A 56,558-nucleotide genomic window follows, 5' to 3' on the forward strand; every position below is an offset into this window, starting at 1 on the left:
CGGCATCGAGATCGCCATGGAATGCTCTGGCATCTTCACCAAGCGCGCCGACGCCGCCAAGCATCTGGAAGCCGGTGCGCAGAAGGTGCTGATCTCTGCTCCGGCCACCGACGAGGACATCACCGTCGTCTACGGCGTCAACCACGACAAGCTGACCGCCAAGCACCGGATCGTCTCCAACGCGTCCTGCACCACCAACTGCTTGGCCCCGGTGGCCTTCGTGCTGAACAACCTCGTCGGCATCGAAAAGGGCTTCATGACCACGATCCACTCCTACACGGGTGACCAGCGGATCGTCGACACCAACCACAAGGACCTGCACCGCGCCCGCGCTGCGGCGCTGAACATGATCCCGACCTCGACCGGTGCGGCCAAGGCGGTCGGCAAGGTCCTGCCGGAGCTGAAGGGCAAGCTGGACGGCACCGCCATGCGCGTTCCGACCCCGAACGTGTCGGTCGTCGACTTCAAGTTCACGTCCAAGCGCGCCACCTCGGTCGAAGAGATCACCAAGGCGATCTCCGACGCCGCCAACGGCCCGCTGAAGGGCGTGCTGGAGGCCTACACCGAGGATCTCGTCTCTACCGACTTCAACCACGATCCGCACAGCTCGATCTTCGCGCTGAACGAGACCAAGGTCATCGACGGCAACTTCGTCCGCATCATGACCTGGTACGACAACGAGTGGGGCTTCTCCAACCGCATGAGCGACACCGCCGTCGCCATGGCGAACGCCAAGTAAGCCTCGCTTCGGCAAGAAAAAGGCGCCTTCCCCACGGAAGGCGCCTTTTTTCTTTGAGATAACCCGTTCCCAGGCCGTCCTCAGGCCGCCCGCACCGTCGCCAAGAAGTCGCCGACCTGCGCGTTCAGCCCGGCGGCCTCGCTTGTCAGCTTGCCGAGCGCGTCGACCAGTTCGCGGGCGGTACGGCCGCTCTCGTCGGACGCGGCGGTGACGCCGGAGATGCTGCTCGACACCTCCCCGGTGCCGGCGGCAGCCTGCTGGACCGAGCGGGTGATCTCCGCGGTTGCGGCGTTCTGCTGCTCGACCGCGGCGGAAATCGCCGTGGCGATGCCGCTCAGCCGCTCGATCACCGCCGCCACCTTCTGGATTTCCGTCACCGCCTGACCGGTCACCGTCTGGATGCCGCTCATCTGGCCGCCGATCTCGTCGGTCGCCTTGGCCGTCTGGTTGGCCAGCGCCTTCACCTCGCTGGCGACGACGGCGAAACCCTTGCCGGCCTCCCCTGCCCGCGCCGCCTCGATGGTCGCGTTCAGCGCCAGCAAATTGGTCTGGCCGGCGATGGAGTTGATCAGCCCGACCACGGTGCCGATCCGCTCGACCGCCTCGGCCAAGCTGCCGATGCGGCCGGTGGCCTGCTGCGCCATGCCGACCGCCTCGCCGGCGACGCGGCTGGCTTCCGACACCTGCCGGCCGATCTCGACGATGGAGCCGGTCAGTTCCTCCGACGCGGCGGCGACGGTCTGCACATTGGCGGCGGTATCGTCGCTGGCGCTGGCCACGATGCCGGCCAACTGGCTGGTCTGCTCCGCCGCCTGCGACATCGCCCGCACCTTCTGCCCCAGCGCGTCGGTGGTGGTGGAGACGGAGCGGATCATGCCGCCCACCGTCCCCTCGAATTTTGCGGCCAGCCGGTCCATCGACCGGCGCTTCTCCTCCTCGGCCCGGCGGGCGGCTTCGGCCTGTTCGGCCTCCAGCCGGCGGCTCGCCTCGGCATTGATCCGGAACACCTGGACCGCACGGCCCATGTCGCCCAGTTCGTCGCCGCTCTCCGTTTCCGGCACGGTGACGGACAGGTTGCCGTCGGCGAGCGCCCGCATGGCACCGGACAGGCGGCGGATGCGCCGGCTGATCGAGTTGCCGACCAGCGCGATCAGCCCCACCACCGGCAGCGCGAGCCCGCCGACGATGGCCGCCATGGTCCACAGGCTGCTGGCGAAGCGGGCGTCCAGATCGTCGATGTAGACGCCGGTACCGATCAGCAATTGCCAGGGCTCGAACATCTTGACATAGCTGAGCTTGGGCAGCGGCACTTCGGCGTTGGGCTTTGGATACATGTACTCAACGAACCCATCACCCTTGGTCCGTGCGGTATCGACCAACGACCGGACGAAATAAACGCCGTTGGCGTCCTTGTTGTCGCGCTGGTCTTTGCCGATGACGTCGGGGCGGACCGGATGGATGACCGTCTGGTAGTTCATGTTCTGGACAAAGATGTAGTCCTTGCCGTTGTAGAACATGGTGTTCAGGTTGGCTTTGAACCGCTCGAAAGCCTGTTCGCGCGTCAGATGTCCCGCCTTGACTTCGGCTTCGTATCCAACGGCCAATCCGTGAGCGGTCTGGACGACGGAGCGCAAGGTCTCCTTGCGCTCGTCCAGCATGTTCCGCTGGTCGAGCCAAAGAGCGGCGACGGCCATCGCGATGGACACGACGCCAGCCAGCACGACCAAGGCCGACAGCTTCGCCCGCAGGGTCAGTTTCAGTGCGCTCATGGGCTATCCCCCCTTCGTTACAGCGGGGGCGGAGCAAGGACGATGCCAACCCGCAAAACGGGATGGCTCCTTGACGCTGCCACGAAAAGGCGAGAGCGCGCCGGGACAATCCGCCGGTCCTGCGAATGGCGGCAAGCAAGCTGCTTCGCATTTTGCGAAAAGTCAGCCCGTCTTGACGTTTGTCACACCCGCGGCGCGGCCCAGGCATTCGGCGATCCAGGCGGACAGGCTCTTGCCCTCCCGCGCGGCGCAGTCGGCGACGGCGCGGTGCAGGATCGGGTTGATGCGGATGGCGAGACGGCCGGAGAAGGGCTGTTCGCCGTCGCCGCCCATATCGCAGGACAGGTCGAGATAATCGTCCACCGCCCGCCGGAAAGACTCCCGCAGCTCGTCCACAGACCGACCGGAAAAGGTGATGCCGTCGTGAGTGTTGATGACTTCGCCAACGAAGACGCCCGCTTCGTTGTCGAAGTCGATCTGGGCCTTGTAACCCTTGTATTCCATCATCGCGGCATTCCCGGGGGAGGTATTCCCATGAAACGGGCGCCGGCGCTCCGGCCCCCGCCCTTCTGTGACTGACCATACTCCGGGTCGGCGACCGCAGGGTTTGACCTGCCTCAATTCTCGCAACCGGCTGGACGGGGCGGCTGGGGTGTGGAGCCGTCCGGCAGGCCCGTCTACAGTGGCCGCCCGACCTCCCCCTGGCGCCCCCATGACCGCATCTCCCTCCGTCCAGCCGGTTCCGGCCCGGCCCATCCTGATCCGCAACCTCGGCGACGCGCTGGCGGCGGCGCGGGCGGCCGGGTCGGCCGGCACGGCGTTGACGCTGATGGCGCCGCCGGCGGGGGGAGCGCTCTGGCTGCTCGGCGTGCTGGAGCGGGTGCGCCGCACCCACCCCGGACTGGCATCGACCGGCCTGCTCGATTGCGGCGACCGCGCCGGGGAGGCGCAGGGGGCGCTGGCGGCCGGCGTGCCCGCCCTGCTGTTCACCGGCCATCCGCTGGCGGCGGAGCGCCTCGCGGCAATCGCCGCGGCCCGTGGCGCCACCCTGTTGACCCGATGCCCGCCGCTGCTCGATCTCGCCGCCGAAGGTCGGGGGACCGACCGCGCCGAAAGGCTGGAGGCCCTATGCCGTGACTGGCTGGCGCGGGACGAAGGATAGGGCCCGCCTACCGCTTTTTCGCACAGCCTCTCCGCGCAAAGGTGGTGTAACGTCACCTTAGGATATTTTTGTGACACGCCGCCCTCCCTCCGATGCCGGATGACCCGCCCATGAGCATCACCTCCCTCACCACGCCGGATCAGACGATTGCGCAACCCCACCGTCCGGGGCAGGCCGCCGGCGGCCGGCACTCCGACCGGATGGGACACAGGCCGGCTCCGGGGCCGGAGAAGATGCGCGGCCTCAAGCTGGTCGCCGTCTGGGTCGGGCTGACCGTTGGGTCCTGGGCGGTGCTCGGCGGGGCCGGATACGGGCTCTACACGCTGGCGGGATCCCTTCTGCCCTAACCCCTTCGGACGGGCTCATGCCCTCCGCAAGGGTCCTGCCCGACCGCAGGCCCTAGGCCGTTCAGGCGTGGCAAATGGCCGCTTTATGCCCCTCCCGCCGTTGCAAAACGGGCCAATCCGGGCTAAGACGGCGCCATTCCAAGAATGCCCAGGGGAAGAGCCACAATGAAGCTCACGCGCCGCGTCAAAGACATTCTCGCCAACTACGAGAGCGACAATCCCGGCACCAAGGCGAATCTCGCCCGCATCCTGATGGAAGGCAAGCTCGGCGGTACGGGCAAGCTGGTGATCCTGCCGGTCGACCAGGGCTTCGAGCATGGTCCGGCCCGCAGCTTCGGCCCGAACGATGCCGGCTATGACCCGCACTACCATTATCAGCTGGCCATCGACGCGGGCTGCAACGCCTACGCCGCCCCCCTGGGCTCGCTGGAAGCCGGTGCCGGCACCTTCGCCGGTTCGATCCCGCTGATCCTGAAGATGAACAGCGCCAACTCGCTGTCCACCCAGAAGGAAGCCGCCGACCAGGCCGTCACCGCCTCGGTCCAGGACGCCCTGCGCATCGGCGCGTCGGCCATCGGCTTCACCATCTATCCCGGCTCCGACGCCATGTACTCCCAGTACGAGGAGTTCCGCGAGCTGTCGAAGGAGGCCAAGTCTTACGGCCTCGCCACCGTGCTGTGGTCCTACCCGCGCGGCGGCGCCGTCACCAAGGATGGCGAACTGGCCATCGACGTGATCGGCTATGCCGCCCACATGGCCGCTCTGCTGGGCGCCCACATCATCAAGGTGAAGCTGCCGTCGGCCACGCTGGAGCAGCCGGAAGCCAAGAAGATCTACGAGTCGAAGAACATCCCCATCGCCACCCAGGCGGAGCGGGTGAAGCACATCATGCAGTGCGCCTTCAACGGCCGCCGCGTCGTGGTCTTCTCCGGCGGCGCCACCAAGGGCGAGGACGCGGTGTTCGAGGACGCCCGCGCCATCCGTGACGGCGGCGGCAACGGCTCGATCATCGGCCGCAACGCCTTCCAGCGCCCGCGCGAGGACGCCCTCAAGCTGCTCGACCGGATCATGAAGATCTACCAGGGCCGGGAGTAACACTTGGCCAAGGGAAAGCCGACGCAGGCGGAACCTGCCTGCCGACTGTACCTCGTGACGCCGCCGGCCCTGGAGCCGGCGGCGTTCGCGCCGATTCTGGCGGAAGCGCTGGATGCGGGCGACGTCGCCTGCGTGCAGCTTCGCCTGAAGGACTGCCCCGAGGACGACATCCGCCGCGCCTGCGACGTGCTGCGCCCGGTCGCGCAGGAGCGTGAGGTCGCCTTCATCCTGAACGACCATCCCCGCCTTGCGCGGGAAACCGGTTGCGACGGCGTGCATGTCGGCCAGACCGACACCCCCTATCGCGACGCCCGCAAGATAATGGGCAACGACGCCATCGTCGGCGTCACCTGCCACGACAGCCGCCATCTCGCCATGATCGCCGGCGAGGAAGGGGCGGACTATGTCGCCTTCGGCGCCTTCTTCCCCACCGCCACCAAGACGGCCGAATACAAGGCCGAGCCGGATCTCTTGAGCTGGTGGTCGGAGCTGATGGAAGTCCCCTGCGTCGCCATCGGCGGCATCACCGCCGAGAATTGCGCGCCGCTGGTCACCGCGGGCGCCGATTTCCTGGCCGTGGTCAACGCCGTCTGGGGCCATCCCCAGGGTCCCGGCGCCGGGGTCCGGGCGCTGAACGCCGCCATCGAGGCTGCACTGGCCGGTCCGGCCGGCTGACATCGACAGGCCGGCCGGGTGTGTGTGTACCGGCCATGCTGAAACACAGCATGCAGGCTCCGCCGAATCATAGTATGCCGGCTCCGCCGATTTACGGATAGGCCGGCTCCGCCGGCGGTGCATCTACGCGGGTTTCCACACAATCATGGACCTCCTGACGCCCGAGTCGCTGGGCATCCTGTTCGCCGTCGGCCTGCTGGCCGGCTTCGTCGATTCGATTGCCGGCGGCGGCGGCCTGCTGACCATCCCGGCCCTGCTGGCCGCCGGCCTGTCCCCGGCGGAGGCCCTGGCGACCGGCAAGCTGCAATCCAGCTTCGGATCGCTGTCCGCCACCATCAAGTTCGTCCGCCGCGGCGAGGTCCATCCGGCGTCGATGCGGACGATGATCCTCTGCACCTTTGTCGGCGCCGGTGCCGGCGCGACGCTGGTGCAGATGCTCGATCCCAGCTTCCTGCGCGACGTCATCCCGATCCTGCTGATCGGCATCGCCCTCTATCTGCTGCTGTCGCCCAAGGCCGGCGACGTGGATGCCCACCAGCGCATCGGCGAGCATGCCTTCGCGCTCAGCATCGGCACCGGCATCGGCTTCTACGACGGCTTCTTCGGGCCGGGCACCGGCACCTTCTTCGCCATCGCCTTCGTCTCCCTGCTCGGCTACAACCTGCGCAAGGCGACCGCCCACACCAAGGTGCTGAACCTGACCAGCAACCTCGCATCGCTGCTGTTCTTCATCGCCGGCGGGCATGTGCTGTGGACGGTCGGGCTGGTGATGGGCGTCGCGCAATATATCGGCGCCCAGGCCGGCGCCCATATGGTGATCCGCAACGGTGCCCGAGTCGTGCGCCCGATGCTGGTGGTCGCCTCCATCGTCATCACCGCCAAGCTGGTCTGGACCGACGAGCACAACATCCTGCGCGAACTGTTCAGCGCCGCAGCCGCCTGGATCGCCTGACCATAGCTTGACAGGCGGCCTCCGCCGCCCCTGGATCCACGTATCTCCGCCGATATTCGACCGTCCTGCCGACACCGCCGTAGGGGTTAACCCCCATCCGGCGGCGCTCGCGCATGCGCCTCCGTCTTTTCCCCTTCCGATTTCGGCAAGGCTCCGCAAAGCTGTTCGTTGAGCCAACAAAAAGTGGTGGCGGCCCCTTTACGTAAGCGTCAGTTCGTGTATCATTGCGTCAATAACACAATTTGGGGAAGGAACGATGTCTCCGATGACGCTCAAGACACGCCTGATGACCGCCGCCGCCGCCATTGCGGTCACCGCGGCGACCGCCTCCACGGCCTTCGCCGCCGGTTTTGCGTTGAAGGAGCAGAGCGTATCGGGTCAGGGCACGGCCTATGCCGGCGTGACCGCCGGCGGCAACGGCGACGCCAGCTCGATGTTCTACAACCCGGCGACCATGGGGCTGGTGACCGGGATCGAGGCGGTGCAGACCGCCACCGGCGTCATCGTGAAGTCGAAGGTCGACAGCGCCAGCGCCAACCGCGCCCGGCGGCTGGGCGGCACCTCGATCAGCGGCAACGCCTCGCCCGGCGACATCGCCCAGGATGCGCTGGTCCCCGCCGGCTACTTCGTCTATTCGATCGATGACGATCTGAAGGTCGGCATCTCGGCCAACGGCCCCTGGGGTCTGGTGACCGATTACGGCGACAGCTGGATCGGCCGCTATCACGGCATCCGTTCCGACCTGCGCACCTACAATTTCGCGCCGTCGGTGTCCTACCGCATCAACCCGATGATCACGCTGGGCGGCGGCGTCCAGATCCAGTATGCGAAGGCCAAGCTGTCGCAGTCGTCCGACTTCGGCGCCAGCCGCCTCGGCCGTCCCGGTTCGCTCGACGTGAAGAGCGACGTGACCGGCGACGACTGGGGCTGGGGCTTCACGCTCGGCGCCCTGATCGAGCCGGTGAAGGGCACCCGCGTCGGCCTCGCCTACCGCTCGGCGGTCAAGCACACGCTGACCGGCAGCATCTCCTTCACCGGCCTGCCGGCGCCGCTGGCCGGTGCCCTGCCCGCCCAGAGCGCCAGCGCCGACCTGACCACGCCGGACATCGCCTCCATCGGCCTGTACCACGAGGTCAACGACCGCTGGGCGGTGATGGCGGACGTGCAGTGGACCAACTGGTCGCGCTTCCGCGAACTGCGTGTCAACATCGCCAATCCGGCGCTCAACTCCGTTACGGAGGAGCACTGGAAGGACACCTGGTATTACGCGCTCGGTACCTCCTACAAGGTGACCGACAAGCTGACGCTGCGCGCCGGCGTCGCCTTCGACCAGGGTTCGGTCGACGTCGAGTACCGCACGCCGCGCATTCCGGAACAGAACCGCTACTGGCTGTCGGCCGGTGCCGGCTATCAGGTCACCGACAATCTGCGCGTCGACGCCGCCTATTCGCATGTCTTCATTCCGAAGACCTCGGTCGCCCTCACCGACGACCTGACCGGCCCCGAAGCCGGCCGCGGCAACCTGAATGCGGACTACAAGAGCAGCATCGACCTGATCGGTCTGCAGGCGAAGTTCACCTTCTAAGCGTCCCCGACTCCCGTTCGCTCTTCCCGCTCGCCAACAAAGCCCCTCTCCTGTCACCGGAGAGGGGCTTTGTCATGTCACACCCCGGCGACCGGCAGCCACAGCACCTGTTCGATGCTCTCGGCGCCGCTGCACAGCATCGCCAGCCGGTCGAAGCCCATGGCGATCCCGCTGCTCTCTGGCATGCCATGCTCCAGCGCCGCCAGGAAATCCTCGTCCACCGGGAAGCGCTCGCCATAGAGCCGCTCCTTCAGCGCCATGTCGGCCTCGAAGCGGGCGCGCTGCACCGCCGGGTCGGTCAGCTCGCCGAAGGCGTTCGCCAGTTCCAGCCCGCAGGCATACAGCTCGAAGCGCTCCGCCAGCCGCGGGTCCTCCGGCTTCGGCCGCGACAGCGCCGCCATGCACAGCGGATAGTCGGTCAGCACGCAGGGCACGCCTTCGCCCAGATGCGGCTCGATCCGGTCGAACATGATGCGGAAGACGATGTCCTCCCAGCGGTCGCCGTGATGGGGCGCGATGCCGATGCGCGCCGCCTCCGCCGCCAGCGCCGCCGGGTCGGGATCGTGGCTGCCGTCGTAGGTCGCCATCAGGTCGATGCCGGCATAGTCGTGAAACGCCTCGGGCACGGTCAGGATTCGCCAGGGCGCGAAGGGATCGCAGGTCATGCCGCGGAAGCCGAAGCTCCGCCGCCCGCCGGCCTCGGCCCCGGCGCACAGCAGGTCCCGGCAATCGTCGATCAGCGTGCGGTAGCCCTCGCCCGCGCGGTACCATTCCAGCATCGAGAATTCCGGCGCATGGGTCCCCGACCGCTCGCCGTTGCGGTAGACATGGGCCAGCTGCCACAGCCGCGGCACGCCCGCCACCAGCAGCTTCTTCATGGCGAATTCCGGGCTGGTGTGCAGGTAGAGCCGCCGGCTGTCGTCGGGGTGCGGTCCCCGCAGTTCGGTGGCGAAGGCCTGGAGATGCGGCTCCATCCCCGGCGACACCTGAAGGGCCGGCGTGTCGACCTCGATGAAGGCCAGCTCCTCGAACACGCGGCGGACGGCGTTCAGCACCCGGCCGCGCGCCGCCAGATAGGGCCGGCGGCGGGCAAGCGCCTCGGGATGCCAGGGGGGAAGTTCGGCGGATCGGAGGGGGGCGGACATGTCGGCGCGCTCTTGATGGACGGTCGAAAGGGGTACGGCCGCATCAGAGCATCGACGGCCGGCGTACTCAAGCCGGCTTGGGATTGGTCACAGCCGCGGCCTGTGATAAACTCCGCCCATCGCCACCGAACCGCCGGGGCGGCACGGCTGGAACACTGAACAGGGCCGGGAAAAGCGTTTCAAACGTTCCAAACGTCCCATTGCTGGAGCCGTTCTAAACCCGGCGGGCCGGTTTGGCGAAGAATCGCCTGTCAATCGGCCGGATTGCGCGCCGTCATCGTTCCGCGCCGTTGCCTACAGGCGGTCAAGCTGGTAGGGTCCGCGCCGCCCATATTTCTGGAAGTCATGAGTAAGCCATGAAGGTCAATGCCAACACGATGCGCCCCGGCCATGTGCTGGAGCACAACGGTAAGCTCTGGGTCATCACCAAAACCGCCATCGTGCAGCCTGGCAAGGGCGGCGCCTTCATCCAGCTGGAAATGAAGGACGTTCGCACCGGCAACAAGTCGATCGAGCGGTTCCGCACCCAGGAGACCGTTGAGCGCGCTCGCCTGGACGAGCATGAGATGACCTTCCTCTTCGCCGAAGGTGACAGCTTCACCTTCATGGACAAGGAAAGCTTCGAGCAGGTCGCCATCCCGCGCGACATCATCGGCGAACCGGCCGTCTTCCTCCAGGACGGCATGGAAGTCACCGTGCAGAGCCACGAAGGCTCGCCGCTGGGCGTCGAGATCCCCGGCAAGGTGACGCTGCTGATCACCGAGTCCGACCCGGTGGTGAAGGGCCAGACGGCCTCTTCGTCCTACAAGCCGGCCAAGCTGGAGAACGGGGTGTCGATCCTGGTTCCGCCGCACATCGAGGCCGGGACCCGCGTCGTCGTCGACACCGCCAGCGGCGAATACGTCGAGCGCGCCAAGGACTGATCCTTTCCAAGGTCCGTCCTGCCATCACCGGTCTTCGCCATGCGCGGAGGCCGGTGTATTGTTTTCTGGTTCCTGCTGCACGAAACGGTACACCAACACCCATGGCCACCCGCTCCGCTCTCATCAACGTCATGGTCCGCGCCGCCGAAAAGGCCGCCCGGGGTCTCGTCCGCGACTTCGGCGAGGTCGAACACCTCCAGGTGTCGCGCAAGGGACCCGCGGACTTCGTGTCCGCCGCCGACCTGAAGGCCGAACGCACCCTGCGCGAGGAATTGCAGAAGGCGCGGCCCGAATTCGGCTTCCTGATGGAGGAGAGCGGCGCGTCCAAGGGCAGCGATGCCGAGGCGCGCTGGATCGTCGATCCGCTCGACGGCACCACCAACTTCCTGCACGGCCTGCCGCACTGGGCGATCTCCATCGGTGCCGAGCGCAACGGCGAGATCGTCGCCGGCGTGATCTACGCTCCCATCGGCGACCAGCTGTTCTGGGCCGAAAAGGGCGTCGGCGCGTACGTCAACCACACCCGCCTGCGCGTGTCAGAGCGCCGCCGGCTGGAGGATTGCGTCATCGCCACCGGCATCCCGTTCAAGGGCCGCGGCGACCACGCCACCTTCCTGAAGGAACAGGAAGCGGTGATGAAGGAGGTTGCGGGCATCCGCCGCTTCGGCGCCGCCTCGCTCGACCTCGCCTACACCGCCGCCGGCCGATTCGACGCCTATTGGGAACGCGGGCTGGCTCCCTGGGACTGCGCGGCCGGCGTGCTGATGGTCACCGAGGCCGGCGGTTTCGTCGGCGAGATCGAGGGCGGCCGCAACCCGGTCTTCACCGGCAACGTCCTGGCGGCCAACAGCCACCTCCAGGTTCCGGTTTCCCGCCTGTTGAAGTCCGCCAAGGGCTGACCTCCGCCCCGCCCGTCCGCCGCCTTCCCGAACGGAGACGGCGGATGAGCGGTTGTGGCTGGAGCGATCGATAGGCTATGGTTTGCGGGACAAAGGTTTAACGGGACACATCGTTTTGCGCCGCTGGGGACACGCCGACCGCAAGCACCTTGCCGCCGCCGCTCTGTGCGCGGTCTGGACGCTCTCTCCGGCTGCCCTGTCGGCGGCTGCCCCGGCCAGCAACGCCGCGGCGACTCCTGCCGCGACGCCCGCCGGCCTGACGCTGGAGAATGCGGTCCCCCTGTCGGTCCCGCCGCGCCCCAGCCTGCGCACCCCGCCGCCGGTCAAGGCGCCGCCGCGCCTCACCCTGCCGCAGCCGCTCGAAGCGCCGCCGCCGCCGTCCTTGACCGAAGGCCCGGCCCAGCCGGCTCCGCGGTCGACCACCGCCCGCAACCAGCCTCCGGCCGCCGTTCCCGCCCAGCCGCAGCAGCCCGCAGCCCAGGGGACGCCCGCCGCTCCGGCGCCCGTCACGCCGGCTCCGGCCGCGCCGCGGACCGACACGGCCGCACTACCCCCTCCCCCGGAGGCGGCACCTCCGGCGGCTAGCCTGCCACCTTCGAGCGTTTTGAGCCTTGTGTTCCCGGCCGATGCCACCAATCTGCCGGATGCGGCGGACGCCGTGGTCGACCGGATCGTCGAGCGGTTGCGCGCCAGCGACACCGCGAGGCTCCAGCTTCGCTCCTACGCCAGCGGCACGCCGGATACGGCGCGCGAGGCACGGCAGCGGGCGCTGGCCCGGGCGCTGGCATTCCGCGAGCGGCTGACCGCTTTCGGGATCCGCAGCACCCGCGTCGATGTCCGTGCGCTGGGCCTGGACGAGGGCGGTGGGGTTCCCGACCGCATCGACGCCGTATTTCTGAACGAGTAGCGCCCACACCGTGCGCGAGGTCTGATCGGAACACCCCTTCGGAGCATCATGACCGCCATAATCCCGACGACCCGACCGCAGGAGGTATCCGCCCTCATGACACGCCCGGAGCGGTTCCTGACCCGGATGATCCTGTTCCTGGTCGTGGTCTGCGCGGTGACCGGCCTGCTGTTCCCCGCCTTGCGCTCGGCCTTCCTCAACAACGCCCCGCTGAACGGCGTCATCCTGGCGACCTTGCTCGCCGGCATCGCCTTCATCTTCCGGCAGGTTCTGATGCTCCGTCCCGAAGTGGCGTGGCTGGAGCAGTACCAGAGCGGCGTCGCCCCCGCCTCCCTTCAGGAGCCGGTTCTGCTGGCGCCGATGGCGCGCATGCTGGGCGAGCGGCGCGGCCGGCTGACCCTGTCGGCGCTGTCGATGCGCTCGATGCTGGACGGCATCGCCTCGCGCCTCGACGAATCGCGGGAGCTGTCGCGCTATCTGATCGGCCTGCTGATCTTCCTCGGCCTGCTCGGCACCTTCTGGGGCCTGCTGCACACCGTGCAGTCGGTGGGCGGCGTCATCGGCAGCCTGTCGGTGCAGGGCGGCGACGTCGGCAGCATGTTCTCCCGGCTGCAACAGGGGCTGGAAGCGCCGCTGGTCGGCATGGGCACCGCCTTCTCCTCCTCGCTGTTCGGTCTGGCCGGATCGCTGGTGCTGGGCTTCCTCGAACTCCAGGCCAGCCAGGCCCACAACCGCTTCTTCCAGGATCTGGAGGACTGGCTGTCCAGCGCCACCCGCCTGTCGAGCGGGGCCGCCGGCGGGCTCGAGTCGGGCGACCATGCCGCGTCGGCCTATCTGACCGCCCTGCTGGAGCAGACCGCCGAGAACCTCGATTCGCTCCAGCGCACCGTCGCCACCGCCGAAGAGGGCCGGCGCGCCGCCAACGCCAATTTGATGGCGCTGACCGAGCGTCTGTCGAGCCTGACCGACCATATGCGGGCCGAACAGCAGCTTCTCCTGCGCCTTGGCGAGAATCAGCTGGAGGTGAGGGGTCTGCTCGACCGGCTGGCGGAGAATTCCGGCGCCGGCTTCGACGACGCCTCGCGCCAGCATCTCCGCAACATGGACATCTATCTCGCCCGCATCGTCGAGGAATCCTCCAACGGACGGGTCCAGGCGGTGCAGGAGATCCGCAGCGAGATCAAGCTGCTGGCCCGCACCATCGCCGCACTCGCCGAAGAAGCCGACCAGCAGCCGCGCTGATACCCAGACCGTCACAGGCCAACGCCGGGAGCATCCATGGCCAGCATCAGCCGCCGCAACGGCCACCGCGACGCCAGCGCTTGGCCCGGCTGGGTCGACGCCCTGTCGTCGCTGGTGATGGTCGTCATCTTCCTGCTGATGGTCTTCGTCGTGGCGCAGTTCTACCTCGCCACCGCCCTGACCGGCCGCGACGAGCAGCTGACCGCCCTCAATCACAAGATCGCGGAGATGAACGACCTGCTGGCGATGGAGCGTGACGCCAACGCCGACCTGCGCGTCAACATCACCCAGCTGTCGACCGAGTTGCAGACCTCCGTCACCACCCGCGACGACATGACCTTGAAGCTGAGCCAGGTTCAGGAGGACCGCGACCGCACCGCCCGCACGCTGGAGGAACTTCAGCGCAATGTCCGCGTCGACCGCGAATCGCTGGACCTCAAGCTGAAGGAGATCCTCAGCCTCCAGGCCGACATCAAGGCCCTGCGCGACGCCCGGCAGAAGCTGGAAGGTGAGCTGGCCGCCGCCATGGCCGCCACCAAGCTGACCGAACAGCAGCGCCAGGCCCTGCTGGCCGAACTCGGCACCACCCGCGACCGGGCCAAGGCCCTGGAATCGGAGCTGGCGTCGGCCACTGAGAAGACGATGCTGGCGCAGAAGGAGATCGACCAGCGCGACATCCGCCTGAAAGGGTTGGAGTCGCAGCTGGCCGGCAGCCGCACCCAGGCCCAGAAGGATCTGGAGCAGCGCGACCTGCGCATCCGCGACCTGATGGCCTCCCTGACCGGCGAGCAGGCGGAGGGCACCAAGAGCAAGCAGCAGATCGACCTGCTGAACCAGCAGCTGCTGGCGCTCCGCGACCAGCTCGCCCGCATCGGTGCGGCGCTGGAGACGTCGGAGAAGGCGTCGGCGGAGCAGAAGGTGCAGATCGCCGAACTGGGGGCCCGGCTCAATCAGGCGCTCGCCGCCAAGGTCCAGGACCTCGCCCGCTACAAGTCGGAGTTCTTCGGCCGCGTCCGCGAGGCGCTGGGCAGCCGGCCGGACGTGCGGATCGTCGGCGACCGCTTCGTCTTCCAGTCGGAACTGCTGTTCCCGTCCGGATCCGCGACGCTGGAGGAGGCCGGCAAGCAGCGATTGGCCGACCTCGCCCGCACCCTGATCGAGATTGGCAAGGCTATTCCCTCCGACATCAACTGGGTCCTTCGGGTGGACGGCCACACCGATATCAAGCCGGTGCGCTTCCAGTTCGCCTCCAACTGGGAACTGTCCTCGGCCCGCGCACTGTCGGTGGTCAAGTTCCTGATCGACCAGGGCATCCCGGCGGAGCGGCTGGCGGCCGCCGCCTTCGGCGAGTTCCAGCCCATCGACCCCGGCACCTCGGACGAGGCGCTGGCGAAGAATCGCCGCATCGAGATCAAGCTGGACCAGCGCTGAGCGGAACCCCGCCGCGCGGCTGGCTGTTTTCCTTCCATCGACGCTCTTGTCGACATGAGGAACCAGCCATGATGAAGACTGTCTTTGCCGCCTTGTCGGTCGCGGTGCTGGCCGGCGGCATCGCCGCCCTGCCCCACCCGGCCGAGGCGAAGGGATGCGTGAAGGGTGCCGCCGTCGGCGGCGTCGCCGGCCATATGGTCGGGTCGGGCCATGGGGTGGCGGGCGCCGCGCTCGGCTGCGCGGTCGGCCATCACGAAGCCAAGAAGAAGGATGAGGCCGCCAAGAAGCAGGCCGAGCAGCAGCAGGACCAGCACGGCAACAACCAGCCGCCGAAGTGAGCGCTGTCAGGTAAGCGTTTCCAGGCGGGATGGAGCGGCTATGGGCCTGGTCTAGGCCTGCCACTCCTCCCGCAGGATGGCGTAGAGGACATGATCACGCCATGCGCCGTCGATGCGCAGGTAACCACGGGCATAGCCTTCGTGGAAAAAGCCGACCTTTTCCAGCAAACCGCGGCTCGGCAGGTTGGTCGGCAGGCAGGCGGCCTCGACCCGGTGCAGGCCGAGCTGGCCGAAGGCGAACTCCAGGGCCAGCCGGGTGCCGCCGGAGACATAGCCGTTGCGGGCGTAGGGCTGTCCGGCCCAGTAGCCGAGCGTCCCCATCTGCGCCACGCCGCGGCGGATGTTGGTGAGGCCGAGCCCGCCGACCAGCGCGTCGGTCGCCCGGTCGAAGATCAGGAAGCTGTAGCCGAGATCGTCCCGCCACTCCTGCGCCTGCCGCCGCAGCCGCCGGGCGAAGGCGGTGCGCGTCAGGGCATCGGCCGGCCAGGTGGGCTCCCAGGGCGTCAGGAAGCCGCGCGAGGCGGCCCGAAGATCGGCCCATTCCCGCCAGTCGCGGGGCAAAGGCGGCCGGATGTAGCAATGCGATCCGTCGAGCCGGATCGCGGGAGGACTGATGAGGCCGCTGCCGAGAAGGCGGATCATTGAGTGACCACCCTTCCTCTCCCGCCTTCGCTCAGGAGAAGAGGGATCCGCATCCCGGTCCATCCACGCAGTGCAACCCCCTCACCCCGCCCCTCTCCCCGGGGGGGAGAGGGGGACGAGTGCGGGTGGGAAGTGGGGACCGCCACCGTCTTCATCGTCAGGCGAGGCGCTCCGCGATGCGGTCGTAGCTTTCCAGCTTGGCGATGGGGCCGAGAGCGGCCACGGTCGGACGGCTGGCGCGCAGGCGGGACGCCGCCTTGACCACGGACTCGCGGTCGACGCCGTCGATCTTCGCCACGATCTCTTCGACCGGAACCGGGCGGTCGTAGATCAGGACCTGCTGGCCCAGCTGCTCGCAGCGCGACATGGTGCTTTCCAGCGCCATCAGCGTGCCTGCCTTCAGCTGGGCGCGGGCGCGGGCGACCTCGTCCTCGGTGACGTCGGCGCCGACCTTGGCGATCTCGTCGCAGACGACGGGAACCAGCTCCGCCACCTCGTCCTCGCCGGTGCCGGCATAGACGCCGAACAGGCCGCCGTCATGATAGCCGCCGGTGAAGGTGTAGATGGAATAGACCAGCCCGCGCTTCTCCCGCACCTCCTGGAACAGGCGGGACGACATGCCGCCGCCGAGCAGGGTGGAGAGCACCGAGTGGGCGTAGAAGTCGGGGTCGTGCACCCCCACCCCGTCGAAGCCGAGCACGAGGTGCATCTGCTCCAGGTCACGGTCCTCGCGGAAATCGCCGCCGGTGTAGCGGGCGGTCTCCGGCTTGGGCGGTGCGCCGCTCGGCAGGTCGCCGAAGGCCTTCATGGCGAGGTCGACCATCCGGTCATGCTCGATCCGGCCGGCGGCGCTCAGCACCATGCCGGGGGCACCGTAATGGCCGGCGATGTAGTCGACCAGCGCCTCGCGCGGCAATGCGCCGACGATCTCCGCCGAGCCCAGCACCGGACGGCCGATGGCCTGCCCCGGATAGGCGGTGGACTGGAAATGATCGAAGATGATGTCGTCGGGCGTGTCGGCGCTCTGGCCGATCTCCTGCAACACCACCGTGCGCTCGCGCACCAGCTCCTCGGCGTCCAGCGTGGAGTGCTGGATCATGTCGGAGAGGATGTCGAGCGCCAGCGGCGCATCCTCGTGCAGGACCTTGGCGTAATAGGCGGTCTGCTCGCGGGTGGTGTAGGCGTTCAGCTGGCCGCCGACATTCTCGATCTCCTCGGAGATGCGGAAGGCCGAACGGCGCCGGGTGCCCTTGAACAGCATATGCTCGACGAGGTGGGCGACGCCATTGACGCTCGCCGCCTCGTTGCGGGTGCCCACCCCGACCCAGCAGCCGAGCGAAACGGACTGCACGTCGGGCATGGTGTCGGTCGCGACGCGAAGCCCGTTGGGCAACGTCGTCACACGAATGGAACTCATGCGGCCTCCTGGGCGGCGCGGGCGCGCTTGGTGACGAAGTCCTGGACCGCCGCCAGATCGTTCGGCAGGTCGGACAGGCGCTCCTCGCGCACATAAAGATCGGACAGGCGCGGCGGCAGGTCCGGCCGGCGGCCGGTCGCCTTTTCCACCGCGTCGGGGAACTTGGCGGGATGGGCGGTGGCGAGAACCACCATGGGAACGGTCGGATCGGCCCGGCCGGCGGAAACCGCCGCCTTGGCCGCCCCGATGCCGACCGCCGTGTGCGGGTCGAGCAGATAGAGGCTGTCCTTCCACACCTCGGCGATGGTCTCCATGGTGGCGGCCTCGTCCACCCGGTGGCCGGAGAAAATGGCCAGCGCGCGGGCGAGCTGCGCGTCGGTCACCGCGAACCTGCCCTCGGTGCGGAAGCGGTTCAGCGCCGCCGTCACCGTGGTGCCGTCGCGGTCGAGCAGGTCGAACAGCAGCCGCTCGAAGTTGGAAGAGATCTGGATGTCCATGCTGGGAGACAAGGTAGGCACGACAGGCGCCGCGACCATGCTCCCACTGGCGAAAAAGCGCGCCAGGATGTCGTTGCTGTTGGATCCCACCACCAGCGTCTCGATCGGCAGCCCCATGGAGCGGGCGCCATAAGCGGCATAGACATTGCCGAAATTGCCGGTCGGCACGGTGAAGGCGATCTTGCGGTCCGGGACGCCCAGCGCAACGGCAGCAGTGAAGTAATAGACGATCTGGGCCATGATGCGGGCCCAGTTGATCGAGTTCACCGCCGACAGCCCCATCCGGTCGCGGAAGGCGCCGTCGTTGAACATCGCCTTCACGAGGTCCTGGCAATCGTCGAAGGTGCCGTCCAGCGCGATGTTGTGGACGTTGGACGACAGCACACTGGTCATCTGCCGGCGCTGCACCTCGGACGTGCGGCCCTTGGGATGCAGGATGAAGATGTCGACGTTCTGGCGGTCGCGGCAGGCCTCGATGGCGGCCGAACCGGTGTCGCCGGAGGTGGCGCCGACGATGGTCACCCGCTCCCCGCGCTTGGCCAGCACATGGTCGAACAGGCGGCCGAGCAGCTGCAGCGCCACGTCCTTGAAGGCAAGCGTCGGCCCGTGGAACAGCTCCAGCACCCAGGTGGTCGGGTCGACCTGCACCAGCGGGGTCACCGCGGCATGGTCGAAACTGGCATAGGCGTCACGGACGATGGCGCGGAACTCGTCCTCGGCGATGGAGCCGCCCAGGAAGGGCAGCATCACCCGGACGGCGATCTCGCTGTAGGGCAGCCCGCGCATGGCGCGGATGTCGTCGGCCGTGAACTGCGGCCAAGTCTCCGGCACATAGAGGCCGCCGTCGCGCGCCAGCCCGGCAAGAAGGACGTCCTCGAAACCCAAGACCGGGGCCGCGCCCCGCGTGCTGACGTACCGCACCGCTTACACTCCGTCCGATGAAGTGGGCATAGTTAGCGAGGACCCCGCCCGCACGCAAGCGGTGCGGGACGCACGGCGCATATTCCCGATGGTGGGGGCGCCCGACGGCTTCGGGTAGAACGCTTGAAACACCATGAAACGGTTTCGTGGGGTGTGTTCAGTGTTCAATCCGGCCCGACCCGTGCGGCTCCGGATGGACGGCATGGAACAGAGTGAAACGGTTCCCCGGAGATGTTCCATCGTTCCATCCCGGCCCGATCCTCTCACGCAGCCTCCTCGACCACCTCGTCGGCACCGCGCCGGCGCACCAGCGAGGCGGCGCGTTCCAGCACCTCCGGACCGGCGCCGGGGCGGTGGGCGTTCTCGGCGATGTGGCGGCGGTAGGCACGGGCGCCGGGCAGCCCCTGGAACAGGCCCAGCATGTGGCGGGTGATCGACGACAGCGGCGTGCCGACCGTCATCCGTGCCTCGATGTAGGGCAGCATCGCCTCGATCACCGTATGGCGGTCGGGTCCGGGCTCCCCGCCCATCAGGCGGCGGTCGGCGTCGGCCAGCAGATAGGGCGTCTCGTAGGCGGCGCGGCCGATCATCACGCTGTCGAGGGTGCCGAGATGCCCCTCGGCCTCGTCCAGCGTGCGGATGCCGCCGTTGATGGCGATGGTGAGATGCGGATATTCCGCCTTCAGCCGGTGGACGAGGTCGTAGCGCAGCGGCGGGATGTCCCGGTTCTCCTTGGGGCTGAGGCCCTTCAGCCAGGCCTTGCGGGCATGGACGATGAAGTGCGTGCAGCCGGCGGCGGAAACGGTGCGGATGAAGTGGTCGAGCGTCGGCCATTCCTCCATTTCGTCGATGGCGATGCGCGACTTGACTGTGACCGGGATCGACACCGCCTCGCGCATGGCGCCGACGAGGCGTGCCACCAGATCGGGCTCAGCCATCAGGCAGGCGCCGAAGCGGCCGGACTGCACGCGGTCGCTCGGGCAGCCAACGTTGAGGTTCACCTCGTCATAGCCCCACTCCTCGGCGATGCGGGCGCAGGCGGCAAGGTCCGCCGGATCCGACCCGCCGAGCTGGAGCGCCACCGGATGTTCCGCCGCATCGAAGCCCAGCAGCCGCTCGCGGTCGCCATGCAGCACGGCACCCGTGGTCACCATCTCGGTATAGAGCAGGGTCGAGCGCGACAGCAGACGGTGGAAGTACCGGCAATGCCGGTCGGTCCAGTCCATCATCGGGGCGACGCTGAGGGGGATGGCGGAGGTGACGAGGTTCGGAGCGGTCATCGCGGTCAGCTCTGCTGCGGCCGGAAAAATCAGGATGGGCGAAACGGGATCGGCGGGCAACCGCCGGGCATAAATTCTGCCAAAAGCAAAAGGCCCGGCTATGCAGCCGGGCCTTCCTAACTTGTCGCGCATCCTGGAGAAGATGGCGTCCCCGACGGGAGTCGAACCCGTGTCGCCGCCGTGAAAGGGCGGTGTCCTAGGCCTCTAGACGACGGGGACGTCGTTCGCGGTGACGCGCTTTCTAAAGATCGGAGCCGCCGAGCGCAAGCGCTTTTTTCCATCCTCCGATACTTTTTGCGCCCTGCCCGCCCCCATGCCCCACCCCCATGCCCCGCCAGTGCTCAGGCCGAGCGCGCCGGTGCCGCGTCGTCGATCAGCAACTGGACCCCTTCCGAGCCGTTCCAGCGGTCGATGCGCAGCACGCCGGCAAGATGGAACGGCGTGCCGCGGCCGGTCAGCAGGGCCTGGCCCATGTCGCTGTCGAGCGCGCGGAAGGCGATGGCCTTCAGCCGGGCACCGTCATTGCCTTGCAGGATGCAACGGACATGGTTGGCGCCCACCACGTCGGCACGCACGACGCGGGCATCGGCGATGGCGAAGCGCGGCTCGGAATTGCCGGTGCCGTAGGGGCCGAGCTTGTCGAGCATCGTCACCAGACCGACGCTGGCGCCACCGACCGACAGGGCGCCGTCCAGTTCCAGCGTCGGCACCAGCGGAGCGGACGCCACCTGTTCGGAGATGCGGCTGTGCAGGAAGTCGCGCAGCGCATCGATCTTGTCGCCGGCCACGGTGAAGCCCGCCGCCATGCGGTGGCCGCCGCCGGCCAGCAGCAGCCCCTCCTGCCGGGCGGCGATCACCGCCGAGCCGAGATCGACGCCACGGACGGAACGGCCGGACGCCTTGCCGATGACGGTGCCGTCGGCGGTTTCCTCCAGCGCCACCACGCAGGCCGGGCGGCTGTAGCGCTCCTTCAGCCGGGCGGCGACGATGCCGATGACGCCGGGATGCCAGCCGGCGCCGGTGACGAAGACCAGATCGGTCGTGCGCCCGGCCTCGGCGGCGACGCGCTCCAGCGCCTCGTCGAGGACCGCCTGCTCGATGGTGCGGCGTTCGGCGTTGTGGCCTTCCAGCCGCTGGGCCAGTTCCATCGCCTCGATGGGATCATCGGTGGAGAGCAGGCGGGCGCCGAGGTCGGACGCCCCCACCCGGCCGCCGGCATTGACGCGCGGCCCGAGGACGTAGCCGGCATGGTAGGCGTCCGGCTTCTCCTTCACCCCCGCCACGTCGGACAGGGCGGCGAGGCCGGGGTTGGCGCGCCGCGCCATCACCTTCAGCCCCTGCGCCACCAGCGCGCGGTTCAGCCCGGTCAGCGGCACCACGTCGCACACCGTGCCGAGTGCCACGATGTCGAGCCACTCCATCAGGTTGGGCTCCGCCCGATCGCGGTAGAAGCCGGTTGTCCGCAGCACCCGGTTGATGGCGACGATGGTGATGAAGGTGACGCCGGCGGCGCAGAGCGTGCGGTAGGCGCCGTCCTCGTCCAGCCGGTTGGGGTTGACCAGCGCGACCGCGGGGGGCAGGCGCGGTTCGGCGGCATGGTGGTCGAGCACGACGACATCCAGCCCGGCCTGGGCGGCGGCTTCCAGGGCGGCGAAGGCGGAAATGCCGCAATCGACCGTCACCACCAGCCGCACCCCCTCCCCTTTCAGGCGAAGCAGCGCCGGGGCGTTGGGGCCGTAGCCCTCGGTGATGCGGTCGGGGACATAGACGCGGATGTCGGCGCCGAGCGAGCGGAAGAAGCGGCGCAGCAGGGCGGCGGAGGTGGCGCCGTCGACGTCGTAGTCGCCGAAGACGGCCACCGGCTCGCCGTCGCGGATGGCCCGCGCGATGCGCTCGGCCGCCGGGTCCATGTCGCGGAAGCGCGACGGATCGGGCAGCAGCGCCTTCAGCGTCGGGTTGAGGAAGGTCTCGCAGCTGTCCTCGGTGACGCCGCGGGCGGCCAGCACCCGGCCGACGATCTCCGGCAGCCCGCGCCCCTGGGTGAGAGCCTGCGCCTGCCGCTCGTCGCAGGGCCGCGCCTGCCAGCGCTTGCCGGACAGGGAGTGGGCGACGTTGAGGAAGGCGGCGGGCTCGGTCATGGCGGTGCTGCACGGTCTCTCTGGGATGGGGGCACAGCCATAGCAGAGATGGGGGCGCGGCGCACGGGTGGGTATGGACAGGGGTGGGATGTGGCCGTGGGAGTGGAGGTGGGCGGCTTTAAGCCGCCCGCATCCACACCGCGGTGTCGTGGAACGCCGCACCGCCGGCCGGCGGCACCGGCTCCGGGGAGGTCAGGCTGTTGATGCCCATGCCCTCGACGAAGGCGCTGTTGGGCCAGATGCCTTCGACGATCACCACGCCGCGCGGCACACCGGCGAAGGACTTGGCATGGACCACCACGCTGCCCTGCGGATTGCCCAGCCGCACCGCGTCGCCATCGGCCAGACCCAGCCCCGACGCGTCGTCCGGATGGATCAGCGCGGTGGGACGGCCTTCGCGCTTCTGGGCGGTCAGCGTCTCGGTGAAGGAGGTGTTGAGGAACTGGCGCGCCGGGGCGGTGACGAGGCGGAACGGGTGATCCGCATCGGCGTCGCGGGCCGGGGGCATATGGTCGGGCAGCTCCGGCATGCCGCCATAGGGGCCGAGCGCCGCCCAGTCGGGGGCGAAGCGGAACTTGGCGTCGGGGTGGGCGAAGCCGTTGAGGAAATGCGAAGTCTCGAAATCGGGCTGGGCATCGATCCACCGGTCGGCGGTCAGGGTCGCCGCGTCGCCGAGGTCGGACGCCTTCAGCATGGCGTCGATGATTTCCAGCGCGGTCATGCCGAATCCCGGATGCTCGGCGCCGACGCGGCGGGCGAGTTCGCTGATGACCCAATGGTTCTCGCGCGCCTCGAACTGCGGCTCGATCACCTTGCGGCCGATCAGGATGTGCATCTGGCCGCCGCCGCGGTAGATGTCGTCATGCTCCAGGAAGGTGGTGGCGGGAATCACCAGATCGGCCAGCTTGGCCGTGTCGGTCATGAACTGCTCATGCACCGCCACGAACAGATCCTCGCGCAGGAAGCCCTGGCGGACGCGGTTGGAATCCGGGCAGATCGTCACCGGGTTGGTGTTCTGGATCAGCATCGCCGTCACCGGCGGGCCGCTGGTCAGGTCGCGCGGGTCACCGGTCAGGACAGCGCCGATACGCGACTGGTCGAAGCTGCGCACCGACTTGTCGAGACGGTCCAGCCCCTCCGACAGGGTCTTGTCCAGCTTGTAGATGCCGGACGAGCAGTAGAGCGCGCCGCCGCCCTTGTGCTGCCACGCCCCGGTGACCACCGGCAGGCAGGAGACGGCATGGACCTGCGCCGCCCCATTGTGGGCGCGCGACAGGCCGTAGCCGACACGCAGATAGCTGCGCTTGGTGGTGCCGTAGAGGCGGGCGAACTCTTCGATCTCCGCCACGGTCAGGCCGGTGATGGATGCTGCCCAATCCGGGGTGCGGCTGGCGAGATGCGCCTCCAGCGCCGCGGTGTCGCCGGCCAGCCGGGCCAGATAGGCGCGGTCGGCGTAACCGTCGCGGAACAGCACATGCATCACCGCACAGGCCAGCGCCCCGTCGGTGCCCGGCCGCAGCATCAGGTGCAGGTCGGAGACCTCGGCCGTGCCGGTGCGGTAGGGGTCGATGGTGACCAGCTTCGCCCCGCGGCCCTTCCGGGCGCGGCTGACATGGGTCATCACGTTGACCTGGGTCGCCACCGGGTTGCCGCCCCAGTTGACGATCAGGTCGCTTTCCGCCATCTCGCGCGGGTCGGCGCCGCGGATGTCGCCATAGCCGGCGAGCCAGCCCATGTTGGCCGGCGTGTCGCACACCGTGCTGGTCTGCCGCGAATAGCCCTTGGCATGGCGCAGGCGCTGGATGCCGCCGCGCTGCACCAGACCCATGGTGCCGGCGTAGAAATAGGGCCAGACGGCTTCTGGGCCGTGGGTGCGCTCGGCGGTCAGGAAGGCGTCGGCGATGCGGTCCAGCGCCTCGTCCCAGCCGATCGGCTTCCATTGCCCGGAGCCCTTGGGGCCGCTGCGCAGCAGCGGGGTCTTCAGCCGGTCCGGCGAATGCACGCGCTCGGCATAGCGGCTGACCTTCGCGCAGATGACACCGGCGGTGTAGCTGTTCTCGGCGGCGCCGCGCACCTTGCCGATGCGGTCGGGGGCGAGGCGTTCCACCTCCAGCGCGCAGGTGCTGGGGCAATCGTGCGGACAGGCGGTGGGCAGGAACTGGGCCGACAAGGCTAACCTCTGGTCTGGCTGGCGGCGGGGTGGCCCAAAGTTTAGGCCCTGCCCCGCGCCGGCTTCAATGCGCAACAATGTATGGGTACAAAAAAGCGGGGCCGCGAAGTCCCTTGTCCGGACTTCGCGGCCCCTGCCGATTTTAGCGAGAAAATCCCCTGGCGACTTGCGGCTTTACATGAAGCCGAGCAGGCGCGGGAACCACAGCGTGATCGCCGGGACATAGGTGACGAGGCCGAGGAAGATCAGCATCGTCAGCAGCCACGGCCACACCGCCACCGTCAGCTCGGTGATGCCCATCTTGGTGATGCCCGAGGCGACGTAGAGGTTCAGGCCCACCGGCGGGTGGCACATGCCGACTTCCATGTTCACGATGATCAGGATGCCGAAATGCACCGGGTCGATGCCCAGCTTCATGGCGACCGGGAACAGGATCGGCGCCATGATCAGGACGATGGACGACGGCTCCATGAAGTTGCCGGCGGCCAGCAGGATGATGTTCACCACCAGCAGGAAGACCCACACGCCCATGTTCTGGTCGAGGATCCAGGCCGCCATGTTCTGCGGGATCTGCTCCGACGTCATCAGGAAGGAGAAGAGCACCGCGTTGGTGATGATGTAGAGCAGCATCGCCGACATGCTGGCGCTGTCCAGCAGCACCTTCGGCACGCGGCGGAGCGGCATGTCCTTGTAGACGAAGACCGCGACGACGAAGGCATAGACCGCGGCCATCGCCGCCGCCTCGGTCGGGGTGAAGATGCCGCTGTAGATGCCGCCCATGACGACGATGATCAGCAGCAGGCCCCAGAAGCTTTCGCGCAGGGCGTGCATGCGCTGGGCAAAGCTCGCCTTGGGCAGGCGCGGATAGCCGAACTTGCGGGCACGGAACCAAGTGGTGAAGCCGAGGAAGCAGGCCAGCATGATACCCGGCACCACGCCGGCGATGAACATCTGGCCGATGGAGGCGGCCTGCGGGTGGCCGGTGGTGGCGACGCAGTACATCACCATGACGATGGACGGCGGGATCAGGATGCCGAGCGCGCCCGAGGTGGTGACGATGCCGGCGCCGAAATTCTTCGGGAAGCCCTGCGCCACCATGGCCGGCAGGATGATCGAGCCGATGGCGACCACCGTGGCCGGGCTGGAGCCAGACACCGCCGCGAACAGCGCGCAGGCCATCACGCCGGCAAGGCCGAGGCCGCCATGCCAGTGGCCGACCATCGAGGTGGCGAAGTTGATCATGCGGCGCGCCACGCCGCCATGGGTCAGGAAGTTGCCGGCCAGGATGAAGAACGGGATCGCCATGATCTCGAACTTCTCGATGCCGGTGAACAGCTTCAGGGCCACGGCGTCGATCGGCACGTCGGTCATGAAGAACAGGAAGGACAGAACGGTCAGGCCGAGCGAGATGGAGATCGGCATGCCGGTGAGCATGAGGGCCAGCAGAAGCCCGAAGATGATGGCGGCGTTCATGCCGGGCCTCCTTCCTTGGCGGCTTCGACCGGGTCGATGCCGTCGACCTGGGCGTGGTCGTGATGGGGCAGTTCACCGGTGCGGACGAAGGTCCAGGCGACCTGGAGGAAGCGGAAGCACATCAGGTAGGAGCCGAGCGGCACCGCCAGATAGATGATCCACATCGGCCATTCCAGATCGGCCGACACCTGCTCGGTCTCGGAGATGTGGTAGACGAAGCGGGCACCCAGCGACCCGACGATCAAGGTGAACAGCGCGCCGGCACCCAGCCCGAACAGCACGAACTTGGCACGCAGGTGCGGTTCCATCCGGTTGATGATGACGTCGACGCCCACATGGATGCCGGTGCGCACGCCATAGGCGGCGCCGAACTTGGCCATCCACACGAACATGTAGATGCACAGCTCCTGCGCCCAGGCGAGGTTCCAGTGCAGCACATAGTCCTGGATGTAGGGAACGCCGGAGAAATAGCGGTGGACGACGGACGCGAAGATGACGAGCGTCGCCCCGGCCATGAGCGACGCGATCAGCGTCTCCTCAAGCCGGTCGAGTAGTTTCATGAGCATGTCGGGGGGATCTCCCGGTCGGCGGAGATGGTCTTAAAGGCTGGATAGCCGCAGCACGACCCTTAGCGCTTCAGTCGGCCGTCATCCCCGCGCAGGCGGGGATCCAGGCGGCTGCCGGAGCGGAATGGATCGTCGAAGCTGGATTCCCGCCTGCGCGGGAATGACGGCCGGACAGTGTGGATGCCGGTTTGGAGTGGACGACGCCTTCCGGTGGAATGGCGTCGCCCGCCCTCAAATTACATCTTGAAGCCGGCCGCGGCCGATTCCTTGTAGATCGCTTCGATCAGGTCCTTGCCGACGCGGGATTCGGCGTCCTTGTGGACCGGCTTCAGGGCCTTGACCCAGGCTTCGCGCTCTTCCTTGGTCTGGGTGTGGAACTCGGTCTTGCCGGACGCCTTCATCTGGGCCAGCGCAACGTCGTTCTCGTTCTGGGCGATGTCGTTGGCGTAGTCGGTCGCCTCCTTCATCGCCTCTTCCAGCTTGCCGCGGACGTCGGCAGGCAGGCCTTCCCAGAACTTCTTGTTCACGATGACCGCATAGCCGAGATAGCCGTGGTCGGTCAGGGTGGCGTTCTTCTGAACCTCGTGCATCTTCTGGGTGTACATGTTGGACGGCGGGTTCTCCGTGCCGTCGACGACGCCGGTCTGCAGCGCCTGGTACACTTCGGAGAAGGCCATCACCTGCGGCAGGGCGCCCAGCGCGCGCATCTGGGCGTCCAGAACCTTGGACGACTGGATGCGCATCTTCAGGCCCTTCACGTCCTCCGGCTTGATGAGCGGCTTGTTGGCGCTCATGATCTTGAAGCCGTTGTCCCAGTAGGCCAGCCCGACGATGCCCTTGGACTCCAGCTTCTGGAACAGCTTCTTGCCGATCTCGCCCTTGGTGACGCGCTGGAGGACTTCCTTGCTCGGGAAGATGTAGGGCAGGTCGAAGACCTCGAATTCCTTGGCACCCAGCGGGCCGAACTTGGCCAGCGACGGGGCCAGCATCTGGACGGCGCCCAGCTGCAGCGCCTCAAGCTCTTCCTTGTCCTTGTAGAGCTGGCTGTTCGGATAGACCTCGATCTTCACCTTGCCGGCGGTCAGCTTCTCGGCCAGTTCCTTGAACTTCTCGGCACCCTTGCCCTTCGGCGTCTCCGGCGCGACGACGTGGCTGAACTTGATCACGATCTGGTCCTGGGCCCAGGCCGTCGAAATCGCCATCGGCGCCGACATCATGCAGCCGACCGCCGCCGCGCACAGGAGCTTCACGAGTTTCATAGGTGCGTCCCCCTCTGGTATTCATTGTAGACGGGACTGACTGTTCGGCCCCGTACTTGTTGCGCATTGTTCATGATCGGACGAATTGCGGCTATTGTGGATATCCGCAGAGTCGGCCTATTCCACTTTCGTACGGTCCCGCCATCCCCTGCCCCCATATTTTCGTGTCCACCCCGATGCCGAAGCCATCCCGCACATCCAGTCCTGCCGTCCGCATCGGGCGGGCGGTGCCGCATGCCATGCCGGTGGTGGCGATGGCGCTGGTCGTGGTGCTGCTGGGCGCCTTCCTGTGGCTGTTGCAGCGCAACGAGCGGGAGGAGGAGGCGCTGGCGCTGATCAAGGACGCGCTGTGGGTGGAGCAGAACCTGCACTTCCAGCTCGCGTCCGACGAGGACAAGCTGGAGAGGCTGGCGGAGACGCTCAGCCGAATCGAGGCGGGCCGGGTTGAGGTGGATCTGCGGCAGTTCGCCGCAATGGCCCGGCTGGTGGTGAACACCAACCCGGCGATCGAGCGGGTGCTGTGGCTCGACGCCCGGGGCCGCACCCTGCTGGCCGAGCCGCCGCTGCCGGGGAACGGCGGAACGGATGCAGCATCGGAACCGGCCGGCGCGGAGGGCATGGCCCGCGACGACGCGGTGCGGATCGCGCGGTCCTCCGGCCTGCGGGCCTATGGCGCGCCCTACCGGATCGACGCCACCGACCGCGGCTTCGACGCCGCCTTCCCGCTGTTCCGCGACGGCGTCTTCGCCGGCACGCTGGTCGGCGTCTTCTCGTTCGAGGCGATGCTGACCCACCATGTCCCCTGGTGGTTCGCCCAGCGCTACCAGTTGGAGGTGGTCGACGCCACCGGCGCGGTGCTGGGTTCGAAGTCGCGCATGTCGGTGCCGGGCTCCATGGCAGGACCAACCCCCGACCCGGCGCGCAGCCACCTGATCCCGTTCGATCCGCCCGGCCATGGGATGGCCCTGGTCGCCACCGCCTACCCCACCGACTCCAACGTCACCCGCACCGTTCTGGTGGCGGCGATCTTCGCGCTGACCGGATCGGCATTGTGGAGCCTGTGGTCGCTGCGCCGGCACATCGCCGGCCGCCTGCGCGCCGAGGAGGCGCTGCGCGAGGAGCATGCCTTCCGCAAGGCGATGGAGGACAGCCTGACCGTGGGCATGCGCGCCCGCGACCTGGAGGGGCGCATCACCTACGTCAACCCGGCCTTCTGCCGGATGGTCGGGCTGGAGGCGGAGGACCTGATCGGGCGCGGCCCGCCGGCGCCCTACTGGCTGCCGGAGGAGATCGACCGGGCCGAGGCCGCCTTCCAGGACGTGCTGGCCGGCCGGGCGCCGGAAAGCGGGCTGGAGATGCGTTTCCAGCGTGCCGACGGCGAGCGGTTCGAGGCGCTGATCTACGAGGCGCCGCTGATCGACGCCAACGGGCGGCAGACCGGCTGGATGGGCTCCGTCCTCGACATCACCGAGCGCAAGCGCGCCGAGGAACTGGCCCGCCAGCAGCAGGAGCGGCTGCAACAGACCTCCCGCCTGATCACCATGGGCGAAATGGCCTCCACCCTGGCCCATGAGCTGAACCAGCCGCTGTCGGCCATCGCCAGCTATTGCACCGGCTGCCTCAACCGGCTGCGCTCCGACCGCTGCGACACCCAGGAGGTGGCGGCGGCGCTGGAGAAGCTGGCCGCCCAGGCCAAGCGCGCCGGGCTGGTGGTTCGCCGCATCCACGATTTCGTGCGCAAGCGCGACCCCAAGGTCGCCCCCTGTTCGCTGGCCGAGGTGCTGGAGGACTGCGTCGGGCTGGCCGGCAGCGATGCTGCAAGGCTGGGCGTGCGGGTGGAGCTGGATGCCCCGGCCGACCTGCCGCCGGTCACCGGCGACCGCATCCTGCTGCAGCAGGTAGTGCTGAACCTGATGCGCAACGGGATCGAGGCGATGGCCCGCACCCCGCGCGCCGACCGCCGCCTGACCGTCACCGTCCGCCAGACCGATTGCGACGGCGGTGGGGACGGCAAGGACGGGGACGGGGATGGAGCCCGCCTGCTGCTGACCGAGATCCGCGACCATGGCTGCGGCGTCGCCCCCGACGTGGCCGACCGCCTGTTTTCCCCTTTCTTCACCACCAAGCGCGAAGGTATGGGCATGGGGCTGAACATCTGCCGCTCCATCGTCGAGCACCACCGCGGCCGGCTGTGGTTCGAGACGGTGGCGCCGGAGGGAGATGGAGACGGGGACGCAACGGGGGCCACCGCCGCCGGCACCCGCTTCCTGTTCACCCTGCCCGTCCATGCCCGCACGCCTGACCGGTCGACAGACCCGCATCCTGGCGGCCCACATCCCGCCGGCCCGCATCCCGCCGGCCCTTTTTCCGATGACACTGCCGAGGCTGCCGAATGACCACGCTCCACATCGTCGACGACGACGAGGCCATCCGCGACGCGCTCGGCTGGCTGTTCCAGTCGCGCAACGTCCCGGTGGCAGGCTGGCCGTCGGCCGAATCCTTCCTGGAGTCGTGGCGGCCGGACACCGTCGGCTGCCTCCTGCTGGACATCCGCATGGAGGGCATGAGCGGGCTGGAGCTGTTCGACCGGCTGCTGTCCAAGGGCTGCCGCATGCCGGTGATCTTCCTGACCGGCCATGGCGACGTGCCCATCGCCGTCGGCGCCCTGAAGAAGGGGGCCCGCGATTTCGTGGAGAAGCCCTTCAACGACAATGAGCTGGTCGACCGCGTGATCGACGCGCTGGCCTTCGACGCCGAGCAGCGCGAGCGCGAAGCCGGCCAGGCCGGGCTGGCCGCCCGTCTGGCCACCCTGACCCAGCGCGAACGGCAGGTGATGGAGCTGGTCGTCGCCGGCCGCCTGAACAAGGTGATCGCCGACGAGCTGGGCATCAGCATGCGCACGGTGGAGGTCCACCGCAGCCATGTGTTCGAGAAGATGCGGGTGAAGACGGCGGTGGAGCTGACGCGGCTGCTGACGGGTGCCGCCTGATTGCCCCTTCCGATAAGAGAAAACCCGGGGAACGACGGAGGCGCCTGGAGTCCCCACCGGTCCCGTACTAGTCTGTCCGTACCACTCCGGTGGTCGTCCCCGACGGTCTGGAGCATCAGCGGTTGAGGTTTCGGTTACCCGGCTCCATCCTTGCCATCGGTCTGGCCGTGACGGCACCGCTGTTGCTGTTCGGCGCCGTGATGGTCTGGCAGCTCGACGCCCGCGACCGGGCGGAGACGGAGGATGCGCTGCAATCGGTGGCGCAGTCGCTGTCGCTGGCGGTCGACCGCGAACTGGCGAGCCAGCTGCGCCCGCTGGAACTGCTGGCGTCGCTGCTCCAGCCCAATGCCGACGATCTGCGCACCCTGTACCAGGAGACCACCACCGCCACCCACAGCCAGCCCGGCTGGCTGGCGATGGGGATGATCGACGCCGACACCGGCCGCTTCCTCTTCCACACCCATTACCCGCTGGGCGTCCAGCCGCTGCCGCCGCCCCGGCTGGACGATGTCACCCGCCATGTCATCGAGAGCCGCCGCGCGACCATCGGCGGCGTGCTGCCGCCCGGCGGACCGCCGGGTCGGCCGTCGCTGATCCTGCGCGCACCGATCCTCCAGTTCGACCCGGACCACCAGACCGACCGGGTGCGCTACATCCTGTCCCTGGCACTTGGGCTGGAGGGGCTGTCCAGCGCCCTGCGGACCCGCGACACCCCGCCGGAATGGACGGTCACCGTCATCGATCCGACCATGGTGATCGCCGCCCGTTCGCGCGATGCCGCCGCCTATCTGGGCCAGAAGGTCTACGCGTCGCTGGAGGCGCGGATCCGCACCGGCAGCAACCGCATGTTCGTCGGCCAGACCAAGGACGGGGTCGAGGTCCACTCCGTCATCCACCGCTCCTCCGAAACCGGCTGGGCGGTGGTACTGGGCGTGCCCTCGGCCCTCGTGCAGCAGAAGCTGAACGCCACCCGCATGACGGTGATCGGCGGCGCGGCTGCCGCCTGTGCTGCGACGCTGATGCTGGCGCTGCTGGTGTCGCGCGCCTACCGCCGCCGCCGCAGTGCCGAGGAGGAGGTGCGCCGTGCCCGCGAGGCGGTGCTGATCGAGCAGCGCCGCCGGCTGCAATCGGAAAAGGATCATGCCGAGGCGGCGAACCGGGCCAAGAGCGATTTCCTGGCCAACATGAGCCACGAGCTGCGCACCCCGCTGAATGCGATCATCGGCTTCGCCGAGGCCCTGATGTCCGGCATCTTCGGCCCCTCTCCGCCCAAGCATGTCGAATATCTGACCGCCATCCACCAGTCCGGCCGCCATCTGCTGGATCTGGTGAATGAGCTTCTGGACATGGCGAAGATCGAGGCCGGGCGGCTGGAGCTGTTCCCCGCCTGCGTCGCGCTGGGCGAGCTGCTGGAGGACTGCCTGTCGCTGATGGAGGCGCTGGCCCTGCGCAAGGGGGTGGTGCTGACCGGCGGCGCCATCGCGTCCGATCTTCAGGTCACGGTGGATGGGGTCCGCATGCGGCAGGCGGTTCTGAACGTCCTGTCCAATGCCGTCAAATTCACCCCGGCGGGCGGTGCGGTGCGGGTGGAGGCCAGGCCCGGACCCGGCGGAACCGGCGCCGTCATCGTGATCGCCGACACCGGCGTCGGCATGACCGCGGACGAGATGGTGATCGCGATGGAGCCGTTCCGTCAGGTCCACAACTACCTGACCAAGGCGGAGGCCGGCACCGGCCTGGGCCTGCCGCTGGCCCGCCGCTTCGTCGAGGCCCATGGCGGCACCCTGACCCTGGACAGCACGCCGGGCACCGGCACCACGGTGACGATCATCCTGCCGTGAGGAGGATTGCGGAAAGCGGCGCTTCGCCTCAGCCCCGGCGGGGCGGACGGCCGGGGAGCGTGGCGCGCTGAAGCTTTGCACCGGCCATGTCGGCGCCGTCCATGTCGGCGCTGTCGAGATTGGCGTCGGACAGGTTCGCCTGCACCAGACAGGTGCCGACCAGCAGGGCGCCGCGCATGTCGGCTCCCATCAGGTTGGCGGCCCAGGAGCGGCCGGTGGGGCGGCCAGAGGGATCCTTGATCGCCGCCGGGCCGAGCCGCACCCGCGTCAGGTCGGCACCGGTCAGCACGGCGTAGCTGAGGTTGGCGCCCGACAGGTCGGCGCCCATCAGGTTGGCGCCCTCCAGAGTGGCGCCGGACAAATCGGTCATCATCAGCCGCGCGCCGGTCAGCGCCGCCGCCGACAGGTTGGCCCCGCGCAACGAAGCGGCGCTGAGGTTGACGTTGCGCAGGTCGGCGCGGCTGAGGTCGGCACCGTCCAGGTCGGCCCGCTGGCCGCGCTGGCCGAAGCTGTCGATCCAGCGTTCATGGTCGAAGATGGCACGCTGGATTTCCGACCCCATGCTGTCGATGGGGCGGGTCATCTGTGCCGTGGCGATGCGGGTGGAGGACAGGTCGCAGTCGGCCATCCGCGTGCCGACCATGTCGGCCTTGTCGAAACGGGTGCCGTCCAGCGCCGCCCCCGACAGGTTGGCGCCGTTCAGACGCGCGCCGGTCAGGTCCGCCCCGGTCAGCACCGCCCCCGACAGATCGGCGTTCTGCAGCACGGCGCCGCTGAGGTCGGCCTCGGACAGGTTGGCGCCGCGCAGCACCGCGCCGGTGAGATCGGTGGGAATGCCGCCCTCCGCCGTCATGCCGTTCTGGAGACGGGCGAGCGCCGCCTTGTGGATCTGGCGGGCGCTTTCGGCATCCTGCGCATCGGGGCCGGTGCCGCGGCGGGCGGTGCCGCCCGGTTCCAGCGTGCCGGCCCGCAGGTCGGCGCCCTTCAAATTGGCGTTCGAGAAGTCGGCCGCGCGCAGCCGGGCGCCGCGCAGGTCGGTCTGCATCAGGTTGGCGCGGCTGATGTCGGCATCGCGCAGATCGACGCCGAACAGGTCGGCGCCGGCCAGATTGGTTCCGTTCAGCCGCCCGCGCGCCAGCCGCGCCCCGACCAGGCGGGCGCCGCGCAGATCGCGCTGCGACAGGTCCACCCCTTCCAGATCGGCCATGGCGAGGTTGGCGCGGGCGCCGCCCGGCTGGCCCTTGATCCAGCGGGCGTGCCGGTCCAGCACCTCGGCCAGCTGGTCGGGCCGAAAGAAGGAGACGGACTGGGCGGTCGGGGTGGTGGCGGTTGGCACGGACAACTCGACGCCGTGAAATGGTTACATCGCGACAATCATGCGGTTCATTCCTTACCGAAGGCTGAATGAACCCCCCTTTTGCGCACCCTCTTTCGGAGGATGCGGTTCAGCGGCCCGCCGGCATGGCGCATCGGCGGAAAAACGGTAATTCCAGCCGGGCTGCATAGGAAAAACGGAAGCTTGGCCATAACAACGGCCATAGGCCCCGACCCGTCCATCGCCGTTACCTTACCGCGTCAGTCCCGAGTCGCGCACGTTACCGTTCTGTAATCGAACCGGTTGCGAACGGGTCGCGAACAGCCACGGCCAGGGCTTCCCGCCCCTGTTCCGGGCAAGGCGGCGGAATCCCTCGACTCCTTCAGAAAACAGCATCGGTTAAGCAATGGTTTCTTGACAGAAAAGGCCACGGGCATCCTAAAAGTGTCCCACCTTTCGGATAAACGCACCGCAGCACGCCTTGACCTTAGCCAAGATGTGACTTTGGCCGTAACCGGGACGATGGGGTCCAGACGATGGATTTCGGCTGCCGGAGCGGAAAAACGGGATATGAAGGAAGAATGATGAAGGATGCGGACGCCCGGTCGATCACGACCGCACGCCCGAGCGTCGGCGAGAGCCACGCCACCGAACGCCGTCATCTTGATCGCCGCCATCTTCTGCGCGCCGGCCTCGGCCTGGCGGCGGTCGCCTCAGCGGGCGGGACCCTGCTGACCAGCGAAGAGGCGGAAGCTGCGGCGCTGCGCGCTCCGCCGCGGGTGCTGTCCCTGGTGAACCTGCACACCGGCGAGCGCATCAGCGCCGAATACTGGTCGCGGGGCAAATATGTCCGCGACGCGATGCGGGCCCTGAACCGCGTGCTGCGCGACCACCACAACAATTCGGTCCATGCCATCGATCCGAAGCTGATCGATCTGGTGCACTCGTTGAGCCGCAAGATCAACCGCCGCGGCCCGATCGAGATCATCTCGGGCTACCGCTCGCCGGAGACCAACGCGATGCTGCGCGAGGCCGACGGCAGCGGCGTGGCGCAGAACAGCTATCACATGCGCGGCATGGCGATCGACCTGCGGGTCCAGGGCCTGTCGACCCGCCAGCTCCAGCGCGCGGCGCTCAGCCTGCGTGGCGGCGGGGTCGGCTATTACCCGGACAGCAACTTCGTCCATGTCGACGTGGGGCCGCTGCGCCACTGGTGAGCGGCCTGACCACGGATTTACCGTGGGGTGGCATACCAATCTTTCAGACGTTCGATACGATGTGGCGCCAAGTCCGGACCGGGCTTCGGCGCCGCAGTCGCTTTCGGGTCACGCCTCCTGTCTCCCGCCGCAGGCTTCTGCGATGGTGGCCCGCCTTTGAACGCCTTTTCTGCAACTTTTGGAAAATGACGGTTGCGGCTCATTACCGCATCCTAGGGTAGATGTTTCCGTTTTGCCGGTCCGATATTTTTATTATCATTTCCACTCCACAATTTTTCGGAGCGCCGAGCTTCGCAAGTGGGGGGATAGGCATATGGGTTATCTGTTCGGTGGAAGCGGCAGCGAAACTCTGGTCGGCGGTTATGGTGACGACACGCTGGATGGCGGTGGCGGCAACGATCTCCTGATCGGCGGCATGGGCAACGACGTCTACATCGTGAACGGGACGGGCGCCGTCATCCAGGAATTCGCCTTCGAAGGCTTCGACGAGGTCCGAACCACGCTCAACGCCCAAACGCTCAGCGACAATCTGGAGCGCCTGACTTTCATCGGAACCGGCGACTTCCAGGGGACCGGCAACGCACTGGACAATATGATCGTCGGCGGGGCGGGGAACGATACCCTGACGGGCGGCGACGGCGTCGACACGCTGATCGGTGGCGAGGGCGACGATGTCTTCTATACGGATCACGCCGACGCACCTTTGCAGGGCGGGGCCGGATTCGATACCGTCTTCATCCAAAGCAACTTCGGAACCTATCTCGATCTGGCGGCGTGCAGCATCGAACGGGCCTATGGCGGCTCTGGAAACGACCAGTTGATTGCCGACGGAGCGGTCATCGGGCTTTTGATCGATGGAGGAGACGGCGACGACACGCTCGTTGGCGGCGCTTTCAACGACACGCTCTTCGGTGGCAATGGGCGCGACCAGATCGTCGGCGGGGCGGGCGACGATGTGATCTACATGGATACGACCGACACGGTCGACGCCGGAGACGGCTTCGACACCGTCTATGTCCATGGAAGCAACAGCATGGTCTTCATGAACACCGCCGGCATCGAACGGCTGTTCCTCGGAGACGGCAACGACCTCGTCTTCGCGCATCAGTCCGCCAGCGCAATCGAGATCGACGGCGGGGCCGGCAATGACGCCATTGAGGGCAGCGCTTTCAATGACACGCTCTGGGGCGGCGACGGCAACGATACGCTGGTCGGTGGGGACGGAAACGATGTCCTGTTCGGCGGGGCCGGCGACAACATGCTGTTCGGCGGCGACGGGGACGATGCTTTTTACATCGATACCCCGACGGTGGCCTTTCTGGTCGGCGACGGAGGTGACGACACGGTGTATGTCCGGTATTCCGGTGGCGTCAACTTGGCCCTCACCTACTCCATCGAGCATTTCTTCGGCGGGGCCGGGGACGACAGCGTCACCGCAGCCGACTCCTCCAACGGTCTGACGATGGACGGTGGGGGCGGCAATGATTCGCTGACCGGCAGCCGGTACAACGATTTCTTGTCCGGCGGAGACGGGAACGATACGCTGTTCGGTGACATCGGCAACGACACGCTGCAGGGCGGATCCGGCGCCGACCTGTTCAATCTTACGACCATCGACTCCGACGTCATCCTGACGGATTTCAGTGCCGCGGAGGGTGACCTGATCGGGCTGGGCATGAACAATTTCTATACGGTAAACGCCAATGCCCAGGGTGAGGCCGTTCTGACCATCACCAACGCCAACGGCACCCCGACCGTCACCCTCTCCGGGGTGATGGCACAGGACGTGTCGAGTTCCTGGTTCACCACCCTCTGAAATGAAGACGGCGCCGTCCCGGCAGGGACGGCGCCTTTCCCATTTGTCCCGGGCGGATGAAGACCGCCCTACCCCACCTTCAGCTTGCGGCGCAGCAGCGACAGCGGTGCTGTGTCGTCCAGGCTCGGCTGGAAGGCGATGGTGACCTCCGTCAGCGCGTTGGCCCAGCTGTCCGGGTTGGTGCCTTCCGGCGCCTCGACCGAGGTGAAGCCGGTGCGGACCAGGAACAGATACTGGTCGGGGATGACATGGCCGACCGCGCGGATCTCGCCGGTGTAGCCATAGCGTTCGCGCAGCTCGCGCGCGGTGGAGAAGCCGCGGCCGTCGCGGAACTTCGGGAACTCCAGCGCCACCAGGGAGAAGCGGTCGAGGTCGGCGGCGATGGCCCCCGCCAGCGTGCCGCTCTTCAGCCGCACGCCCAGCCGGGCGTTGCGGCCCTCGAAGCTGTCACGCTCCGCCTGCCAGCGCTCGAAGCTGATGATGACCGGGCGGTCGTTGGGGACCGGCTCGCCATCGGGGATGAAGCTCCAGGCGTCCTCGCCGATGCGCCCATTCTCAATCAGCGGCATAGATTCTCTCCTTGAACGGGGCATGGCCGACGCGGCGGAGCGTGTCGATGAAGCGCTCGCCCTCGCCCGTGCGGTTGGCGAGATAGACGTCGACGATGGCCTCGATGGCATCCACCGCCTCGGTCTCGGTCACCGCCGGGCCGAGGATGTCGCCGATTTCCGTGGTCAGCGTCGGGTCGCCGCCGACGGTGATCTGGTAATATTCGGTGCCCTTCTTGTCGACGCCGAGAATGCCGATGGCGCCGACATGGTGATGGCCGCAGGCGTTGATGCAGCCGCTGATCTTGATGCCGAGTTCACCGATGGTGCGCTGGCGGACCGGGTCGGCGAAGCGGGCGGAGATCGCCTGGGCCAGCGGGATCGCGCGGGCATTGGCCAGCGCACAGTAATCCAGCCCCGGGCAGGCGATGATGTCGCCGATCAGCCCGGCATTGGCGCTGCCCAGACCGGCGGCGTCGAGCCGCTTCCACAGGTCGTACAGCTCGTCCTTCTTGACGTGCGCCAGGACGAGGTTCTGGACATGGGTGACGCGCAGTTCGCCGAAGCTGTGGCGCTCGGCCAGATCGGCGACGAGGTCCATCTGGTCGCAGGTGGCGTCGCCGGGGATGCCGCCGGCCGGCTTCAGCGAGACGGTGGCGATGGCATAGCCCGGCGCCTTGTGCTCGGCGACATTCACCTCCAACCAGTTGGCGAAGGCCGGGTCGGATGCCTTGGCGCGCTCCAGCGCTTCGGAATGGTCGGGCAGCTCCTCCAAGGGCGGCGGGGCGAAATGCTGGCGGACCCCCTCGACGATCTCCGGATCCAGGCGGTATTTGGGCCCGCGCAGCCGCGCGAACTCCTCCTCGACCTCCTGGGTGAACTTCTCCAGCCCCAGCTCGTGGACCAGGATCTTGATCCGCGCCTTGTAGATGTTGTCGCGGCGGCCGTACTGGTTGTAGACGCGCAGGATGGCTTCGAGATAGGCGACGAAATCCTCCTCAGCCACCCACTCGCGCACCAGCTTGCCGACGAAGGGCGAACGGCCGAGACCGCCGCCGACATAGAAGGAGAAGCCGGCCTCGCCCTTGTCGTTGCGCCGTGCCAGCAGGCCGACGTCATGGATGCGCACCGCGGCGCGGTCGCTCTCCGCACCGGAGATGGCGATCTTGAACTTGCGCGGCAGATAGGTGAACTCAGGGTGCATCGTCGTCCACTGCCGCAGGATCTCGGCATAGACGCGGCCGTCGACCACCTCGTCCTTGGCGGCGCCGACGAACGGGTCGGTGGTGACGTTGCGCACGCAGTTGCCGCTGGTCTGCAGCGCGTGCATGTCCACCTCGGCCAGCTCATGCAGGATGGCCGGAGTGTCCTCCAGCTTGATCCAGTTGTATTGCAGGTTCTGACGGGTGGTGAAATGGCCGTAGCCGCGGTCGTACTTGCGCCCGATCTCCGCCAGCTTGCGCAGCTGGGTGGCCGACATCACGCCATAGGGCACGGCGATGCGCACCATGTAGGCGTGAAGCTGGAGATAGAGGCCGTTCATCAGCCGAACCGGCTTGAACTCCTCCTCCGTCAGCTCGCCGGACAGCCGGCGCTCGACCTGTTTGCGGAACTGCTCGACGCGCTCGGCGACGAACTGCCGGTCGATCTCGTCATAGTGATAGATGCCGGCACGGGCGCCGGGCGCGATGTGGTTCATGTCGATAAGCCCTCAGAGCCGCCGGAACGGCCAACGTTCATTCACCCGAACAGCCACTCAGGCGGCCTGCTTGCCCAGATCCAGACGGACGGTCGGGCCGGCGGTGCGGATGCGCTCGCGCATCGTCGCCGGGACCGGGACGCCGTCCTCATCCACCACCTCGAAGGCGTAGATGTCGACGCCGAACTGCTCGCGCTCGGCCTTCGCCTTGGCGTCGGCCAGCACGGCATCCGCCTCGGAGCGCTGGAACAGCGCAGCCTCGGCGAAGGACTCGACCCACACGCCATCCTTGCCCAGGAACACGACTTCCCCGTCGCGCAGGCGGTTGGCGGTGATGGCTTTCATCGATCCTTCCTTCGATCGATCCTTGGCCGACATCTGGCTCTCCTGGCTGGTCGTTCTCGAACGCGTTTGGTGTCTTAACCCGAACCGTCGGCGGTCCGGCAATGAATTCGGCGGCCCTGCCGTCAGACGGTCATGGCAGCCATTTTTCCCGCTCGATCAACTCGCGGCTTTCACGGGCGACCTCGGACATCGACGCCCCTTCCGCCCGGCGGCGGTTGCGAAGCCCGGCGATGGTGCGCAGCCGCTCCGCCCACTCCTCCGGGAACAGGGCCTCCAGCCGCTGGCGCAGCAGGCTGGCGAGAGTCGGGCTGCGGCCGCCGGTGGAGACCGTCATCACCAGATCGCCACGCCGCACCACGGAGGGCGAGTGGAAATCGCACAAGGGGATGACGTCCTCGACATTCACCAGCACGCGGCGCTGCCGCGCAAGTTCCGCCAGTGCCGTCTCGATCGAAGGTCCCAGCCCCATCACATACAGCACGCCGACCCTGTCGAGATCGGATGCCTCCGGCAGAGCCCGCACCAGACGGTCGCCGGCGAGAGCCGCCAATTCCCCATCCGGTTCCGGTGAAAAGACCTGCGGATCCGCCCCGCCCTCGCGAAGCTGCGTCAGACGGCGCAGCGCGAGCGGGCCGTTGCCGGCCAGCGCAATCGCCACCCGCGCCGGGTCGAGCGCCAGCGGAATCATGTCCGCCTCACCGAAACGGGCGAAATCGGGCGGGCGGCTGCGGCGCCGATGACCGGGATCCTGTGCATGGCGTCATTTAGCCCGGCCGCCGCACGACAATCAACATATTTCACACAATGATTTGCAGCGCAGCACAAACCTATTAAACAAGTAGAAAATGTATTTACGTTGCACGGGTTTTCCGCCGGTGTTAATGTGCAAACACAGTCATTAAACCTACATAATTAATAGACTTAAAGGCCACCGCGAAAGGCAGCCGACGATGGACGCGGAAACACGGGTGAAGCATCTGACCGAGAGCCACGGCACGCTGGAAGGCGCACCGCTGCTGGCCGCCATGCACGAGCTGTTCGGCGGGCGGATCGCGTTGATGTCGTCCTTCGGCGCCGAATCCGCGGTGCTGCTGGCGCTGGCCGCCGAAGCGACGCCGGATTTCCCGGTTCTGTTTGTGAATACCGGCAAGCTGTTCGGCGAGACCCTGCGCTACCGCGACCAGCTGGTGAAGCGGCTTGGCCTCAGGGATGTGCGGGAGATCGGGCCGACCGCCGACGATCTCGCCGCCGGCGACAGGGACAGCCTGCTGTTCACCCGCGATTACGACGCCTGCTGCCATCTGCGCAAGACGGTGCCGCTGGACCGCGCGCTGGCCACCGCCGGGCTGGAGGCCTGGGTGACGGGCCGCAAGCGCTTCCAGTCCTCCACCCGCTCCGCCCTGCCCCTGTTCGAGGCGGAAGGCGGCCGCGTGAAGGTCAACCCACTGGCCAATTGGGACAAGGCCCGGCTGGAGGAAGAGTTCACACGGCGCGACCTGCCGCGCCACCCGCTGGAAGCCGACGGGTTCCTGTCGATCGGCTGTTTCACCTGCACCGAGCGCGTGGCGCCCGGTGCCGACCCGCGTTCCGGCCGCTGGGCCGGCAGCGCCAAGACCGAATGCGGCATACACACCATGATTGGAACCGCCCGATGAGCGCCGATCTCGACCAGCTCGAAAACCAGAGCATCTATATTCTGCGCGAGGCCTACAACCGCATCGACAAGCTGGCGATGCTCTGGTCGATCGGCAAGGACAGCAACGCGCTGCTGTGGCTCTGCCGCAAGGCGTTCTTCGGCCGCATTCCCTTCCCCGTCGTGCAGCTCGACACCGCGATGGAGCTGCCGGAGGTCTACGAGTTCCGCGACCGCATCACCAAGGAGTGGGACCTCGACCTCAAGGTGGAGCAGTGCCCGCCCGAGGAGGAGATGGACCAGACCCTGCCGCCGCTGACCCGCGCCGCCGCGCGCAAGACGGAAGGTCTGAAGAACCTGCTGCGCGACCATGCGTACCAGGGCGTGATGGTCGGCATCCGCCGCGACGAGCAGGCGACCCGCGCCAAGGAGCGCGTGTTCTCGCCGCGCTCGCTGGAAGGCGACTGGGATGTCAAGGACCAGCCGGCGGAATTCTGGGACCATTACAAGACGCGCTTCCCCGAAGGCGTCCATGTCCGCATCCACCCGCTGCTGGCCTGGACCGAGCTGGACATCTGGCGCTATTCGCAGCGCGAGGGGATTCCCATCGTCCCGCTGTACTTCGCCAAGGACGGCAAGCGCTACCGCTCGCTGGGCGAAAAGAACATCACCTTCCCGGTCGACAGCACCGCGTCCACCATCGACGAGATCATCGCCGAGCTTCAGGTGACCCGCATTCCGGAGCGCGCCGGCCGCGCGATGGACAATGAATCCGAAGACAGCTTCGAGCGCCTGCGCAGCGTGGGGTACATGTAAGATGCCGCATTCTCAACTCCGCATCGTCATCGTCGGCCATGTCGACCATGGCAAGTCCACGCTGATCGGCCGCCTGCTGAACGACACCGGCAGCCTGCCCGACGGCAAGGTCGAACAGGTCCGCGAGATGAGCCGCAAGCGCGGCATGCCGTTCGAGTGGGCCTTCGTCATGGACGCGCTCCAGGCCGAGCGCGACCAGGGCATCACCATCGACACCACGCAGATCCACTTCAAGACGAAGCAGCGCCCCTACGTCATCATCGACGCGCCGGGCCACACCGAGTTCCTGAAGAACATGGTGACCGGCGCCTCCCAGGCCGACGCCGCGCTGCTGGTGATCGACGCCGACGAGGGCGCGCTGGAGCAGTCGCGCCGCCACGCCTTCCTGCTGCACCTGCTGGGCGTGCGTCAGGTCGCGGTGGTCGTCAACAAGATGGACAAGGTCGAGTTCTCCAGCCGCCGCTATGAGGTGGTGGCGCAGGAGATCAAGGACTATCTGGCCGAGCTGGGTCTCCAGCCCAAGGCGGTGATCCCGGTGTCCGCCCGCAACGGCGACAACATCGTCAGCCGCAGCGAGCAGTCGGACTGGTATCTCGGCCCCACGGTGATCGAGCAGCTGGACGCCTTCCGTCCGCAGCAGACCTCGCCCGACCAGCCGCTGCGTTTCCCGCTCCAGGACGTCTACAAGCCGGACGACCGCCGCATCCTGGCCGGCCGCATCGAGAGCGGGCGCCTGCGCGTCGGCGACACCCTGCACTTCTCGCCCACCGGCGCCAGCGCCAAGGTGGTCAGCATCGAGGCGTGGAACCATCCGGAGACCGTGCTGTCGGCCCAGGCCGGGCAGAGCATCGGCATCACGCTGGACAAGCGCATCTTCGCCGAGCGCGGCCACATCGCCCACCACCAGTCCGACGCCCCCACCCTGGCCCACCGGCTGAGCGTGCGGCTGTTCTGGCTGGTGTCGGACCCGCTGGTGGTCGGCAAGACCTACACGCTGAAGATCGCCACCGCCGAACACCGGGTGACGGTGGAGCAGGTGACGGCGGTCATCAACGTGGAGGATCTGTCCAGCACCCCCGGCAAGGCGGTCCGCCGCAACGAGGTGGCCGAGGTCGTCCTGCGCTCCCGCTCGCCCATCGCGCTCGATCTGGCGTCGGACCTGCCGCGCACCGGCCGTGGCGCTTTGATCGACGGCAACGACGTGGTCGGCGGCTGCCTGGTGGTGGAGATCGAGGACAGTGCTGCGGCCAACATCACCGAGGTGTCGCACACCGTCTCGCTGGAGGAGCGCGCCCAGTCCAACGGCCACAAGGGCGGCGTCATCTGGCTGACCGGCCTGTCGGGTGCCGGCAAGTCGACGCTGGCGATGGCGCTGGAACGCGCGCTGTTCGACCGCGGCTGGCAGACCTTCGTGCTGGACGGCGATAATGTCCGCAACGGCCTGAACGCCGGGCTGGGCTTCTCCGCCGACGACCGGGCGGAGAACATCCGCCGGGTGGCAGAGACGGCGAAGCTGTTCGCCGACGCCGGCATGGTGGTGATCGCCTCGCTGATCTCGCCGCTGAAGGCCGACCGGGCGCGGGCGCGGGTGATCGGCGGCGAGCGCTTCCACGAGGTGCATGTCGCCGCCAACCTCGCCACCTGCGAGGAGCGCGACCCGAAGGGCCTCTACAAGAAGGCGCGGGCCGGCGAGATCGCCGAGTTCACCGGCATCTCGGCCCCCTACGAGGCGCCGGACCAGCCCGAACTGGTGATCGACACCGACGCGCTGAGCCGCAGCGAGGCGCTGGCCCAGCTGCTGGACTATGTCGACGAGACCTTGGGCAAGAACAGCCTGAAGTCGGAAAAAGAGCTGACTTATGTGATCTGAGGGTCAGTTTCATAGGGTGTGGCATCGGGCGCGGGGGAAAGACCGCGCCCGATGCTTTTTCAGCCGATGCCGCCCCCCGCCCCATCAACCCTCCCCCCTCCCCGGATCCTGTGGCATAAGGGGCCGCCCTCACGCATCACGCCCCAAGGACCCCTGCCGCCCATGATCCGCTTCGATAACGTCAGCAAGCAGAACGGCCACCGCATCCTGTTCCTGGAGGCCTCCGCGGCGCTCAATCGGGGTGAGAAGATCGGGCTGGTCGGTCCTAACGGTGCCGGCAAGACCACCCTGTTCCGCATGATCACCGGCGAGGAGCAGCCGGACGGCGGACAGGTGGCGATCGAGAAGCAGGTCAGCATCGGCTATTTCAACCAGGATGTCGGCGAGATGTCCGGGCGCTCCGCTGTGGCGGAGGTGATGGACGGCGCCGGGCCGGTCAGCGTCATTGCCGCCGAACTGGCGGAGCTGGAAGCCGCCATGGCCGACCCCGACCGCGCCGACGAAATGGACGCCATCATCGAACGCTACGGCGAGGTCCAGGCGCGTTTCGACGAGCTGGGCGGCTATGAGCTGGAGGGCAAGGCGCGCGAGGTGCTGGCCGGCTTGAGCTTCAGCCAGGAGATGATGGACGGCGATGTCGGCGGCCTGTCGGGCGGCTGGAAGATGCGTGTGGCGCTGGCCCGCATCCTGCTGATGCGCCCCGACGCCATGCTGCTCGACGAGCCGAGCAACCATCTGGACATCGAAAGCCTGATCTGGCTGGAAGGGTTCCTGAAGGGCTACGAGGGCGCCCTGCTGATGACCTCGCACGACCGCGAGTTCATGAACCGCATCGTCACCAAGATCATCGAGATCGATGGCGGCACCCTGACCAGCTATTCCGGCGACTACGGCTTCTATGAGAAGCAGCGGGCGCTGAAGGAGAAGCAGCAGGAGGCGCAGTTCGAGCGCCAGCAGGCGATGCTGGCGAAGGAGCTGAAGTTCATCGAGCGCTTCAAGGCCCGCGCCTCGCACGCCTCCCAGGTGCAGAGCCGGGTCAAGAAGCTGGACAAGATCGAACGCTTCGAGCCGCCCAAGCGCCGCCAGGTGGTGACCTTCGATTTCCCGCCGGCCCCGCGCTCCGGCGACGACGTGGCGGTGCTGAAGAACGTCCACAAGGGCTATGGCAGCCGGTCCATTTATGAAGGGCTGGACCTGACCATCCGCCGCAAGGAGCGCTGGTGCGTGATGGGCGTCAACGGCGCCGGCAAATCGACCCTGCTGAAGCTGATCGCCGGGACGACCGAACCCGACAGCGGCACCGTCACCGTCGGCGGCAGCGTCAAGATGGGCTATTTCTCCCAGCACGCCATGGAGCTGCTGGACGGCGACCAGACCATCTTCGAGGCGCTGGAGGCGCATTTCCCGCAGGCCAGCCAGGGCTCGCTGCGGGCGCTGGCCGGCTGCTTCGGCTTCTCCGGCGATGATGTGGAAAAGCGGTGCCGCGTGCTGTCGGGCGGCGAGAAGGCCCGTCTGGTGATGGCGATCATGCTGTTCAACCCGCCCAACTTCCTGGTGCTGGACGAGCCGACCAACCACCTGGACCTCGACACCAAGCAGATGCTGATCCAGGCGCTGGCGGCCTATGAGGGCACAATGCTTTTCGTGTCGCACGACCGTCATTTCCTGGCAGCATTGTCCAACCGCGTGCTGGAGCTGACGCCGGAGGGAATCCACCAGTATGGCGGCGGCTATACCGAGTATGTCGAGCGCACCGGGCAGGAGGCGCCGGGGCTGCACAGCTGAGCCCCGGACCTTCCCATCACCCTGAGTGAACGCGTCCTTCAGAACAAGTCATTGGTCGTGAAGTCCGCCGGGGCGTAGCATCGCCTCCGTTGTCGAAGCGACGGAGGCGGACATGCCCTCTCACACGGACTCCCTTGAACGGCTGGGGCTGCGGTCGCCGGTGATCCAGGCGCCGATGGCGGGGGGCGGCGACACGGCTGCCCTGGTCGCTGCAGTCAACGAGGCCGGCGGCCTTGGTTTCGTCGGCGCCGCCTACCTGACCGGAGAGCAGATCGCCGAGCGGGCGCTCGCCATCCGTCAGCGCACTGCCCTGCCCTTCGGCATCAACCTGTTCGCGCCGACGCCGCCCCCCGGACCGGCACCGATGATGGCCGAGGCGATGGCCCGCCTGAGGCCCTTCCATGCCGAGCTTGGCCTGCCGGACGCGGAGGAGCCCGCCTATGGCGGCGACATGTTCGACCGGCAGTTCACCGCCCTGCTCGACAGCGGTGCCGCCTTCTACAGCGTCACCTTCAGGCTGCCGCCGGCCGACAGCGTGGCGGCGGCCAAGGCGCGCGGCATGCGGGTGCTGGGCACCGCGACCACCGTGGCGGAGGCGGTGGCCCTGGAACGGGCCGGCGTCGATGCGGTGATCGCCCAGGGCAGCGAGGCCGGCGGGCATCGCGGCAGCTTCATCGGCGATCCGGCCGCCAATCTGGTCGGCACGATGGCGCTGGTGCCGCAGGTGGCCGACGCGGTGGGCGTGCCGGTGATCGCGTCGGGCGGCATCATGGACGGGCGCGGCATCGCCGCGGCGCTGGCCCTGGGCGCCTGCGCGGTGCAGATGGGCACGGTGTTCCTGACCACGGAAGAGGCCGGCATCCCCGAGGCGCACAAGGCCGCCATCCTGTCGGCACGCGAGGACCAGACCCGGATCACCCGGGCCTTCTCAGGCCGGCCGGCACGCGGCGTCGTCAACCGCTTCATGGAGACGGTGGAGGACCCGCGGGCGCCCAAGGCGGTGCTGCCCTTCCCCTTGCAGAACGCGCTGACCCGCCCGCTGCGCACCGCCGCCGGCAAGGCCGGCCGGGCGGAGTTCCTGTCGCTGTGGGCCGGACAGGGGCTGACGCTTGCCCGGCGGCGCCCGGCGGGGGACCTGGTGGCGGATTTGCTCCGCGGGACGGAGGAGGTACGGCGCAGGCTTGCCGGTTGACTGGACAGCCGGCCGGCCAGTTCAGACGGCCTCGGCCGTCACCCGGTTGCGGCCGCTGCGCTTGGCGGCGTAGAGCGCTTGGTCGGCGCGACGGACCAGCGTCAGGGCCGGTTCGCCGGGGCGGAACTGGGCGACGCCGACCGACAGCGCGACGGTGCCGTAATTGGCGTTGCGCGCCTTGTTCACGATCTGGCGCCCGCCGACGAAGGCCCGCACCTGCTCCGCCAGCTTGGTGGCGTTCTCCAGGCTGGTGCGCGGCAGGATGATCGCGAACTCCTCCCCGCCATAGCGGGTGGCGGTGTCGCGGCCCTTGATGCATTCGGTCAGCATGCGGGCGACCAGCTTCAGCACATGGTCGCCGACCAGATGGCCGTGGGTGTCGTTGAAGCTCTTGAAATGGTCGATGTCGACCATCAGCAGCGACAGCGGCTGCTCGTCGCGCACCGACGCCTCCATCGCCTCCTCCAGCATCAGGTCGAAGGCCTTGCGGTTGCCGATGCCGGTCAGCCCGTCGGTCAGCGCCTCGCGCCGCGCGCTGTCCAGGCTGACCCGCATCTCCGCCAGCTGCTGGCTCGATTCCTGAAGCTGCAGCTGGAGCGCCGTCTGCCGGTCGACGATCTCCTTGGTCTCCGCGGCGATGGCGGCGACCATGGCACGCAGTTCCAACAGGCTGAGCGGCTGGTCAAGCTCCTCCCGGAAGCCGGACAGGGCGTTGCCGTAGCGCTCCGTCTCCGATCCGACATTGCCCAGCTGCTCCAATATGCGCCCCAGGGCATAGCGGGCTTTGTCGGAGGTCTCACGGATTGCCTGGGCTTCGGCGTCCATGGTGAAGAAGCGCTTGTACAGCTCGTCGCACAGCGTCTGCGAGGCGGCCAGCCCATCGCGGCGCGCCAGATCGATGGCGCGGGTCAGGTCCGGGTTGTTGCCGCTGTAATAGACGTACCAAAGCGTGAAGTTTTCCGGGGTGGCCGGCAGCCGGTCGGACAGCATCCGCTCCATGGCCTTCGCGGCGAGGCCGCTGGAACGCTCGAAATCCTCCGCAGTTGCCACGACCGCCGTCCGTCCAAAATCATTAGATTTCGAACGGTACGCGGCGCAAGCCCTTACGGCAAGAAGGTTTTTGGGAACAAGGCGAGATGTTACAACCGCTTTGGTTGTGCACTATCCGATTAATTGCATTGTCCGACGGAGCTCTCGGCACAGACATGCTTGCCGTCGGTCCAGCGGGCTCCCGAAAGGTCGGCATGGCGCAGGTCGGTGCCGGACAGCTTCGCTCCCGTCAGGTCGGCACGCGCCAGCGACGCGCCCACCATCTTGGCATTGCGCAGGTCGGCCTCGCGGAAGCTGGCGCCGGTCAGGTCGGCGCGGGTGAAATCGGCCTCGATCAGGCGGGCCTTGTCGAAGACCGCGCCGGGGGCGGCGGCGCTGATGAACTTGGCACGGTAGCCGTCGGCATCAGTCAGCTTCGCCTCGCCCAGGCTGGCGCGCTGAAAGGTCGCATCGCGCAGCATGGCGCCGCTGAGATCGACACCGGTCAGCGTCTGCCCTTCCAGCGAGCAGCGCCGCCAATTGACCTTCGGCTGCGCCGCGTCGGTGCAGTCGGCCAGCGCCGGACCCACGGAAAGGACGGTCAGCACGGCCGCGGCGGCGGCGAGACTGCCGGAACGGATGCGCAGGCGAAGCGGCGGGACGGGTGCGGTTCTCATCCCTCGATAGATGGGGGCACCGCCGCTCAACTCAACCACCAGGCCGCTGCAAGCAGGGCTTGCGGTTATCCGGCACCTCGGGAACCGTCCAGCCGGGCAACCGCACGCCCCGCCTGCGGCGGCCGGGGAAGGGCGGCATGGGCCGCCGCCTGTCCGGCCAGCGCCGCCGCGACGGCCGGTGGGAAGGGGCCGGTCTTCCGTGTGCCGAGATCGACGTGCAGCAGCATGAACTCCGCCGTCGCCGCCAGCCACCCCTCTTCGGCATGCCGCATTTCGTGGAACAGGTGCAGCCGCTTGGCATCTGCGCCGAGCAGCAGCGAGTCGAAGCGCAGCGGCGTCCCCTCCGTCACCTCGCGGGCATAGGTCAGGTGGGCGTCGACGACGAAGACCGAGCGGTTCTCCGCCGCGACATAAGCCTTGCCGATCCCGAACCGGTCCAGCACGGCGTCCGTCGCATGGTCGAAGGCCAGCAGGTAATAGGCGACGTTCATGTGCCCGTTGTAGTCGATCCACTCCGGGCGGACGGTTTCTCGGTGGAGGGTCAGGGGGGCGGGGGTCATGCACAGGATCCGGTGGCAGACGAAATGGTGAGTGCGATGCTGTCGCGGGTCGCTTCGATCTCGTCAAGCCAGCCGAACACCTCCTCCGGGGTCGGTTCGTCGGAGACATCGCCCGCCTCACCCGGATACCGGTACAAGGTGGCGAAGGCGGTGAAGCGCCCGAGAGGCGACAAGCATTCCCGGATCGGCAGATCATGCGGGATACGCATGACGAGCAAATCGATATCGTGGGAACGGGGGACATCGAGGTCCAGCCAGACCAGAACCGCCTTGACCAGCTTTTCAGCAGCCTGTTGGCAATGGTAGGTAGCGGCCGTGACGATGGGATCCGGAACGGACAGGCAGGCCCGGCCTGCGCGCAGGTAGACGGTCGCCGTTGCCAACCATGCTTCGGGTCCGACCCTAAGCCCCATAGACACGCACCCCCTCATGCGTGGCCTTGTAACTCAACGTGCCGACCTGATTCCTGTTCGCTTCGAAGAAGGAACGGCGGCAGGGCACGATGTCAGCCGGGATGCCGGTCCCGGACTTGGCTGCATGGGCAAAGACGGCCGACCGCCGTTCCTTCGGCGCGTCGTCCGGGACGATCACCAACAGGTCGTAATCGCTATCCTCATCGAAATCGCCGCGCGCCCGGCTGCCGAACAGATAGACGGCTTCCGGCTCCAGGGCCGGGACGATCCGGTCCAGCAGGATTCGCAGCTTCTCGTCGTTCCGTGCGTCGATGGCATCCATCATCTACGCCTTTGCTTCCAGAAAAGCGGAAACCGTCGCCCGTACCTGCTCGATTTCAGCCAGCCAATGGGACACGTCGTCGGGATCGGGTTCGTCCGGCGGGCCGTCGAAGATATCCATGCTCGGATAGCGGAAAGCCGCGGCATAAATCGTGAAGCGCTCCAATGGCAACAAGGTCGCACGCAAGGGGTGATCGGGCGGCACATCGTCCAGCAATGCCACGATGTTGTGTTGTTTCGGCGGATGGCGTCCGAAGGAGACAAGAACCGCCTTGACCAACTTCTCCGCCGCCTGCTGGCAATGGTAGGCCGCGGACTTGACCGCAGAGCCCACGAGGCAAGCACGGATCGCCCGGATGTCCTCGTCAACCACCGCCAGCCAGGCCGTGACCACCCTATCGACCATAAACCCGCACCCCGAAGTGATTGGCCTCGTAACAGAGCGTTCCCACCGAATCCTTGTTTCGTTCAAAGCCGGTGCGGGAACAGGGAATGATGTCGGCCGGAACCCGAGACTGCCGGCTGGCCTCGAAGGCGGTGGACATCGACCGCCGTTCTTTCGGTGCATCGTCCGGGACGATCACCAGCAGGTCGTAATCGCTGTCCTCGTCGAAATCGCCGCGCGCCCGGCTGCCGAACAGGTAGACGGCTTCCGGCTCCAGGGCCGGGACGATCCGGTCCAACAGGATTTGCAGCTTCTCGTCGTTCCGCGCGTCGACCATAGCCATGAAGACCTCCGCCGCCCATCCTAACACGGAACGGGCGGCGGAGGATCAAATCACACCGAGAAGTACTTGGCCCGCGGGTGGTGCAGGACGATGGCCGAGGTGCTCTGCTCGGGATGGAGCTGGTCCTCGTCCGACATCTCGATGCCGATGCGGCCGGCATCCAGCAGCTTCAGCAGCTGTTCCTGGTCCTTCAGGTTCGGACAGGCCGGATAGCCGAAGCTGTAGCGGCTGCCGCGGTAGGACTGCTGCAACAGCTTCTCCTTGTCGCGGCTGTCTTCCGAGCCATAGCCCAGCTCCGCACGGATGCGGGCATGGACATATTCCGCCATCGCCTCGGTCATCTCCACCGACAGGCCGTGCAGGTAGAGATAGTCCTGGTAACGGTTCTCGGCGAACCACTCCCGCGCCACCTCGGCACAATGCTGGCCCATGGTGACGACCTGGAGGCCGAGCACGTCACGCTCCGGATCGGTCACGTCGCGCAGGAAGTCGGCGATGCACTCGCCATCCTCCTTGCCCTGACGCGGCAGCGAGAAGCGCGCGGCCTCGGTGGTGCCGTCCTCCTCGAACAGGATGACGTCGTTGCCGTCGGCCGCCGCCTTCCAATAGCCGTAGACGGCGGTCGGGCGCAGGATTTCCTCCTTCGCCGCGATCTGGAGAATGCGGTCGAGCACAGGCCGCAGCTCCTTCTTCGCCCACTCCTTGAACTCCTCGAAGGACTTGCCGTCCTTCCGGTAGCCCCATTGCAGCTGGTAGAGCATCCGCTCGTTCAGGTAGGTGACCAACGTCTTCAGCGGCACATGGTCGATCAGCTTCGGCCCCCAGAAGGGCGGGGTCGGCACCGGAACGCCCTCGGCCAGCCGGTGGCGGCGGGCGCGGACGGCGTCCTTGTCCACCGGGCCGGTGGCGGCACTGGTCGCCTGCCCCAGGACGCGGCGGCGGTTGGTCGCCTTGCCGGCGCGCTTGGCCTGCTGGATGGCGAGCTGCTGGTCGAAGCTGCCCTCCACCACCTTGTCCATCAGGGTCAGCCCGTCGAAGGCGTCGCCGGCGTAGGCGACGCGGCCCGAGCCGTAGGAGGCCACGCAGTCGCCCTCGACATAGGCGCGGGTCAGCGCCGCACCGCCGAGCAGGACCGGCACCTCCAGCCCCTCGCGGGTCATCTCCTCAAGGTTCTCGCGCATAACCACGGTGGATTTCACCAGCAGGCCGGACATGCCGATGGCGGTGGCCTTGTGCTCCTTGGCGGCCTGGATGATGGCGCTCACCGGCTGCTTGATGCCGAGATTGACCACCTTGTAGCCGTTGTTGGTCAGGATGATGTCGACGAGGTTCTTGCCGATGTCATGGACGTCGCCCTTGACGGTGGCGAGCACCAGCGTGCCCTTCTGCTGACCCTCGATCTTCTCCATGTGCGGTTCCAGCCACGCCACGGCGGCCTTCATCGTCTCGGCCGATTGCAGCACGAAGGGCAGCTGCATCTTGCCGGCGCCGAACAGTTCGCCCACCACCTTCATGCCGTCGAGCAGGTAGGTGTTGATGATCTCCAGCGGCGGGTGGGTCTTCATCGCTTCCGCGAGATCGTCCTCCAGCCCGGTGCGGTCGCCGTCGACGATGCGCTCCTTCAGCCGTTCCTCGACGGTTTCGGCCCGCGCCTTCTTCTTGGCATCCGCCGCCTTGCGGCCCTCGAACAGGGCGATGAAGGCCTGGAGCGGGTCGTACCCCTCGGCGCGGCGGTCGAAGATCAGATCCTCGGCGGTCTTGACCTCCTTCTCGGGGATCTGGTGCAGCGGCAGGATCTTGGAGACATGGACGATGGCGCCCGTCATCCCCTTCTTCACCGCATGGTCGAGGAAGACCGAGTTCAGCACATGGCGCGCCGCGGCGTTGAGGCCGAAGGAGACGTTGGACAGGCCGAGGATGATCTGGCAGCCGGGCATCTCGCGGGCGATCGCCTCGATGCCCTCGAGCGTCCAGATTGCGAGCTTGCGGTCATCCTCGTTGCCGGTGGCGATGGTGAAGGTCAGCGGGTCGAACAGCAGGTCGGATGGGGCGAGGCCGTATTCGTTCACCGCCAGATCGTAGAGCCGCTTGGCGATCTCCAGCTTGCGGTCCGGCGTCTTCGCCATGCCCTCTTCATCGATGGTCAGGGCGATGACGGCGGCGCCGAACTTCTTGGCCAGCGCCAGACGCTGCCTTGCCGGTTCCTCGCCGTCCTCGAAGTTGATGGAGTTGAGGATCGCCTTGCCGCCATAGAGCGCCAGCGCCTGCTCCAGAACCTTGTACTCGGTCGAATCGACCACCAGCGGCGCCGTCACCGAGCCGGAGAAGCGGGAAATGACCGCGTTCATCTCCGCCACCTCGTCACGGCCGACGAAGGCGGTGCAGACGTCCAGCGAGTGGCTGCCCTCCTTCACCTGCTCGCGCGCCATCTCGACGCAGCCGTCCCAGTCGTTCTTCTCCTGCAACTCGCGCCACTTCTTGGAACCGTTGGCGTTGCAGCGCTCGCCGATGGCGAAGAAGGCGTTCTCCTGGCGCAGCGTCACCTGGGAGTAGAGCGAGGCCACCGCCGGCACCCAATGGACGGTGCGGCCCTTCGGCGCCGGACGGTGCGAGCCGGCCGGAGCCAGCTTGCGCAGCATCTGGTTCGCCGCCGCGATGTGGGGGACGTTGGTGCCGCAGCAGCCGCCGACGAGGTTGACCCCGTCCTCACCGACGAAGCGCTCCAGCCAGTGGGCGAAGTCGTCGGCGCGGAGCGGGTAATGGGTCTTGCCGTCGACCAGTTCGGGCAGGCCGGCATTGGGCTGGACCGAGATCAGGCCCGGCCAGTTCTGCGACAGCCAGCGCACATGCTCGCTCATCTCCAGCGGGCCGGTGGCGCAGTTCAGTCCCATCAGCGGCACGTCCAGCGCCTGGATGACGGTGGCCGCCGCGGCGATGTCGGTGCCGACCAGCAGCGTGCCGGTGGTCTCCACCGTGACCTGGACGAAGACGGGGGTGTCGCTGTTGGCCTCTGCCCGCGCGCGCTTGATGCCGTTGACGGCGGCCTTGATCTGCAAGGGATCCTGGCAGGTCTCGACCAGGATGGCGTCGGCGCCGCCGGCGATCAGGCCGGCGGCCTGGACATAGAAGCTGTCCTCCGCCGGCTGATAGGCGATGTGGCCGAGGCTGGGCAGCTTGGTGCCCGGCCCGATGGAGCCGATGACGAAGCGCGGCTGCCCGTCCTTGAAGCTTTCCGCCGCCTCGCGCGCCAGCTCGACCGCGCGCTGGTTGATCTCGAAGGCCTTCTCGGAGATGCCGAACTCGCCCAGCGTCACCGGCGAGGCGCCGAAGGTGTCGGTCTCCACCATGTCGGCGCCGGCCTCGAAATAGCCGCGATGGATGTCGCGGACGATGTCCGGGCGCGACAGGGGCAGGATGTCGGTGCAGTTCTCGTGCCCCCAGTAATCCTTCTCGACGTCGAGGTCGAGCGCCTGGATGCGGCTGCCGAACCCGCCGTCGCAAAGCAGAACACGGTCACGCAGGGTGTCGAGGATGTGGGCCATGGGAATGCGTCTTGTCCGTTATTTGGCGGGTTCAGGGCAGAAAAGGCAGGGTCAGGTCAGGCCGTGGCGGCTCTTTGGCCACCAGTCCTCGTCAAGAAGCTGGTCCAGAGAATAGGGGCAGTCGGCCGGAAGGTCGTTCGGTCGCATGCCATCACGCTCCAGACCGAGAGCGGCGATCTTGCGACCGGACTTGTAAATGTTGGCGGTGTCGATCCGTCCGCGAAGGCTGGGACTGGCCGACAAGTCGCGGGCAACACGGTCGCGGTGTTCGAGGACGGAGACCTTCCAATCGCCGCGAGGATCGGCCGCCGGGGAGTGTTCCAGCTTCAGCAGATGCTCGATCACACGGACCAGCGCGCTTTCGACCGCGCGCAACTCCGACCGGCCCATGCTTTCGATCTCCTCAGCGACATTCTCCCAGTCGATGGGCGTGTTGATGCGCCCGCGCGCCGCCTCGCGGAGCAGGCGGGCCTGCTCCTCGGTCCAGGCGAGGAAGTCGGTGTCGTATCCGATCCGGCTGTCCATTGGCTCAGCCCTCCAGCCCGTGGCGGTTCAGCGGCCACCAGTCGGGATCGCGAAGATCCTCCAGGGCGTAAGGGCAATCCTTCGGCAGCGCGTCGATGGCGATGCTGTCGTCCTGGCAGGCGTCGTCACGACCGTCCAGCCATGCCTTTCCCAGGATCTCGGCCGGCCAGCGCTGCAGGCTCGGATGGTCTTCCAGCTTGTCCTGCAGATGGCGGCGGGCCTTGGTCACGGAGATCCGCCATTTCCGGCGCGGATAGGGATCGGGCGACTGTTCGAGTTTCAGAAGATGCTCGATCACCGTGGCCAGATGGCTGCGGATCGCGTCCTTGACCTGCCCGCCCATGATGTCGAGTTCCTCGGCGATGTGCTCCCAATCGATGGGCGAGTTGGAGCGTTCGGTCGCCGCTTCGCGCAGCAGACGCGCCTGTTCCTGGGTCCAGGCGTAGAAGTCCGTGTCGTATCCGATCCGGCTGTCCATGTCATCGCCCTCCCGCGACAATTTGCCGTCCCAGCGTAGCACAGGGCGGCGGCCGGCGCCCTACCCCGCCACCGCTGCCGCCGCCGGAGCGGCCTTCGCCTTGACGCCCAGCATGCGGCAGATGGCGATGGTCAGGTCGGAGCGGTTCAGCGTGTAGAAGTGGAAGTCGTTCACGCCCTGCGCCTGCAAGGCCTGGCACTGCTCCGCCGCCACCGTCGCGGCGACGAGCTGACGGGTCTCCGGGTCGTCGTCCAGACCCTCGAAGGTCTCGGCCAGCTTCGCCGGCATCGAGGCGCCGCACTTGCCGGCGAACTCCACCGCGCGGGCGAAGTTGGTGATCGGCAGGATGCCGGGGACGATCGGCACATGGATGCCGGCCGCCGCACAGCGGTCGAGGAAACGGAAATAGGCGTCGTTGTCGAAGAAGAACTGGGTGATGGCCCGGGTGGCGCCGGCATCGACCTTGCGCTTCAGGTTGTCGAGGTCGAACTGGGCGCTCGGCGCCTCCGGATGGCTTTCGGGATAGGCGGCCACCGAGATCTCGAAATCGGCGATGCGCTTCATCCCCGCCACCAGATCGGCGGCATAGGCGTAACCGCCGGGGAACGGCTCGTATTGCCCGCCGATGCCGCCCGCCGTCTCCGGCGGATCGCCGCGCAGCGCCACCAGATGGCGGATGCCGGCATCCCAATAGGTGCGGGCGATGGCGTCGATCTCGTCGCGGGTGGCGCCGACGCAGGTGAAATGGGCGGCGGCCGGGATGCCGGTCTCGTCCTGGATGCGGCAGACGGTGGCGTGGGTGCGCTCGCGCGTCGAGCCGCCGGCACCGTAGGTCACCGACACGAAGCTGGGCGACAGCGGGGCCAGCCGCCGGATCGACTGCCACAGGCTCTGCTCCATCTTCTCCGACTTGGGCGGGAAGAACTCGAAGCTGATGGACGGCAGCGCAGAGGTGGGCGCGGTCATGACGGAACTCCGCTGAGCGAGTGGGCGGTCTTCGGGAAGGAAATGGCGGCGCCGGCGGCAAGGCGGGTGGCCGGCCAGACGGAAACGGTGAGCGGGTCGCCCGGCAGCTGCACCACCGGGCCGCAGTCGAGGCCGGACTGGCGGCACCAGCCGGCGACCTCGGCATCGGAGAAGCCAAGGCGGCGGTGGGCGTGTTCCTCGCGCAGGGCTTCAAGATGATGGGGGGCGAAATCGACGATCAGCAGCAGCCCGCCGGGGCGCAGGACCCGCGCCGCCTCGGCCAGGACGCCGGACGGCGATTCGGTGTAGTGCAGCACCTGATGGATCACCGCGGCATCGAAGGAGCCGGAGGGGAACGGCAGCTGGTACATGTCGGCCTGGCGGACATGGCAGTGGCGAAGCCCCGCCTCCTCCAGCCGGTTGCGGGCGACGGCCAGCATCTCGCGCGACTGGTCTACCCCGATCGCGCGATGGACGCGCCCGGCGAGCACCTCCAGCATCCGTCCGGTGCCGGTGCCGATATCCAGCAGCTCCTCCATCCCCTCTTCCGGGAACAGGCGCAGCAGAGCGGCCTCGACCTCGCCTTCCGCAACGTGAAGGGAGCGGATTTCGTGCCAGCGCGCAGCATTCTCACGGAAATAGGCGGCAGCACTCTCCGAGCGGGACCGCTTGATGGCGTCC

At 67.6% G+C, this 56,558-nt stretch carries 52 protein-coding genes and 1 tRNA gene (1 of these 53 only partly in view); 23 read left to right on the forward strand and 30 right to left on the reverse strand.

Annotated features, from left to right (window positions below):
• The coding region (locus TSH64_RS29040; protein WP_109453129.1) for a type I glyceraldehyde-3-phosphate dehydrogenase at nt 1-739 on the forward strand (739 nt) is incomplete at its 5' end.
• A gap of 80 nt (nt 740-819) precedes the next feature.
• On the opposite strand, the gene TSH64_RS29045 is transcribed toward TSH64_RS29040, so the two are convergent.
• Both TSH64_RS29045 and TSH64_RS29050 read right to left on the reverse strand, forming a co-directional pair.
• Entirely contained in the window at nt 820-2,508 is a 1,689-nt protein-coding gene (locus TSH64_RS29045; RefSeq protein WP_199237693.1) for a cache domain-containing protein, read from the reverse strand.
• A gap of 162 nt (nt 2,509-2,670) precedes the next feature.
• Entirely contained in the window at nt 2,671-3,015 is a 345-nt protein-coding gene (locus TSH64_RS29050; RefSeq protein ID WP_109450340.1) for a type II toxin-antitoxin system HicB family antitoxin, read from the reverse strand.
• 205 nt (nt 3,016-3,220) lie between these two features.
• Between TSH64_RS29050 and TSH64_RS29055 the strand changes: the two genes are divergently transcribed.
• The 6 genes from TSH64_RS29055 (at nt 3,221) to TSH64_RS29080 (ending at nt 8,324) form a co-directional block, all read left to right on the forward strand.
• Nucleotides 3,221-3,670: a hypothetical protein gene (locus tag TSH64_RS29055; protein WP_109450342.1), complete on the forward strand. Its 450-nt coding sequence runs from the start codon at nt 3,221-3,223 to the stop codon at nt 3,668-3,670.
• A gap of 110 nt (nt 3,671-3,780) precedes the next feature.
• On the forward strand, nt 3,781-4,017 hold the full coding sequence (locus tag TSH64_RS29060) for a hypothetical protein (protein WP_247873204.1): 237 nt from the start codon (nt 3,781-3,783) through the stop codon (nt 4,015-4,017).
• A 165-nt stretch (nt 4,018-4,182) separates the two neighbouring features.
• Complete coding sequence (locus TSH64_RS29065) at nt 4,183-5,112, forward strand: class I fructose-bisphosphate aldolase (RefSeq protein ID WP_109450344.1); 930 nt, start codon at nt 4,183-4,185, stop codon at nt 5,110-5,112.
• Nucleotides 5,113-5,115: 3 nt separating this feature from the next.
• Nucleotides 5,116-5,787, forward strand: coding sequence for a thiamine phosphate synthase (gene thiE, locus TSH64_RS29070; protein WP_109450345.1), 672 nt, complete (start codon nt 5,116-5,118; stop codon nt 5,785-5,787).
• 145 nt (nt 5,788-5,932) lie between these two features.
• Nucleotides 5,933-6,739, forward strand: a complete 807-nt coding sequence (locus TSH64_RS29075) for a TSUP family transporter (RefSeq protein WP_109450346.1) — start codon at nt 5,933-5,935, stop codon at nt 6,737-6,739.
• A 265-nt stretch (nt 6,740-7,004) separates the two neighbouring features.
• Nucleotides 7,005-8,324 (forward strand): outer membrane protein transport protein, encoded by a 1,320-nt coding sequence (locus TSH64_RS29080; RefSeq protein WP_247873205.1) that lies wholly within the window; start codon nt 7,005-7,007, stop codon nt 8,322-8,324.
• A 77-nt stretch (nt 8,325-8,401) separates the two neighbouring features.
• Here the strand turns inward: TSH64_RS29080 and epmA are convergent, their stop codons facing one another.
• Entirely contained in the window at nt 8,402-9,469 is a 1,068-nt protein-coding gene (epmA, locus tag TSH64_RS29085) for an EF-P lysine aminoacylase EpmA (RefSeq protein WP_109450348.1), read from the reverse strand.
• Between the two features lie 356 nt (nt 9,470-9,825).
• Between epmA and efp the strand changes: the two genes are divergently transcribed.
• The 6 genes from efp (at nt 9,826) to TSH64_RS29115 (ending at nt 15,209) form a co-directional block, all read left to right on the forward strand.
• On the forward strand, nt 9,826-10,392 hold the full coding sequence (gene efp, locus TSH64_RS29090) for an elongation factor P (RefSeq protein ID WP_109048864.1): 567 nt from the start codon (nt 9,826-9,828) through the stop codon (nt 10,390-10,392).
• A gap of 101 nt (nt 10,393-10,493) precedes the next feature.
• Complete coding sequence (locus TSH64_RS29095; protein ID WP_109450350.1) at nt 10,494-11,291, forward strand: inositol monophosphatase family protein; 798 nt, start codon at nt 10,494-10,496, stop codon at nt 11,289-11,291.
• A 115-nt stretch (nt 11,292-11,406) separates the two neighbouring features.
• Nucleotides 11,407-12,198, forward strand: coding sequence for an OmpA family protein (locus tag TSH64_RS29100; protein ID WP_109450352.1), 792 nt, complete (start codon nt 11,407-11,409; stop codon nt 12,196-12,198).
• Nucleotides 12,199-12,246: 48 nt separating this feature from the next.
• Entirely contained in the window at nt 12,247-13,440 is a 1,194-nt protein-coding gene (locus TSH64_RS29105; protein ID WP_109450354.1) for a flagellar motor protein MotA, read from the forward strand.
• Nucleotides 13,441-13,476: 36 nt separating this feature from the next.
• A complete protein-coding gene (locus TSH64_RS29110; protein WP_109450356.1) occupies nt 13,477-14,871 on the forward strand; it encodes a peptidoglycan -binding protein in 1,395 nt (464 codons plus the stop codon).
• Nucleotides 14,872-14,939: 68 nt separating this feature from the next.
• Nucleotides 14,940-15,209: a hypothetical protein gene (locus TSH64_RS29115; RefSeq protein ID WP_247873206.1), complete on the forward strand. Its 270-nt coding sequence runs from the start codon at nt 14,940-14,942 to the stop codon at nt 15,207-15,209.
• A gap of 51 nt (nt 15,210-15,260) precedes the next feature.
• Here the strand turns inward: TSH64_RS29115 and TSH64_RS29120 are convergent, their stop codons facing one another.
• The 10 genes from TSH64_RS29120 to TSH64_RS29165 all read right to left on the reverse strand — a co-directional run bounded on the left by TSH64_RS29120 (nt 15,261) and on the right by TSH64_RS29165 (nt 27,572).
• Nucleotides 15,261-15,851: a GNAT family protein gene (locus TSH64_RS29120; protein ID WP_109450358.1), complete on the reverse strand. Its 591-nt coding sequence runs from the start codon at nt 15,849-15,851 to the stop codon at nt 15,261-15,263.
• Nucleotides 15,852-16,008: 157 nt separating this feature from the next.
• A complete protein-coding gene (locus TSH64_RS29125) occupies nt 16,009-17,268 on the reverse strand; it encodes a pitrilysin family protein (protein WP_109450360.1) in 1,260 nt (419 codons plus the stop codon).
• On the reverse strand, nt 17,265-18,686 hold the full coding sequence (gene thrC / locus TSH64_RS29130; RefSeq protein WP_109450362.1) for a threonine synthase: 1,422 nt from the start codon (nt 18,684-18,686) through the stop codon (nt 17,265-17,267). Before thrC ends, TSH64_RS29125 begins: the two co-directional genes overlap by 4 nt.
• 263 nt (nt 18,687-18,949) lie before the next feature.
• The gene (dusA, locus tag TSH64_RS29135) at nt 18,950-19,966 is read right to left on the reverse strand and encodes a tRNA dihydrouridine(20/20a) synthase DusA (protein ID WP_109453135.1); all 1,017 of its coding nucleotides are present in this window, start codon (nt 19,964-19,966) and stop codon (nt 18,950-18,952) included.
• Nucleotides 19,967-20,109: 143 nt separating this feature from the next.
• Nucleotides 20,110-20,185: transfer RNA gene (locus TSH64_RS29140), tRNA-Glu, on the reverse strand.
• Between the two features lie 122 nt (nt 20,186-20,307).
• Nucleotides 20,308-22,104, reverse strand: coding sequence for a single-stranded-DNA-specific exonuclease RecJ (gene recJ / locus TSH64_RS29145; protein ID WP_109450364.1), 1,797 nt, complete (start codon nt 22,102-22,104; stop codon nt 20,308-20,310).
• A gap of 118 nt (nt 22,105-22,222) precedes the next feature.
• The gene (locus TSH64_RS29150; protein ID WP_109450367.1) at nt 22,223-24,274 is read right to left on the reverse strand and encodes a molybdopterin oxidoreductase family protein; all 2,052 of its coding nucleotides are present in this window, start codon (nt 24,272-24,274) and stop codon (nt 22,223-22,225) included.
• Between the two features lie 174 nt (nt 24,275-24,448).
• Nucleotides 24,449-25,747 carry a TRAP transporter large permease subunit gene (locus TSH64_RS29155; protein ID WP_109450369.1) on the reverse strand — a complete coding sequence of 433 codons (1,299 nt, stop codon included), beginning with the start codon at nt 25,745-25,747 and terminating at the stop codon, nt 24,449-24,451.
• Entirely contained in the window at nt 25,744-26,313 is a 570-nt protein-coding gene (locus tag TSH64_RS29160; protein WP_199237694.1) for a TRAP transporter small permease, read from the reverse strand. The genes TSH64_RS29155 and TSH64_RS29160 overlap by 4 nt, the downstream gene beginning before the upstream one ends.
• Before the next feature lie 236 nt (nt 26,314-26,549).
• A complete protein-coding gene (locus TSH64_RS29165) occupies nt 26,550-27,572 on the reverse strand; it encodes a TRAP transporter substrate-binding protein (RefSeq protein ID WP_109450371.1) in 1,023 nt (340 codons plus the stop codon).
• Nucleotides 27,573-27,748: 176 nt separating this feature from the next.
• On the opposite strand from TSH64_RS29165, the gene TSH64_RS29170 reads away from it, so the two are divergent.
• The 3 genes from TSH64_RS29170 (at nt 27,749) to TSH64_RS29180 (ending at nt 32,402) form a co-directional block, all read left to right on the forward strand.
• Nucleotides 27,749-29,968, forward strand: coding sequence for a PAS domain S-box protein (locus tag TSH64_RS29170; protein ID WP_109450373.1), 2,220 nt, complete (start codon nt 27,749-27,751; stop codon nt 29,966-29,968).
• A complete protein-coding gene (locus tag TSH64_RS29175; RefSeq protein WP_109450375.1) occupies nt 29,965-30,561 on the forward strand; it encodes a response regulator in 597 nt (198 codons plus the stop codon). Before TSH64_RS29170 ends, TSH64_RS29175 begins: the two co-directional genes overlap by 4 nt.
• A gap of 122 nt (nt 30,562-30,683) precedes the next feature.
• Nucleotides 30,684-32,402: an ATP-binding protein gene (locus TSH64_RS29180; RefSeq protein WP_109450377.1), complete on the forward strand. Its 1,719-nt coding sequence runs from the start codon at nt 30,684-30,686 to the stop codon at nt 32,400-32,402.
• A 28-nt stretch (nt 32,403-32,430) separates the two neighbouring features.
• Here TSH64_RS29180 and TSH64_RS29185 read toward each other — a convergent pair whose 3' ends face one another.
• Nucleotides 32,431-33,738 (reverse strand): pentapeptide repeat-containing protein, encoded by a 1,308-nt coding sequence (locus TSH64_RS29185; RefSeq protein ID WP_109453138.1) that lies wholly within the window; start codon nt 33,736-33,738, stop codon nt 32,431-32,433.
• 560 nt (nt 33,739-34,298) lie between these two features.
• On the opposite strand from TSH64_RS29185, the gene TSH64_RS29190 reads away from it, so the two are divergent.
• Both TSH64_RS29190 and TSH64_RS29195 read left to right on the forward strand, forming a co-directional pair.
• Nucleotides 34,299-34,934, forward strand: coding sequence for a DUF882 domain-containing protein (locus tag TSH64_RS29190; protein ID WP_247873207.1), 636 nt, complete (start codon nt 34,299-34,301; stop codon nt 34,932-34,934).
• A gap of 313 nt (nt 34,935-35,247) precedes the next feature.
• Nucleotides 35,248-36,750, forward strand: a complete 1,503-nt coding sequence (locus tag TSH64_RS29195; protein WP_109450379.1) for a calcium-binding protein — start codon at nt 35,248-35,250, stop codon at nt 36,748-36,750.
• 68 nt (nt 36,751-36,818) lie between these two features.
• Here the strand turns inward: TSH64_RS29195 and TSH64_RS29200 are convergent, their stop codons facing one another.
• The 4 genes from TSH64_RS29200 to TSH64_RS29215 all read right to left on the reverse strand — a co-directional run bounded on the left by TSH64_RS29200 (nt 36,819) and on the right by TSH64_RS29215 (nt 40,030).
• The gene (locus TSH64_RS29200) at nt 36,819-37,319 is read right to left on the reverse strand and encodes a DUF934 domain-containing protein (protein ID WP_109450381.1); all 501 of its coding nucleotides are present in this window, start codon (nt 37,317-37,319) and stop codon (nt 36,819-36,821) included.
• Nucleotides 37,306-38,997, reverse strand: coding sequence for a nitrite/sulfite reductase (locus tag TSH64_RS29205; protein ID WP_109450383.1), 1,692 nt, complete (start codon nt 38,995-38,997; stop codon nt 37,306-37,308). The genes TSH64_RS29200 and TSH64_RS29205 overlap by 14 nt, the downstream gene beginning before the upstream one ends.
• 57 nt (nt 38,998-39,054) lie before the next feature.
• Nucleotides 39,055-39,342, reverse strand: a complete 288-nt coding sequence (locus TSH64_RS36460; RefSeq protein WP_109453140.1) for a DUF2849 domain-containing protein — start codon at nt 39,340-39,342, stop codon at nt 39,055-39,057.
• Between the two features lie 130 nt (nt 39,343-39,472).
• Nucleotides 39,473-40,030, reverse strand: coding sequence for an NAD(P)-dependent oxidoreductase (locus tag TSH64_RS29215; protein ID WP_109450385.1), 558 nt, complete (start codon nt 40,028-40,030; stop codon nt 39,473-39,475).
• 262 nt (nt 40,031-40,292) lie between these two features.
• On the opposite strand from TSH64_RS29215, the gene TSH64_RS29220 reads away from it, so the two are divergent.
• From TSH64_RS29220 to TSH64_RS29240, 5 genes are all read left to right on the forward strand, one after another.
• Nucleotides 40,293-40,997 carry a phosphoadenylyl-sulfate reductase gene (locus tag TSH64_RS29220; protein WP_109450387.1) on the forward strand — a complete coding sequence of 235 codons (705 nt, stop codon included), beginning with the start codon at nt 40,293-40,295 and terminating at the stop codon, nt 40,995-40,997.
• Nucleotides 40,994-41,791: a sulfate adenylyltransferase subunit CysD gene (gene cysD / locus TSH64_RS29225; RefSeq protein ID WP_109153259.1), complete on the forward strand. Its 798-nt coding sequence runs from the start codon at nt 40,994-40,996 to the stop codon at nt 41,789-41,791. Before TSH64_RS29220 ends, cysD begins: the two co-directional genes overlap by 4 nt.
• A 1-nt stretch (nt 41,792) precedes the next feature.
• Nucleotides 41,793-43,661 (forward strand): adenylyl-sulfate kinase, encoded by a 1,869-nt coding sequence (gene cysC / locus TSH64_RS29230; RefSeq protein WP_109450389.1) that lies wholly within the window; start codon nt 41,793-41,795, stop codon nt 43,659-43,661.
• 162 nt (nt 43,662-43,823) lie between these two features.
• Nucleotides 43,824-45,446, forward strand: coding sequence for an ABC-F family ATP-binding cassette domain-containing protein (locus tag TSH64_RS29235; protein ID WP_109450391.1), 1,623 nt, complete (start codon nt 43,824-43,826; stop codon nt 45,444-45,446).
• 112 nt (nt 45,447-45,558) lie between these two features.
• The gene (locus TSH64_RS29240; RefSeq protein WP_109450393.1) at nt 45,559-46,638 is read left to right on the forward strand and encodes a nitronate monooxygenase; all 1,080 of its coding nucleotides are present in this window, start codon (nt 45,559-45,561) and stop codon (nt 46,636-46,638) included.
• A 21-nt stretch (nt 46,639-46,659) separates the two neighbouring features.
• Here TSH64_RS29240 and TSH64_RS29245 read toward each other — a convergent pair whose 3' ends face one another.
• The 12 genes from TSH64_RS29245 to TSH64_RS29300 all read right to left on the reverse strand — a co-directional run.
• A complete protein-coding gene (locus TSH64_RS29245; RefSeq protein ID WP_109450395.1) occupies nt 46,660-47,688 on the reverse strand; it encodes a GGDEF domain-containing protein in 1,029 nt (342 codons plus the stop codon).
• 119 nt (nt 47,689-47,807) lie between these two features.
• Nucleotides 47,808-48,344, reverse strand: coding sequence for a pentapeptide repeat-containing protein (locus tag TSH64_RS29250; RefSeq protein WP_109450397.1), 537 nt, complete (start codon nt 48,342-48,344; stop codon nt 47,808-47,810).
• 65 nt (nt 48,345-48,409) lie between these two features.
• On the reverse strand, nt 48,410-48,904 hold the full coding sequence (locus TSH64_RS29255) for a thioesterase family protein (RefSeq protein WP_109450399.1): 495 nt from the start codon (nt 48,902-48,904) through the stop codon (nt 48,410-48,412).
• Entirely contained in the window at nt 48,901-49,287 is a 387-nt protein-coding gene (locus tag TSH64_RS29260; protein WP_158285429.1) for a HEPN domain-containing protein, read from the reverse strand. Before TSH64_RS29260 ends, TSH64_RS29255 begins: the two co-directional genes overlap by 4 nt.
• 19 nt (nt 49,288-49,306) lie before the next feature.
• Nucleotides 49,307-49,642, reverse strand: coding sequence for a nucleotidyltransferase domain-containing protein (locus TSH64_RS29265; RefSeq protein WP_247873208.1), 336 nt, complete (start codon nt 49,640-49,642; stop codon nt 49,307-49,309).
• The gene (locus tag TSH64_RS29270; RefSeq protein WP_109450404.1) at nt 49,643-50,044 is read right to left on the reverse strand and encodes a HEPN domain-containing protein; all 402 of its coding nucleotides are present in this window, start codon (nt 50,042-50,044) and stop codon (nt 49,643-49,645) included. It abuts the gene before it with no gap.
• Nucleotides 50,034-50,366 carry a nucleotidyltransferase domain-containing protein gene (locus TSH64_RS29275; RefSeq protein WP_109450406.1) on the reverse strand — a complete coding sequence of 111 codons (333 nt, stop codon included), beginning with the start codon at nt 50,364-50,366 and terminating at the stop codon, nt 50,034-50,036. The genes TSH64_RS29270 and TSH64_RS29275 overlap by 11 nt, the downstream gene beginning before the upstream one ends.
• A gap of 50 nt (nt 50,367-50,416) precedes the next feature.
• Nucleotides 50,417-53,908, reverse strand: coding sequence for a methionine synthase (gene metH / locus TSH64_RS29280; protein WP_109450408.1), 3,492 nt, complete (start codon nt 53,906-53,908; stop codon nt 50,417-50,419).
• Nucleotides 53,909-53,959: 51 nt separating this feature from the next.
• On the reverse strand, nt 53,960-54,433 hold the full coding sequence (locus TSH64_RS29285) for a DUF29 domain-containing protein (protein WP_109450411.1): 474 nt from the start codon (nt 54,431-54,433) through the stop codon (nt 53,960-53,962).
• Nucleotides 54,434-54,437: 4 nt separating this feature from the next.
• On the reverse strand, nt 54,438-54,911 hold the full coding sequence (locus tag TSH64_RS29290) for a DUF29 domain-containing protein (RefSeq protein WP_109450413.1): 474 nt from the start codon (nt 54,909-54,911) through the stop codon (nt 54,438-54,440).
• A gap of 60 nt (nt 54,912-54,971) precedes the next feature.
• Nucleotides 54,972-55,877 (reverse strand): methylenetetrahydrofolate reductase [NAD(P)H], encoded by a 906-nt coding sequence (gene metF, locus TSH64_RS29295; RefSeq protein WP_109450415.1) that lies wholly within the window; start codon nt 55,875-55,877, stop codon nt 54,972-54,974.
• Nucleotides 55,874-56,558 carry the 3' portion of a metalloregulator ArsR/SmtB family transcription factor gene (locus TSH64_RS29300; protein ID WP_109450417.1) on the reverse strand. The gene runs 302 nt beyond the window's last position, so only the last 685 of its 987 coding nucleotides appear in the window; its start codon lies off the right edge, out of view; the stop codon is at nt 55,874-55,876. Before TSH64_RS29300 ends, metF begins: the two co-directional genes overlap by 4 nt.

Source organism: Azospirillum sp. TSH64 (assembly GCF_003116035.1).
Lineage (GTDB): Bacteria > Pseudomonadota > Alphaproteobacteria > Azospirillales > Azospirillaceae > Azospirillum.

Excerpts from the sequence above, each read along its gene's own strand:
- cysD (WP_109153259.1), top strand. The coding sequence starts at position 40,994 with ATGAGCGCCGATCTCGACCAGCTCGAAAACCAGAGCATCTATATTCTG.
- TSH64_RS29215 (WP_109450385.1), bottom strand. The coding sequence starts at position 40,030 with ATGATTCCGCTGGCGCTCGACCCGGCGCGGGTGGCGATTGCGCTGGCC.
- TSH64_RS29200 (WP_109450381.1), bottom strand. The coding sequence starts at position 37,319 with ATGCCGCTGATTGAGAATGGGCGCATCGGCGAGGACGCCTGGAGCTTC.
- TSH64_RS29170 (WP_109450373.1), top strand. The coding sequence starts at position 27,749 with ATGCCGAAGCCATCCCGCACATCCAGTCCTGCCGTCCGCATCGGGCGG.
- TSH64_RS29055 (WP_109450342.1), top strand. The coding sequence starts at position 3,221 with ATGACCGCATCTCCCTCCGTCCAGCCGGTTCCGGCCCGGCCCATCCTG.
- TSH64_RS29095 (WP_109450350.1), top strand. The coding sequence starts at position 10,494 with ATGGCCACCCGCTCCGCTCTCATCAACGTCATGGTCCGCGCCGCCGAA.
- TSH64_RS29205 (WP_109450383.1), bottom strand. The coding sequence starts at position 38,997 with ATGAACCACATCGCGCCCGGCGCCCGTGCCGGCATCTATCACTATGAC.
- dusA (WP_109453135.1), bottom strand. The coding sequence starts at position 19,966 with ATGACCGCTCCGAACCTCGTCACCTCCGCCATCCCCCTCAGCGTCGCC.
- TSH64_RS29125 (WP_109450360.1), bottom strand. The coding sequence starts at position 17,268 with ATGAGTTCCATTCGTGTGACGACGTTGCCCAACGGGCTTCGCGTCGCG.
- epmA (WP_109450348.1), bottom strand. The coding sequence starts at position 9,469 with ATGTCCGCCCCCCTCCGATCCGCCGAACTTCCCCCCTGGCATCCCGAG.
- TSH64_RS29160 (WP_199237694.1), bottom strand. The coding sequence starts at position 26,313 with ATGCTCATGAAACTACTCGACCGGCTTGAGGAGACGCTGATCGCGTCG.
- TSH64_RS29250 (WP_109450397.1), bottom strand. The coding sequence starts at position 48,344 with ATGAGAACCGCACCCGTCCCGCCGCTTCGCCTGCGCATCCGTTCCGGC.
- metF (WP_109450415.1), bottom strand. The coding sequence starts at position 55,877 with ATGACCGCGCCCACCTCTGCGCTGCCGTCCATCAGCTTCGAGTTCTTC.
- TSH64_RS36460 (WP_109453140.1), bottom strand. The coding sequence starts at position 39,342 with ATGAAAGCCATCACCGCCAACCGCCTGCGCGACGGGGAAGTCGTGTTC.
- TSH64_RS29275 (WP_109450406.1), bottom strand. The coding sequence starts at position 50,366 with ATGGCTATGGTCGACGCGCGGAACGACGAGAAGCTGCAAATCCTGTTG.
- TSH64_RS29110 (WP_109450356.1), top strand. The coding sequence starts at position 13,477 with ATGGCCAGCATCAGCCGCCGCAACGGCCACCGCGACGCCAGCGCTTGG.
- TSH64_RS29255 (WP_109450399.1), bottom strand. The coding sequence starts at position 48,904 with ATGACCCCCGCCCCCCTGACCCTCCACCGAGAAACCGTCCGCCCGGAG.
- TSH64_RS29240 (WP_109450393.1), top strand. The coding sequence starts at position 45,559 with ATGCCCTCTCACACGGACTCCCTTGAACGGCTGGGGCTGCGGTCGCCG.
- efp (WP_109048864.1), top strand. The coding sequence starts at position 9,826 with ATGAAGGTCAATGCCAACACGATGCGCCCCGGCCATGTGCTGGAGCAC.
- TSH64_RS29190 (WP_247873207.1), top strand. The coding sequence starts at position 34,299 with ATGATGAAGGATGCGGACGCCCGGTCGATCACGACCGCACGCCCGAGC.
- TSH64_RS29080 (WP_247873205.1), top strand. The coding sequence starts at position 7,005 with ATGACGCTCAAGACACGCCTGATGACCGCCGCCGCCGCCATTGCGGTC.
- TSH64_RS29065 (WP_109450344.1), top strand. The coding sequence starts at position 4,183 with ATGAAGCTCACGCGCCGCGTCAAAGACATTCTCGCCAACTACGAGAGC.
- TSH64_RS29285 (WP_109450411.1), bottom strand. The coding sequence starts at position 54,433 with ATGGACAGCCGGATCGGATACGACACCGACTTCCTCGCCTGGACCGAG.
- TSH64_RS29120 (WP_109450358.1), bottom strand. The coding sequence starts at position 15,851 with ATGATCCGCCTTCTCGGCAGCGGCCTCATCAGTCCTCCCGCGATCCGG.
- TSH64_RS29270 (WP_109450404.1), bottom strand. The coding sequence starts at position 50,044 with ATGGTCGATAGGGTGGTCACGGCCTGGCTGGCGGTGGTTGACGAGGAC.
- TSH64_RS29075 (WP_109450346.1), top strand. The coding sequence starts at position 5,933 with ATGGACCTCCTGACGCCCGAGTCGCTGGGCATCCTGTTCGCCGTCGGC.
- TSH64_RS29115 (WP_247873206.1), top strand. The coding sequence starts at position 14,940 with ATGATGAAGACTGTCTTTGCCGCCTTGTCGGTCGCGGTGCTGGCCGGC.
- TSH64_RS29155 (WP_109450369.1), bottom strand. The coding sequence starts at position 25,747 with ATGAACGCCGCCATCATCTTCGGGCTTCTGCTGGCCCTCATGCTCACC.
- TSH64_RS29060 (WP_247873204.1), top strand. The coding sequence starts at position 3,781 with ATGAGCATCACCTCCCTCACCACGCCGGATCAGACGATTGCGCAACCC.
- TSH64_RS29235 (WP_109450391.1), top strand. The coding sequence starts at position 43,824 with ATGATCCGCTTCGATAACGTCAGCAAGCAGAACGGCCACCGCATCCTG.
- TSH64_RS29290 (WP_109450413.1), bottom strand. The coding sequence starts at position 54,911 with ATGGACAGCCGGATCGGATACGACACGGACTTCTACGCCTGGACCCAG.
- TSH64_RS29050 (WP_109450340.1), bottom strand. The coding sequence starts at position 3,015 with ATGATGGAATACAAGGGTTACAAGGCCCAGATCGACTTCGACAACGAA.
- TSH64_RS29265 (WP_247873208.1), bottom strand. The coding sequence starts at position 49,642 with ATGATGGATGCCATCGACGCACGGAACGACGAGAAGCTGCGAATCCTG.
- TSH64_RS29105 (WP_109450354.1), top strand. The coding sequence starts at position 12,247 with ATGACCGCCATAATCCCGACGACCCGACCGCAGGAGGTATCCGCCCTC.
- TSH64_RS29175 (WP_109450375.1), top strand. The coding sequence starts at position 29,965 with ATGACCACGCTCCACATCGTCGACGACGACGAGGCCATCCGCGACGCG.
- TSH64_RS29045 (WP_199237693.1), bottom strand. The coding sequence starts at position 2,508 with ATGAGCGCACTGAAACTGACCCTGCGGGCGAAGCTGTCGGCCTTGGTC.
- TSH64_RS29195 (WP_109450379.1), top strand. The coding sequence starts at position 35,248 with ATGGGTTATCTGTTCGGTGGAAGCGGCAGCGAAACTCTGGTCGGCGGT.
- cysC (WP_109450389.1), top strand. The coding sequence starts at position 41,793 with ATGCCGCATTCTCAACTCCGCATCGTCATCGTCGGCCATGTCGACCAT.
- metH (WP_109450408.1), bottom strand. The coding sequence starts at position 53,908 with ATGGCCCACATCCTCGACACCCTGCGTGACCGTGTTCTGCTTTGCGAC.
- TSH64_RS29220 (WP_109450387.1), top strand. The coding sequence starts at position 40,293 with ATGGACGCGGAAACACGGGTGAAGCATCTGACCGAGAGCCACGGCACG.
- TSH64_RS29165 (WP_109450371.1), bottom strand. The coding sequence starts at position 27,572 with ATGAAACTCGTGAAGCTCCTGTGCGCGGCGGCGGTCGGCTGCATGATG.
- recJ (WP_109450364.1), bottom strand. The coding sequence starts at position 22,104 with ATGACCGAGCCCGCCGCCTTCCTCAACGTCGCCCACTCCCTGTCCGGC.